Origin of the sequence: Plantactinospora sonchi (genome assembly GCF_036422035.1) — a bacterium.
In the GTDB taxonomy this organism is placed as follows: domain Bacteria; phylum Actinomycetota; class Actinomycetes; order Mycobacteriales; family Micromonosporaceae; genus Plantactinospora; species Plantactinospora sonchi.
The window spans coordinates 57,672-115,342 of sequence record NZ_JAZGQK010000016.1 but is presented as its reverse complement, the minus strand read 5'-3'; the positions used below and the strand labels follow the sequence as shown (position 1 = coordinate 115,342).

Sequence of the window (57,671 nt, the reverse complement as noted above, 5' to 3'; positions counted from 1 at the left end):
TCCGCTGGTCATCCTCGACGGTCGCCCGAGCCCGGCGTCGACGTCACGTCGGGCACCCGGGTACGTCCCGCCCGTGGTGCCCTGCCCCCGGCGACCGTGGTGCCCGTACCGGACCCGGTGACTGGACCGGTCGTGGGCCGGCGGGTCGGATCCGGAGCGGAGCGGACCGGCTGGGTCCGGAGCGGGGCGGAGCGGGCGCGCGGCGAGAACATCGACCGGCCCCGGACGGCACCCGGATGCGGCTGGCTCAACCGGTAGGCCGGGTTCGGGATGGAACCGTGGTGACGGCGTACCCGCCGACCGGCGCGGCCGGAGGATCCGGCGGTCGCGGTGTTGTCGTACCCGGGCCGGGTGGACCGGCGACGCAGGACGAGCCAGACCGCGAGCCCGCCCACGGCGGCGCCCATCAGCACCGCCATCACCAGCCGCGTCGTGCCGGTGAAGACCACCTGGCCGAGCGCGGTGCCGAACACCCAGCGGGTGGCCCACCCGGTGGGCCCGGAACGTCCCCAGAATCCGCCGTTCGCCTCCATCGGCATCGTCCCTCCACCCGTCGTCGCGGCCCCGGCCGGAGCTCCCTCCTTCCCCCACCGGGGATTCATGGAACCGGATTTCCCGATGCTCCGGGTGGGCCGCGAAAACTCACATCCCGTCGAATCGGGTCGAGCGGCGGCTGAGGTGCCGGTCAGCCGAGCAGCTCGTCGAGGTCGGCCAGGATCTCCAGGGTCTCCTCGTCGTCGGCGGCGAGAAGGGCGGCCGAGACCGCCGCACGCAGTTCGGAGCCGGCCAGCCAGGTGACCACCTGGTCGGGCGACCGTAGGTCGGGCGCCGAGGGTACCGCGAGTGGATTCAGGTGCCCGTGCGGTCAGTGGCACCGATCCAACGCCGCCGGTACGACGAGGTCAGCGGAGGCCCTCCTCCTGGAACTCGGTCTCCAGCGAGGGCCCGGCCTGGTCCTGGGGCGTGATGATGATCCGGGCGCTCTTGATCCTGTCCTTGTGCCTGGCGTAGCAGACCTGGCCGAGCCGCTCGCCCGCCGGTACGAGCGCGACCTCGGGGAACTCCTCGCACCGCAGGTTTTCCCAGGTGCCGTCGTTGCCGCCGAACCGGCTGTACAGCAGCGCGTGCAGCCCTTCCCGGGTCACGAGCGTCTGGTCGGCCTTTGCGTCCCACTCGAAGGTGCTGCCGCCGGAGGGGCGGGCGGTGATGGTGTAGACGACGTCCTGCCCGTCGTACCGGACGGTGCAGGTGAAGGTCGTCGCCTGCTCGCCGGTGAAGTCACGGCGCTCGCAGCTGCTCCGCATCGGTCGTGCCACGCCCGCCGAGGTGAGCACCCAGGACTCCAACTGGTGCCGGATCTGCAACACCGGCTGCGGGTCCACCAACTCGTTCGGCGGCTGCCAGGTCGGCTTCGGGGAGGCGGGCACAGTGGACGGAGCGACCGGCTGTCCCAGACCCTCCCACTCGTCGGCGTTCAGGAAGTTGGTGACGAGCTGTCCGATGCCGCAGAGACCGGCGCAGGCCAGCACGACGACCAGGGCGACGACAAGCACGCCACGCAGCCCTCGCTTCCGTGGGGCGGCACCGGGGGCGTCGCCACCCGGACCAGCACCCGGGCCGGCGGCCGTCGGCGGAGCCGCGTCCGGAGCCACGCCGCCCGCTGGACCAGCATCCGGAGCGGCCGGCTCGTCGCCGGACCCGGCCGGCCCCGTCGGCTGACCTGGCACTGGGCCGGCTGAATGTTGATCGGACACGATCCCTCCCCCGTCGCATGATCCAGCGGCTGAGGATAGGAGATGACCTCGCCGCCTTCCAACCGGGTCGTGGCACGACGGGCCAACCGGGGACACGGCACGACAGGTCGACCGCGCCAACCGTCCCGTGTGGATGGCGGCGTCCCGCGCGTCGGGTCAGACGTCGGGCAGGTCGGCCAGCGCGGCCCGCGCCTCCGCCAGCACCGCGGCCGAGGTCGTGGTGGTCAGCACGTGCCGTAGCGCGCGACCGTAGGCGACCTGGTACGCCTGCTCGGCCGGCACCGCCACGTCCGGCTCGACGCCGGTCCCCTCCCAGTTGGTGCCGGTCACCGGATTGATCGACCGGGCGTCCGGCACGGTGATCTCCAACGTCGGGCTGAGCGGAACGATCCTGGTCGGGTGTGCTCCGCCCCGGGTGGTCTCGCCGATCAGGGTCGCCCGGCCGCGTGTCCTGAGGTTGTAGCAGAACTCCTCGCCAGCGGAGAACGTGACGCCGCTGGTCAGCACGAAGACCGGTCGGTCGAGGTAACGCTCGCCGGGCAGGTAGGCGAGGCTCCAGTACTGCCGGGTCTGGCCACTCTCCCCGTCCTGGATGCTGTTCAGGTGGGTCTGGTCGTCGGGGAAGAGGTAACTGGTCCAGAAGATGACGCCGTTCGGCGAACCACCCCGGTTCCGGCGCAGGTCGACGATGAGCGCGTGGGTCCGCGCGACGAGTTCCATCGCCGCCGCGATGGCCCGGCCTCCGGCAGCGGCGTCGGCGATCATCCGGAGGTCGAGATAGCCGACGTTGCCGTCGAGTCGCTCGACCCGGCTGATGCCGTAGTTGGCCAGCCTCGCCTGTTCACGCCAGGCGGCCGCCAACTCCGCCTCGGTGGAGACGGTCGCCAGTTGGTCGTCCCGGATCCGGACCCGCAGATGCCGGTCCGCGCAGGTCTCGAACAGGTCGGCGGTCAGCCGTGCGGCCAACGCCTCCTCGGTGAGGTTCCGGTATTCACCGGCGTCGCGCCGGGCCCGGATCGTCTCGGCGGCCGTCGCCGCCTTCTCCGGGAAGATGTATCGGGCGCAGAGTACGGCGAGCGCGTCCTCGATCACGTCGGTCGGCACGGCCGGCAGCCTACCCAGGTCGGCCGAACGACCGGTCAGACGGTCGTGGAGAGCTCGTTGTAGTCGTCGGCCCGTTCCTGGCCGGAGAGTTCCTGGATCGCCGCCATGATCTCGTCGGTGGCGGCCCGCCGCAGTTGGCCGCTGCGGGCGCCGGGCGACGGGGTGAAGTGCAGCGGCGCCCCGAACCGTACGGTGATCCGGCCGATCCGGGGCAGCCGGGTGCCGACGGGCTGGATCCGGTCGGTGCCGAGGACGGCGACCGGGACCACCGGGGCACCGGAGGCGAGCGCCAACCAGGCCACGCCGGTACGACCACGGTAGATCCGCCCGTCCCGGGACCGGCTGCCCTCGGGGTGGATGCCGAAGGCTTTGCCGTCGGCGAGGACACCCCGCGCCACCTCCAGCGCGTCCTGGGCGGCCCGGTGACCGCCGCGCGGCACCGGTATGGCGTCGATGGCGGTCAGGCAGGTTCGGACCAGCCACCCCTTGAGCCCGGGCTGCCGGAAGTACTCCGCCTTGGCCAGGAAGGCGACCGGTCGGGGGGCCACCAGTGGAATCACCACGCTGTCGAAGGCGGACAGGTGGTTGACGGCCAGGATCACCGGGCCGCGTCGGGGCACGTTCTCCCGTCCCTCGATCACCGGCCGGAAGACCAGCCGGGACAGTGGGACCAGCAGCAGCCGGGTGGCGCCCTGGAGCAGCACGTTTCTCCTCCGGAGGATTCAGTGGGTCGCGGCGGGGGTGGGAGCCGGGCCGACGTGCGCGGCCAGCGCGGCCCGCAGCAGCGGCTCGACGTCGTCGATCCGGACGGTGGTCTGCAGGCTCCCCCACTGCCAGAGTTGGGCGATGCCGTGCCAGTTGGCCCAGAGCGCGCCGGCGACGACCGCGGGCGCGGCGACGTCGGCGGCCGGCGGGCGGGCCCGGGCGACCAGGTCGACGAGTACGCCGAAGAGCGGCTGACTCGCCTCGCGCAGCCCGATCCCGTTGCCCCGCAGCAGGTCGTGCCGGAACATCAGGGCGAACATTCCGGTGTTGGTCCGGGCGAAGTCCAGGTAGAGCCGACCGAGGGCGACCAGTTGGGCGTACGGTTCGGCGGACCCGTCACCGGTGACCCGCTCGGTGATCCGCCGGCCGAGTTCGCGGTAGCCCTCCATCGCGATCGCGGCCAACAACGCCTGGTGGGTCGGGAAGTGCCGCCGTGGGGCGCCGTGTGAGACGCCGGCCCGACGGGCGATCTCGCGCAGTGACAGGGCTTCGGTGCCGGACCGGGCGACCAGGTCGACGCCGACCTGAACGAGCCGGTCCCGCAGGCTTCGGTCCAGGTCGGGAGGCATGGACAGTGTCTACCAGAAGCCGTAGACAGTGTCTACCGCCGTCCCGTCAGGGCAACGGCCGGACGATGTCCCGGGCGTGGTCGACGACGGCGGCACCGACCACGGTCGCGTCGATCGGCAGCACCTCCAGACAACGGCGGACCGACGCCGCCATCAGCACGTTCGGCACCCGCATCGACAGCGTGCAGTGCGGCACCCAGCGGCCGGGCCGGTAGTGCTTGCTGACCGCGACCCCGGCACCGGTCAGGCGGTCGTACACCGACGCCTGGTGGGCCAGCAGTTCGGCGGTGGGCGCCGGCCCGAGCCAGAGCACCCGACCGACGAACTGTCCGGCGCACTGGAAGTCGAGTCGCAGCGGCGCGGCCACGACCAGTCCGGTCAACGCGCCGGCCACCTGCTCCGGGTCGAGTCGCGGAGCGACCGCCAGCGACATGTGCGGCCGGTGTCGCTGGCCGAGCAGCGAGCGCAGACTCTGCACCCCCTCGGACTCCAGCGCGTCCCAGAGCACCCGGATCCGCCGGGTGGCGTCGGTATCGAGGTACAACTCCAGCGCCGCGACCACTTGATCACCTTACGCACCGGCGGCCCGGCCGTCGGCCCGACCCGGGCGGCCGGGAGCAGCTCAGCACCGTTGTCCGGTCCTGCCGGATACCACCCGGTAGCTGGTGGCGTCGCCGTCCGGGGTTCACCCGGGGTTCACGTCCCCTGCCCACCGCAGGATTAGCGTCGGCCCGCCTAGGACGTGATCGAACTCCTGGTCGCCGGGCCGTGTGGGGTCCCTGAGCGGCCACAACGTGGGTTCTGTGGAAATGGGGACTGGATGGAATTGGACCGCAGGCAGTTCATCGCGGTCGGTGGGGCCGTGGTCGCCGCCGGTGGGCTCGGGCCCGCCACCGCCGCTCAGGCGGACCCCGGCGACCACGACGAGGCCGGGAAGCACGGCGCCGGACCCGAGGGGATGTGGCTGCCGGGCGACACGCACGTCCACGACGACCACTCGTCGGACGGCAGCGCGCCACGGCAGCTCTCGGACCAGCGCGACCCCGGCAACCTGCCGGTCGGCGACCAGATCGGGTACGCCGAGGGGGTCGGGCTGGCCTTCCTGCCGTTGACCGACCACCGCACGTACGACCAGCACTGGGATCCGCAGTGGACCTCGTCGAAACTGCTGCTGCTCACCGGTGAGGAGGTCAACGGTTCACCGCACGCGGTGGTGCTCGGCGCCGTGGACACCGTGGTCGACGGCGCCAACCCGCCCGGCTCGGCGGCGTTCCGGCACATCCAACAGTCGATCTGGGACGCGCACGCCCAGCACGCGGTCTGGTCGGTCGCGCACCCCGACGACGGCGAGTACACCCCGGCGACAGGTCCGAACGACAACGCCAGCGCCCAGGGTGTCGACGTGGTCGAGCTCTGGAACGTCAGCAACAACCCCGACGCCGAGATCGAGTACGCCGAGAACCGGTGGAACCACGGGTTCCGGTTCGGCGGCGTCGCGGCGAGCGACAGCCACTTCAAGGAGCTGCGCCCGGTGAGCGCGCCGGGCCGGCCGACCACCTGGGTCTTCGCCGCCGAACGCTCGACCCGGGCAATCCTCGACGCGCTCAAGGCGGGGCGTACCACGCTGTCGATGGGGCCGGACGGACCGTTCGTGACGATCGAGGCCGATGTGGACGGCGACGGCCGGTTCGAGGCGATCGGCGGCGACGAGGTCGTGGTCCGCACCGACCGGCTGTCGAAGCGGGCGAAGCTGCGGATCCGGGCCCGCGCGGCCGTCGGGACAAAGGTCCTGGTGTACGGCTCGCCGGGCCGTTCCGCCGGCCCGCTGGCCACCTTCGTTCCCGACCGGGACGAGCAGACCTGGTTGCTTCCGCTCACCCTGCGCGGTGCGCAGAGCTGGTACCGGGTGGAGGTGCGGGCTCCGGGCGAACTCTCCGGACGCGAGGCCGACCCGAACCTGCCCGACCAGCTCCGTGCCGCCACCTCGCCGATCTTCGTCTCGGTCCGGCAGCCGGCGGTACCGGCTCCGGAACTCAACCTGCCGGCCCCGCTCGGCGGCGACGACCGGGCGAGCCTGGTCCTCGGCGAGTCCGGTGACTTCGCCGGCTTCGCCGACCTGGCGGTCGAGGGCCGGGTGACCCACGTGGTCGCCGAGCTGCACCGGGACCACCGGAGTGCGGTGGTGTACCGCCGGCTGGACGGGGAGCACGACGGACACGGCGAGCCGATCGTCCTCTCCGACAGCTCGGGGACGGCGTCGTCGCCCCGGGTGGTCGCCGCCGGTGACGACGTCTGGGTGGTGTGGCAGGACGCCCGGGGCCACGAGCGGCCGCACCGGCCCGCGATCCACCTGCGGCACAGCCGCGACGGGGGGCGGAGCTTCGGTTCCGCCGTCCGGCTCAGCGACGGTCGGGGCCGGGCCCTGCACCCGGCGATCGCGCTGGTGGACCGCACGCACCCGGTCGTCGCCTGGACCGACAACGGCGGCGGCGCGTTCGACGTACGCGTCCAGGTCGTCGGCGTCGATCCGGCTCCGGTCAACGTCTCGGCCGCCGGCAAGGTGATCGACCCTGGTACGCCGACGGACGCCCGCTCGCCCCGGCACCCCGCCTCGCTGTTCCCCTCGGTCGCGGTCACCCCGGATCGGCGGATCGTCGTCACCTGGCAGGACAACCGGTTCGACCCCGACCCGGGCTGGACCGGGCACACCCCGCCGCCCGGCGAGGAGGCCAGCGGTGGCACCAACCCGGACAACTGGGAGATCGTCGCGGCGGTCCGGGCCGGTACCCGGTCAGCCTGGAGTGGCCTGGTCCGGGTCAGCAACAACGACGACGCGGCCGACCGGCACCCGAGTCTCGCGGTGGACCGGGACGGATCCCTCGTCGTCGCCTGGGAGACCAAGGTGCTCTCCCCCGCCGGGGTGAACCTGTCCCTGCGGGCGAGCCGGTCGACGGACGGCAGGACCTGGTCCCCGGCGGAGCCGGTGGCGGTCGACCCGAACGCGATGAGTCAGCGACCCCGGCTGGGCAACGACGCCGACGGCGCGGTCCGGGCCGTCTGGTACGACTCGCGCTCCACCGACTGGCGCTGGAAGGTCTTCACCTCCCGCCGCGACAGCCGGACGGGCTGGACGCCGGCCGTGCGGTTGACCACCCGGGGCAACGGCACCTGGCCGGCGGTCGACCGTGGCACGGTGGTCTTCACCGGCGACCGCGCCGCGACCCGGACCCAGCGGGACGCGACCCAGCAGGTCTTCCTGATCCGCGGCTGACCGGCTGACCGGCGCTCGGGCCGGTACGGCGTGCCACACAACGGGCGGAGCCCTGGTCACCCGAGGGTGACCAGGGCCCGCCTCCGACAGCCGGGGTGCCGTCCGGCTACCGCAGACCGTTGGAGATGGCGCTGATCAGTTCACCGTTGGTGGTGTCGCCGGAGAGCTCCCAGAAGAAGGAGCCGCCCAGGCCCTGACCCTTCGCGTACGACATCTTGCCGCCGATGGTCGCCGGGGTGTCGTAGCTCCACCAGTTGCTGCCGCACTTGGCGTACGCCGTGCCGGCGATGGTGCCGGTGGCCGGGCAGGTGTTCTTCAGGACCTTGTAGTCCTCGATGCCGGCCTCGTAGGTGCCCGGGGCCGCGCCGGTCGCCGTACCGCCCGGGGTGGCCTGGGTGACGCCGGTCCAACCGCGACCGTAGAAACCGATGCCGAGCAGCAGCTTGCTGGCCGGGATGCCCTTGCTCTTCAGCTTCTGGATCGCCGCGTCGGACCAGAAGCCCTGCTGCGGAATCCCGGAGTACGACGTCAGCGGCGAGTGCGGGGCCGTCGGGCCCTGCGCGGCGAAGGCGCCGAAGTAGTCGTACGTCATCGGCATCAGCCAGTTGAGGTTGTTGATCGCACCGGCGTAGTCGGCGGCGTCGATCTTGCCACCGTTGCTGCCGTCAGCGGTGATCGCGGCGGTGACCAGCGCGGACGAACCGAACCGGCTGCGCAGCGCGGAAACCACGTTCTTGAACGCGTTCGGGCCGCTGCTGTCACAGGTGAGGCCGCAGGCGTTCGGGTACTCCCAGTCGATGTCGATGCCGTCGAAGACGTCCGCCCAGCGCGGGTCCTCGACGAGGTTGTGGCAGGACTCGGCGAACGCGGCCGGGTTCTGCGCGGCCTGGGTGAAGCCGCCCGACCAGGTCCAACCGCCGAACGACCAGATCACCTTGATGTGCGGGTACATCTGCTTGAGCTTGCGCAGCTGGTTGAAGCTGCCCCGCAGCGGCTGGTCCCAGGTGTCGGCGACGCCGTCGACGCTCTCCGCCGCCGTGTACGCCTTCTCGTAGTCGGCGTAGCTGTCCCCGATGGTGCACCGGCCGCCGGTGGTGTTGCCGAAGGCGTACATGATGTGGGTCAGCTTGCTGGCCGAGCCGCTGGTGTGGATGTTCCGCACGTGGTAGTTGCGGGCGTAGACACCCCACTGGGCGAAGTAGCCGACCACCTTCTGGTCGCCGGGCGGCGGCGGGTTGGTCGTCGGCGGGGTGGTGGGCGGGTTGGTCGTCGGCGTGGTGGTCGGTGGCGTGGTGGTCGGATTCGGCGTACCACCGCCGCCGCAGGCGGCACCGTTGACGGTGCAGTTGGACGGTGCCCGGTAGCCGCCGGTGCCGACGTAGCCCCAGCTGAACGACGCCCCGGGGGCGATCGCACCGGCCCAGCTCTTCTTCACCGCCGTGTAGCGGTTGCCGCTGCGGGTGACGTCCGCGTCCCAGAAGCTGCTGACCGTCGTTCCGGACGGTAGGTCGAACTCCACCCGCCAGGTGGACACCGGAGCGTCGGTGCCGTTGGTGACGGTGACCCTGACCTCGTGGCCGGAACCCCAGTCGGAGGTGGAGGTGAAGCTGGTGGTGAGGTTGCCGGCGCCGAAGGCGGCGGTGACCGGGACCGCCGCGACGGCCAGTGCCGCCACGACGCCGGCCCACATCGCCCGACGGAAGGATCTTCCCATGGCGTCTCCCTTTATTTTTAGGAAACTTTCCATTTAACGTGAGGCGACGCTACTCACCGGTTCACCGGTTCGTCAAGATGTCCATGTTTCGATTCCCCGCTGGCTGGTCACCCGCAGCCCGCCCACCCGCGGCCCGGTCACCCATGGCCCGGGCAGGCCGGGCCCGATCAGCGCGGGACGGTCCCGGGGGCCCAGGGCCGGGGTCAGGGTTGCCGGATCGCCTCGCCGGCGATCTCGATCAGCACGGTCTTCCCCACCAGCACCCCGCCGCTCTCCAGGGCGACGTTCCAGAGCAGGCCGTAGTCCTCGCGCTCGATCTCCGCCGTCGCGCTGAACCCGAAGATGTCCTGTCCGTAGGGATCCCGGCGGGCACCGCCGAACTCCACCCGCAGATCGACCGCCCGGGTGATCCCCTTCACCGTCAGTTCGCCGGCGAGCAGGAACCGTCCCGACGTACGACTCGGCTGCTCCGGAACGTTGGGTGCCTCGGCCCGGCGGCCCAGGCGGTTGCCGCGCAGCCGGGCCCAGAAGAAGATCTCGTCGTTCCGGTCCTGTTCCCACTTGATCCCGGTGCTGCGGTACTCGAGCGTCGGATACCGCTCCACGTCGAGGAAGTCGGCACTGCGCAGATGGGTGTCCCGGTCGGCGTGGCCGGTGGTGAGGCTCGCCGACCACATGCTCGCGGTCACCCAGGAATCCACCGGGTCGTCCGCCACGACAATGCTCGCGGTCGCCTCGCCGAACTCGCCCCGTACCGGACTGACCATCATGTGCCGGGCCAGGAAACCGATCCGTTTGTGTGCGGGATCAAGCTTGTAGGTACCGGCGGCCGGGATGGTCATGCCATTCCAGGAACGCGTGGCGGTGCCGCTCATCGTTGTGCCTTTCCCCCGAATGGGTTCTGCGCGTCACCGGGCCCGACTGACCGGTGCAGGCCGCCCGAGCAGTGGTCGAACGTTCGGGACCGGCACAGCATAAAGAGGTCGCGGCGCCGCCCCGAATCCCGTTGCCGCACTTATCCCGGTCCCGGGCCCGAGCGTGACGATTCTCACCACAATGGAAAGCCGCCGCACTCCATAGCCATATTCGCATTGCTTCACGAATTCCGGTCCGGCCGCCCCGAGAATCGAATTACGTGGGCCGCTGTGAGATCAGCGCCGGGCACACTGGCACCGGCACGACCCGGCCGTCGGCTCGTAACAATCGGATCACCCTGCGTGGCGCGCTTGCGTAGTTGTCCCGACGATCGCGACCCTGGGGCGGCACCGGTCCCGCCGAGCATCCGATCGCGATCACCGCCTCCCGAGCACCACCTCGCGACCATCCCCGGCCCGACGGACCGCGAGTGCGACGTCCCGGGCCACCGGGCCGTTACCTTGCCCGGCGCACGTTGCCCGGCATGCTCAGGAGGCGAGATGACAGACAACCACCAACTTTCACGGATCCCACGGCAGGTCGTCGCCGTGGCCGCCACACTTCTGCTCGGCGCGGGACTGACCACGGTGGTCGCCGGCCCCGCCGTGGCCTCCGCCGCCCCGGTCGGTTACGTCCGGCTGGCCCACCTCTCCCCGGACACCCCGGCGGTCGACGTCTACCTCGGCGCCGAGTCCGACAAGGCGGATCCGCAGGTGTTCAAGGCGGTCGGCTACGGGGTGCTGTCGCCGTACCTGCCACTGCCCGTCGGCCCGTACGCCGTCGCGATGCGCAGGGCAGGGGCGCCGGCCAGCGACCCGCCGGTACTGACCACCAGCGTCTCGGTGACCGCCGGCAAGGCGTACACCGTCGCCGGGGTGGGCCGTTACGCCGAACTGGGACTGAAGGTACTGGACGACGACCTGAGCGCCCCGGCGGACGGCAGGGCCAAGGTCCGGGTCGTCCAGGCATCGGTCCGGGCACCCGTGATCGACGTGTCGGTGGCGGACGGGGAGCGCATCGCCAACGCCGTGCAGTTCGCCACCACCACCCCCTACCAGCAGGTCGAACCGGGACGCGCCACACTGCGGCTGGCCGGCACCGGAGCCGCGCCGACCACCACCGCCGTGTCGCTGCACGACGGCGCCGTCTACTCGCTGCTGGTCCTCGACGCGAAGCAGGGCGGGCTGACCACCGAACTACGGGTCGACGCCCGGGGTGGCGTGGTCGTACCGGCCGGTGGGGTGGACACCGGGGCCGGCGGCACCGCCGGAAGCGGCGACGGTTCGTACCCGACGGGTGCCGCCCCGCTGGTCGCGCTGGGCGCGTTCCTCGTCGCGGTGGCCGGTCGGTACGCCCTACGGCGGCGTACCCGCAGCTCGTGACGGACGGGCCCGGCCGGAGTCGACCCGGGCCGGTACCCGTCGGCGACCTCGTACCCGCCGATCCGGTACGCCCCCGGGGCGTCGGCGGTCTGCTGCTCTGTCTGGTACTCGGCGCCGGTCTCGCCGTCACCCTGACCGGGGACGGCGGGCTGCCGGTGCGGACGCCGGCACCTCCTCCGGCCCGGGCCGCGACCTGTCCACCGGTGTGCGGCACGGCGGCCTGCGGGCCGCCGTGCCGGGTCGAGGCGCCCGCTCCCGGCAACGCCGCGCGGCCCGCCGACCCGGCGCCCAGCGGCCCGCCGACCCGGGTACGGATCCCGCGCATCCGGGTCGACAGCACGCTGGCCCGACTGCGGCTGGACCGGTCCGGGCGGCTCACCCCGCCGGCGGCCTTCGGCGAAGCCGGCTGGTACGTGGACGGAGTCGTCCCCGGCGACGTCGGCCCGGCGGTGCTCGCCGGGCACGTCGACTCGAAGACCGGTCCGGCGGTATTCCACCGGTTACCGGAACTGGAGCCGGGCGATCTGGTCGAGGTACGGCGTGGGAACCGCTGGCTCCGGTTCCGGGTCACCGGCGCCAGCCGGCACGCCAAGGCGGACTTCCCCACCACCGTGGTCTACGGTCCCACCCCCGGCCCCGAACTGCGGCTGATCACCTGCACCGGGCTGTTCGACCGGCCGGTCGGGCACTACCGGGACAACCTGGTCGTCTACGCCGTCGCCGACCTGCCGGTACGCCTCCCCGACTCGGCCGCCGGATAATCCGCCGCAGCCATCGCCGGACCTGGCGCGGGCGGGGCGCCGGGATCTTCCGCGACCGGATCAAGCCCGACCGCCCGGAGCGGGTGCCCGGCCCCAAGCCCCACCGGCACGGCCGGTGCCGGCCTCGGGTCAGACCCGGCGACGCCCCTGGAACCCGCACTCCACCCGGTGGTACCACCCCACGTCGTCATCCCCCTCCAGCCAGCACCACAGCACCGGCCGGCCGTCGCGCTCGCCGGGGAAGTCGAGCAGTACCGGGGCGAACCCCTTGACCTGGATGTCGTGCCCGGTCAGCTCCTCGAGGAGACCGAAGATCCGCGCCTCCAGGCTCTTGACCTCGGCCAGTCCGCCGAACGGGCTGGTTCCGCGATCGGCCAGGTCGACCCGGAGTTCGGCGAGGTCGGCGCGGAGCCGGATGAGCTCGTCGATCCGGGGTCGGAGCGTGGCGATCATGTGCCGTGCCTGGGCGAGGGTGAACACAACGGACAGTATCGGGCACGGACGGCCGGCCGTCCGACAACGGACCGGCAAGTTCACGGCCCGGCAACACGACGGTTTCCCGGGCCGGCCCGCGACCACTGGTCGCGGTGGAGCCCGCCCGGAGCGTTCACTCGTGCTGGGCGGCGATCTCCCGGGCCCGGTCCCGGGCCGCCTCGAGCGCGGCGAGCAGCGCGGCCCGCACGCCGTGGTTCTCCAGTTCGCGGATCGCCGAGATGGTGGTCCCGGCCGGCGAGGTCACCGCCTCCCGCAGTTTGACCGGGTGCTCACCGGAATCACGCAGCATGGTCGCGGAACCGATGGCGGTCTGCACGATCAGCTCGTGCGCGACCTGGCGGGGCAGTCCGAGCAGGATCCCGGCGTCGACCATCGCCTCGACCAGCAGGTAGAAGTAGGCCGGGCCGGAACCGGAGAGAGCGGTCACCGCGTCCTGCTGCGCCTCGGGGACCCGGATCGTCGCGCCGAGCGGCCGGAACATCTCCTCGGCCAGTTCCAGGTGCGCGCCGGTGGCGTGGGAGCCTGCGGAGATCGCCGTCATCGCCTGGTCGACCAGGGCGGGCGTGTTGGTCATCACCCGGATCACCGGGGTCCCCTCCGGCAGGCGCCGGGCGAAGAAACTCGTCGGCAGGCCGGCACAGAGCGAAATCAGCAACTTGTCCGCCGGCACCTTCGGCCCGATCTCGTCCAGCAGCGCGTCCGCGTCCTGCGGCTTGACCGAGATGGCGAGGACGTCCGCCTCGGCCACCGCCACCAGGTTGTCCACCACCGGTACGCCGTACCGGGCGGTGATCTCCTCCGCCCGGGACGGGCGACGCGTGGTGGCGAGCAACCGCTCCGCCGGCCAGCCCGCACGGAGCAGTCCGGAGAGCATCAGCTCACCGATCTTGCCGGTGCCGATCACGGCCACCGTGTGCGCTCCCGGCGCCATCGCTTCTCCTCAGCTGGAAGCCGTCAAGCCGTCGCGGGCGGGTGCACCCGGGACGGGGCTGGCCCGCCGGGCCCGGCCGGGAGGTCAGGTCTGACCGCTCGGAGCCGGGCGCGGCGGGCCACCCACCGTCACCGGGCGTCAGCTGCCGAAGAAGACCTCGGCCTCGGTGTAACGCTCCAGCGGCACGGTCTTGAGTTCCTTGGTCGCCTCGACCAGCGGCACCCGGACGATGTTGGTGCCCTGCATGGCGACCATCTTGCCCCAGTCGCCCTCGTTGACCGCGTCGATCGCCTGCAGGCCGAGCCGGGTGGCGAGCACCCGGTCGAAGGCGGTCGGGGTGCCACCGCGCTGGATGTGCCCGAGGACAACCGTCCGGGCCTCCTTGCCGGTCTTCGCCTCCAGCTGCTCGGCGAGCCACTGGCCGATGCCACCGAGCCGGACGTGCCCGAACGAGTCCAGCTCCTGGTTCTGCAGGACCATCTGGCCCTCCAGCGGCTGGGCACCCTCGGCGACGACCACGATCGGGGCGTACTGGTGCTGGAAGCGCTTCTCGACGTACCCGGCGACCTGGTCGACGTCGAACGGCCGCTCCGGAAGCAGGATCACGTTCGCGCCACCGGCGAGACCCGCGTGCAGGGCGATCCAGCCGGCGTGCCGGCCCATCACCTCGACGACCAGGGTGCGGTGGTGGCTCTCGGCCGTGGTGTGCAGCCGGTCGATCGCCTCCATCGCGATGTTGACCGCGGTGTCGAAGCCGAAGGTGTAGTCGGTGGCGCCGAGGTCGTTGTCGATCGTCTTCGGTACGCCGACCACCTGGACACCGAGCTCGTGGAGCTTGGTGGCGACACCGAGGGTGTCCTCGCCACCGATCGCCACCAGGGCGTCGACACCCTGCTCGGCGAGGTTGCTCTTGATCTGCTCGACGCCGCCCTCGATCTTGAACGGGTTGGTCCGGGAGGAGCCCAGAATAGTGCCGCCGCGCGGCAGGATGCCCCGGACCTCCGCGATGCCGAGCGGCTTGGTCAGCCCCTCCAGCGGGCCACGCCACCCGTCCCGGAATCCGACGAATTCGTGGCCGTAGGTGGCGACGCCCTTGCGCACCACCGCTCGGATCACCGCGTTCAGACCCGGGCAGTCACCACCACCGGTGAGCACGCCGATACGCATGATCTGCTCATCCTCCTGGAGCCTTCGATTAAGCCCGTCAAGCCCCAGGGTCGAAGTCCGTCAGACCGTCGCGGCACCGTTGCCGGCCCGGGGCGGGCCGTCATTGCGCACTGTAGTCGCCTGCCGAGAGGCAGGCCAGCGCGCCCCGTCAGGCGTCACCGCGTGATCACAAAAAGGTCATCTTGATCTTGTCATTCACGGTTCGCCCCGCCCGCCCGCCCGCCCGGCGGGCGCCAGCGGCGCCGTTCCCGCCGGCGGCCCGCTCAGCCGTGCGTCGCCGTGCCGTGCCGTCCCGTCCCGCCGTCCCGCTCAACAGCGCGTCGCCGCGCCGGGCTGCCGATCAGGAGTGCATGGCCCGCCACCGGGCGAGGTTGTGCCGGGCGTCGACCAGGGCGTCGTGCCGGCCCGCGGCCGCGTCGGGCAGCGGCGGCCGACCCCGGTCCTCCCAGCGCTGCCGGAGCTCCTTGGTGAACCGCGGAATCTCCCGGGGCAACGCCGGCATCGCCCCCCAGAGCTGGGCCAGCGCCACGTGGTCGTACGCCGCGTACCAGGCCCAGAGTTCGAGCTGCTCGTTCGGCCGGCCCCGGATCGGCTCGACCAGGAACTCGTGGAGATCGTCCCGGATCCGGGCCCGGGAACGCCAGGCCCGGTCCGCCGGGGACGGCAACTTGTCCAGTACGTGGCGACGCACCCACGGCACCGCCCGGGAGTCGTCGAACTCGGTGGAGACCGCGTAGAACTCGCGACCGTACTCGTCGACGACACCGATCGACACCAGGTCGACCAGGCGGCCGTCCTCGATGAACTCGCAGTCGTAGAAATAGCGGTAGACCATCCCCGCCATCCTCGCCCATCCGCCCCGCCGGCCGCCGGGCGGGGCGGGTGAAACGCCGCCGGGCGGGGCGGGGTGAAACGCCGCGAGGCGGGACGGGTCGACCCGCCGTGGACGGGCGGGCGGCCCGTACCCCCGGGCCCGCCTCCCCACGCCATGACCGGCCGGTGGAACTGACACCATCCGGCCGGCCACGGCTCCCGGCCCCCCTGGACCCGCCACGCCCCCGTCCGGCCCCGTCCAACGGCGGATCCGCCCTCAGAATGCGGGCCGGTCAGCGACAGAACTGTCACAGAAGTGATTTGAGGGGTGTACAGCAAGCGACAGGGCCGTCATGATCTGATGTGTACCGCTGCCGGACTCCTACCGGTATCAGTTTCACCTTGCTACTTCGGTCGGTTGCGGGTCGTCCGAGAGCAATACTGGGTTATTCACCGGGGAGGGGTTGAGCCTTGGAGGTTCGCCTGCCTGAGCCGGGCGACGCCCTCACCGGCGTCGACATGTTCGCCGGCCTTGAGCCCGAGGTGCGCCAGCGGGTGATCGCCGCGGCAGTCCCCCGCACCTATCGCAAGGGCCAACTGCTGTTCGTCGAGAACGACCCGGGCGAGTCGCTGATCGTGCTCCGTCGTGGGGCGGTGGCGGTGTTCCGCACCGCGCCGACCGGCGAACGGGCGGTACTCAACGTCATCCGTCCCCCGGACGTCCTGGGCGAGGTGTCCCTGCTGGACGCCTCCACCCGCTCGGCGTCCGCGGAGGCCATCGAGGACTGCACCGCCCTGGCGCTGTCCCGGGGCGCCTTCATGGAACTGGTGCACTCGAACCCGCGCATCCTGGACGCGGTGATGCGGTCGCTCGGCGGGCTGATCCGCCGGCTGACCGAGCAGAACGCCGACCACGTCTTTCTCGACCTGCCGGGTCGGGTGGCCAAGACACTGGTCCGGCTGGCCGGCGAGAGCCAGGCTCCCATGATCACGATCGAGCTCAACCAGAGCCAGCTGGCCGAGATGGCCGGCGGCTCACGGCAGAGCGTCAACCAGGCGATCGGCTCGTTCGCCAGCCGGGGCTGGTTGCGTACCGAGGGGCGCCGGATCGTGGTCACCGACGTGGCGGCGCTGCGCCGACGCGCCGGCATGGCCGAACGCTGAGACCACCGGCGGCTCCCGTACCGGACGCCGCCACCGCGATTCCACCTCGGACGTACGCGAGAGGGCGTGCCGGGAACGGGTAGACCGTTCCTGACACGCCCGCTCAGCACAGTTCCGCAACGCCCTCCGGCGCGTTCCCCTCCGGGATCAGGTCGGACCCAGCCAGTCCGTCCCCTCCTTGCCACCGCCCGTCGAGCCCTGGTCGGCGCTCTCGCCTCCGACGATGCCCGCGGCCTGGAGCTTCGCCAGGGTGGCGGCGTCCACGTCGATCATGTCCCCCGAGGAGTGGCCGACACCGTCGCCGTCGGTCCATTCCTTTTCCAGTCGAACGTATACCATTGCCCATCTCTCCCTGATATTCACCGATCGGTCGGCGCCAATGACTGTATCGTGGATCTCCAGCAGTTGGACTGTCCGCTAGCCAACAGCCCGGTTCCCGACACGGGGGTCGGGCGGTGATACTCGGCGTGGTGATTCGCCGGGTCGGCCCGCGCCGACCCGACCTCCGCGATCCCGGCCGGCGACGGTCGCCACGGTCGCCGACCGACCCGCCCCGACGAGGGGCGCCGCCCGGCAGTGCACACGCCACTTCGAGGCTGTAGGAGGACGGCATCTCCGCTCCGTGTACGACATGCGGCCGGACCGCCGCAGCCGGTGACCGTTACTGCGGCGGCTGTGGAACCGAACTCGCCCCGGCGTGTGCCCAGTGCAACCGTCCGCTCGCCCCGGACGCGGCGTTCTGTACCGCCTGCGGTACCCCTCGCCCCGGCCAGTCGACCCGTCGGGCCAGTGTCGGGCAGGAGGACCGGCGCCGGGTCAGCGTGCTCTTCGTCGACCTGATCGACTTCACTCCGTACGTCGAACGCGCCGACCCGGAGCTGGTCCGGAAGATGCAGACCTCGTTCTTCTCCGCCGCCCGTCGGGTCATCGGCCACTACGGCGGGGTGGTGGAGAAGTACATCGGTGACGCGGTGATGGCGTTGTTCGGCGCACCGGTGGCGACCGAGACGGACGCGCTGCGCTGCGTACGCGCCGGTCTGGAGTTGCAGCGGGTGCTGACCCGCCTCACCCCGACCGGCGCCGACCACCTGCGTTTCCGGGTCGGGGTGGCCACCGGTGAGGCGCTGGTGGACGTGGCCGCCGCCCGGGACGGCGGTCAGGCGATCGTGGCCGGGGACGTGGTCAACACCGCGTCCCGGATGCAGTCGGTGGCGCCGCCCGGCGGGGTGCTGGTCTGCGGCACGACGTACGCCTTGACCCGGGACGCGATCCGGTACGACGCGCGGGAACCGGTGACCCTGCGCGGCCGGTCGACGCCGACCGAGGTCTGGCTGGCGCTCGCCGCCGTACTCCGGCAGCCGCCCGACCGCGAGCCCGACACCACCCCGCTGATCGACCGCGAACACGAGCTGGGTCTGCTGGTCAACGCCCTGCACCGGTCCATCCGGGATCGACTGCCCCAACTCGTCACGGTGCTCGGGCACGCCGGGATCGGCAAGAGCCGCCTGGTCCGGGAACTGTTCCGGCACACCGAGCGGCTGACCGACCAGCCGCTGACCTGGCGGGTGGGTCGGTGCCCGCCGTTCGGCGAGAACGTCACCTTCGCCGCGCTGGCCGACATCGTCAAGGCCGAGGCGGGCATCCTGGACACCGATCCGGCCTCGGTCGCGGCCCGGCGGCTGGAGGCGACGCTGGCCGAACTGGTCGGTCCCGGCGAGGCGGACCGGCTGGTGGACGCGCTCCGCCCGGTGGTCGGGCTGCCCGGCCCGACCCTGCCGGCGGAGGAGTCCGAGTCGGCCTGGCGCCGTTTCCTGGTCGCGCTCGCCGCCCGGCAGCCGACGGTGCTGGTCTTCGAGGACCTGCACTGGGCGGACGAGGCAATGCTCAACTTCGTGGAACTGCTCGGCGCGTACGCCCAGAACGTGCCGCTGCTGCTGCTCTGCACCGCCCGGCCGGAGTTGGTCAAGCGGGAGCCGAGCTGGGCGGGGACGATCACCGGCTCGCTGACCATCACCCTGCCGCCGCTGCGGGACGCCGCCATCGCCTCGCTCTACGGCCACATCTTCGGCCAGGCGGCGTTCTCGACCGACATGCTCAGTCCGCTGGTCGAGGTCGCGGACGGCAACCCGCTCTACGCCCACGAGTACGTCCGGATGCTGATGGAGCAGGGCGCGCTGCGCCAGTCCGGTCGGGGCTGGTCGCTGGAGAAGCGGCACGACATGCCGATGCCGGAGAGCGTGCACGCGGTCATCGCCAACCGGGTGGACCTGCTGGACGGTCCGGACCGGGCGGTGCTGCTGGCCGCCTCGGTGGTCGGCATGCAGTTCTGGCCGGGTGCGGTCTCGGCCGCGCTGGGGCAGCCGGTCGAGGCGGTCGAACGGGCGCTGCGCCGGCTGGAGCAGCGGGACTTCGTGCACGAACAGCCGTCGTCCACGATGGCCGCCCAGGCCGAGTTCCGGTTCCGGCACGTGCTGGTCCGGGACGTGTGCTACCAGCGGCTTCCCCGTACCGAGCGGGTGGCGCGGCACGAACGCACCGCCGAGTGGTTGGACAGCATGTCCCGGGGGCGGGACACCGACCTGGCCGAGGTGCTGGCGCACCACCGCTGGGCGGCGCACGAGATCGCCCACACCCTCGGTGTGGCGACCGGCCGGTACGCCCCGGCGGCCCGGGACGCGCTGCACCGGGCGGCGCGCCGGGCGTACGCGCTGCACGCGCTGGACGCGGCGGCCAACCACGCGGCCCGGGCACTCGGACTGGCCGACGACACCGACCCGGTCGGCCGGCTGCGGCTGGAGCTGCTCAGCACCGAGATCTCGTACTTCCGGGACGGCAACAGCTTCCTCGCCGGTGGTGGCACCGACCAGCTGCACACCCTGGCGGAGCGGCTCTTCGCGTACGGCGAGAACGGCGACGCGGCCCGGGCCTGGACCCTGCTCGGGCAGGCCGCCTGGCTGCGCGCCGACCGGGCCGGCGCACTGTCCTGTCTGGACCGTGCCGTCGAGCTCTTCGACGCGCTGCCGGACACCGCGCAGAAGGCGGACGCCTACGCCGAGCTGGGCCGGCTGCACATGCTCAACTACGAACGGGATCCGGCGATCGCCGCGGCGGGTGCCGCGGCCGACATCGCCGAACGGCTCGGGCTGGTGGAGACCCAGGCCAACGCCCGGATCACCGTCGCGACCGCCCGCTACCAGGCCGGGGACCCCGCCGGCCTGACCGAGTTGTACGAGATCCACCAGCTCTGCCAGACCCACCAGCTCCTCGCCTGGCCCCGGGCGGTGCAGAACCTCGCGTACGCGGTCCGGGAGGAGGGCGACTGGATCCGGTCCGGGGAACTCGTCGCCGCGTGTCCCGCCCTCACCCGGGGCGAGGCGCTGGCCACCGGCGGTTCCGGCGAGGCGATGCGGGCGTACTGCGAGGGCGAGTTCGGCAAGCTGCTGACCGTCGCCGACGCGTTCGTCGACACTCCCGCCGGTCGCTGGGACATGCAGGTCCGTGGGGTACGGGCCTACCTGCGGGTGCTCCGCGACGAGCCGGTACCCGGCGAGGCCACCGACGACGACGTCACGGACGCGTTGACCACCGCCCGGCGCAGCGGCTTCCACCGGCTGCACTGGACCGTGCTCGGGCTCGGCGCGCTCTGCCGGGCCCTGCAGGGGCGCCGAGCGGAGGCCGCCGGCCTGATCGACGAACTCGCCGGTTCGTGGTCGGCGGTGCCCGCCCTGGCCAGTGGCGAGTGGATGCCCGCCGCCGCGTACGCCGCCGCACTGGCCGGTCGGGAGGCGGCGGTACGGGTCCGGGGCATGCTCGACCGGGTCACCCACCACACGCCGTGGGTGGAGGCGGCGCTGCGTACCGTCACGGCGGCGCTGGCCAGCTCGGACGGCGAGCACGAGCGGGCCGGGCAGCTGTACGCCGCGGCGGCGGAGATCTACGCCGGGATCCCGGACGTCACCGACCGGATGCTCGCCCTGGCGCTCGCCGCCGCCGAACTGCGGCTGGCGGACCGCCGTTCCGAGGCCGAGATGGCGTTGACCGAGGTACGCGCCTTCGCGCTGCGGAACGGGGCGCCCGGCCTGCTCCGGATCGGTCAGGGCCCGCCGGCTCCCGGCAGCACGCCGATGCTCGCCTCCTGACCGGGCCGCCGGCTCCCGGCACCGCGCCGGACCGTCAGGCGGCGATCGATCCGGACGTCGGATCGGCGGTCGGCCCGCTCGCCGCCGTCGCCAGCTGCTGGTTCTTGACCTTCTGCGCGTAGGTGTCGACGTACTCGCGTCCGGAGAGCTCCATCAGCTCGTACATGATCTCGTCGGTGATGGCCCGCTCCACGAACCGGTCGCCGGCCATCCCGGCGTAGCGGGAGAAGTCGAGGGGACGCCCGAACCGGATCTTCACCCGCTTGATCTTCGGGATCAGCTTGCCCGGTGGCTGGATCTCGTCGGCGTTGAGCATCACCACCGGGATGACCGGCGCCCCGCTCTCCAGGGCCAGCCGCGCCACCCCGGTCTTGCCCCGGTACAGCCGACCGTCCGGGGACCGGGTCCCCTCCGGGTAGATCCCGGCCAGGTTGCCCGCCCGCAGCACCGAGAGCTGGGTGTCCAGCGCCGCCTGGGCGGCCTGGCCACCGGAACGGTCCACCGGGATGGTGCCGGTGCCGACGAAGAACATCCGCACCAGGGCGCCCTTCAGCCCCCGGCCGGTGAAGTATTCGGCCTTCGCCACGAAGGTCACTTTTCGCTTGACCATCAGCGGCATGAAGATCGAGTCGGAGAACGACAGGTGGTTGCTGGCCAGGATCGCCGGCCCCGTGTCGGGTACGTTCTCCCTGCCCTCCACCTGCGGCCGGAAGATCAGCCTCAGCCAGGGCCCGAGGATGACGTACTTCATCAGCCCGTACAGCACCGGTGTCCTTCCCGAGCGTTCCGCAGGTCCCCACCTGCCCGGCGACCGCCCGGCACACACGCCGGTGACGCGGTCGCGCCCGGCCGACGGCCGTGGCGGGAACTGTCGGTCATGAGCCTACGAAGCGGTACGGCACGCCACAACGCACTCCCGGAACCAGTCCCCGCCGTGTCACGATTCATTGCACGGCATGTGGGGCAGCGGGCGGCAGGAGCGCCGTCGGGTGTCACGAGCCGGTAGGGAGGGTGTCGGAGTGACAGCGGGAGGGGCCCGTCGGGGACGACGGGACAACGGCCTGGAGGCGACGGAGTACGCGGTCGCCGGCGACGTGGACCCGCGTCTCGGCGAACACCTGCTCGACGTGCTCGCCGCCGGGGGGATCGCCGCCTACCTACAGCCGTCCGCCGACCTCAACCCGGTGACCCGTACCACAACGATGCCGCCCCGGCCCGTCGACCGGCTGTACGTCGACCGGAGCCACCTGGCGACCGCCCGGGACTACCTGACCCAGTTGACCGACGACGAGTCGCCGGGCCAGCCGCCGAACCAGCAGGTGCCGCCCGGTGCCGACCCGGACGTGGAGGCCGAGTGGGCCCGGATCGTCGCCGGCTACCACACCGAGGTCGCCGCTGACGCCCGCTCCTGGCCGGCGGTGGAGGACGTCGCCGAGCACGGGGCGACCGAGCCGGGCGGGGTGGCGACGTCGACGCGCCCGGGCCCGGACGCGCCGGTGCCGGCCGGCCCGGGCGGCCGACGGCTCCCGTCCGCCACCGACATCTCCGGCATCTCGGTCGGGCGCGACGAGCCGTCACTGCTCGACGGCCTCGACACCTTCGGCGCGGACCTGTCCGACGACGCCGAGGAGCGGTACGTCCCACCACCACCGCCCCCGCTGCCCCGGCCGTCCAAGTACGCCGTCATCGGGGTGCTGGCCATCGCCGCCGGCTTCGCGCTCTTCCTCTTTCCGGAAATGCTCCCGCTCGACCGGGGACTGACCACCCTGTTCGGCTTCGCCGGGATCCTCACCGGCTTCGTGACGCTGATCTGGCGACTCCGGCCAGGCGACGACGATGACGACGATCCGGACGACGGGGCGGTGGTCTGAGTCGGCCGGGGCTCGGAAATCGTTCCGGCGTTCTGACCCGTACCGCCCAGATCGCGAGATTCATCGCCCTGTGGTGCTCACGCGTAACCATCGCGTAATTTCGCATCAGTAGGAATACTGCTGTACGTCACCTTCCCCTCACGACTACCCGATCGCTCGTCATTCGCGGTGGTCGCCTCGCCCGGAACGAGGTGCCCGAATGCGACAGAGTTCCCTGGTGGTGGTGGCCAACCGGCTGCCGGTCGACGACAGCGTGGCGCCGGATGGTGCCTGCGAATGGCGTCGCAGCCCCGGCGGCCTGGTCAGCGCCCTTCACTCCCTCCTCCAACACACCCCGGCCACCTGGGTCGGCTGGGCCGGCGGCACCGGTCCGGCACCCAGCCTGGCCGACATCGACGGGGTACGGATGCACACCGTGCCCCTGGCCCAGGACGACGTCCGTGACCACTACGAGGGCTTCGCCAACTCGACCCTCTGGCCGCTCTACCACGACGCGGTGGAGCAGCCGGTCTACCACCGTCGCTGGTGGGAGGCGTACCAGCGGGTCAACCGGCGGTTCGCGGAGGCGGCGGCCGAGGCGGCCGAGCCCGGGGCGGTGGTCTGGGTCCAGGACTACCACCTGCAGCTCGTCCCCCGACTGCTCCGTACGCTCCGCCCCGACCTGCGGATCGGCTTCTTCATGCACGTGCCGTTCCCGCCGCCCGAACTGTTCATGCAACTGCCCCGCCGCGCCGAACTGCTGCTCGGCATGCTCGGCGCCGACCTGGTCGGCTTCCAGCGTCCGCAGGCGACGCACAACTTCGCACAGCTCGCCACCAAGGTGCTCGGCCTGCCCGCCACCGACCGACGGATCGCGGTCGAGGACCGGGTGGTCCGGATCGGCGCCTTCCCGGTCTCCATCGACATGTCGGAGATGGAGGCGCTGGCCGGACGCCCCGACGTGGTCCGGCGGGCCGCCCAGATCCGGCACGACCTCGGCGACCCGCAGCAGGTGATCCTCAGCGTGGACCGGATGGACTACACCAAGGGGATCGAGCAACGGCTCAAGGCCTACAGCGAGCTGCTCGTCACCGGGCACGTCAAGGTCCGGGACACCGTGATGGTCCAGGTGGCGGTGCCGAGCCGGGAACGGGTCGAGCAGTACCAGGTCCTGCGCGAACGGGTGGAACGTGAGGTCGGACGGATCAACGGCGAGTTCGGCAGGGTCGGCGAGCCGGCGATCCACTACCTGACCCAGCCGTTCGACCGGGCCGAACTCGCCGCCCTCTACCGGGCCGCCGACATCATGGCGGTGACCCCGCTGCGGGACGGCATGAACCTGGTCGCCAAGGAGTACGTGGCGGCCCGGGTGGACGACGGCGGCGCCCTGCTGCTCAGCGAGTTCGCCGGCACCGCGGCGGAGTTCGGCCAGGCGTTCCTGGTCAACCCGCACGATCTGGAAGGGCTCAAGTCGATCCTCATCCAGGCCCTGCAGGCCAGCGACGCCGACCTGACCGAGCGGATGCGGGCGATGCGGGACCATCTGCGGGTGTACGACATCCGGGCCTGGGCGCGCTCCTACCTCACCGCCCTGGACCAGAGCGGCTCCCTGGTCACCCAGCTGACCACGTGACGGGGAAGGGCCCCTCCCGGGTCGCCGGACGGAAGCCGGTGACCCGGAAGGGGCCCTTTGCTGACCGCCTGTTCAGCCTGGGCAGGAGAGCCGGGCCCGGCCGGGTCGCTCCGACGGCTATCCGACGAGGTCCTTGTCGAGCCAGTCCAGGATCGCGTCGATCGGCTCCCGCCACCGGGCGTCGAGCATCAGGTCGTGCCCCATCCCGGGGAAGAGCAGCGGCGCGGCCCCGTAGCGGCGGGCGGTGCGGGTCAGCTCCCCGGCTGGTACCACCCGGTCGTCCGGGCTGCCCAGCACCAGGATCGGCGGGGCGCCGACGGGCGGCTCCGGCTCCGGGTGGGCGAGCAACTGCCACTGCGCCCGGGACGACGCCCGACCGAGCCGTTGCGTGTAGCCGCGGGCCGTCGCGTCCGGGACCTCCCGGCTGAACAACTGGCGACGGTTCAGCCGCAGCGGGCCGCCGAAGACCGCCGGCAGGGTACCGCCCGGATTGCGGCGCACCGCCGCGCCGAGGGTGGACCAGCCGCCAAAGACCGGTGCGACCAGCACCCCGGCCCGGGCCGGGTAACGGGCCAACGCGTACGCCGTCACGAGCGCGCCGGCGCCGTGCCCCACCAGCACCGCCCGTCGGGGCAGGCTCGCCGCCACCTGGACCACGTCATGGGCGTACGCCCGCAGCGTCGCCTTCGGGGCCGGCCCGCTGCCGCCGTGCCCGCGCGGGCTGACCGCGTACGCCGGGAAGGCCCGCGACGCGGCGTGTTCGAGCCAGTTCTCCGCGAAGACCCAGGCGCCGTGCCCGAACCCCGGTACGAACAGCAGCGGCGGCTTGCCCTCGTCCGCCTCCGGGCTGGCGGAGAGCACCTCCCGACGTACCGCCGGCACCGGGCGGGTCCACTCCGGGGTGCGGATGAGCCGCATCCGTCCGCTCCGCGCGGTCACGCTGCCACCTCCAGCTCGCCCAACGTGCGCTGCAACGCGCGCAGATACTCGATGTGGCCGACCTCGAACCAGTGTCGGGTGCTCTCCTTGACCCGGGCGGAGTGCCACCGCTCGTTGCTGCCGGTGGCGACCTCGGCGGCGAAGGCCCGGGCCCGGTCCGGCGCGGTCTCGCGCAGGCGCAGCCATCGGGCGATCACCACCGACTGCCAGTGCACCAGGGTGAACAGGCCCGAGTCCGGCTGCAACAGGCCGGCGACGGCCAACGTCGGATGCCAGCGCGCGAAGGCGTTGAGGTGCAACGAGGGCCGCCCGGACGCGTCGGTCCCGAGGATCTCCGGGGCGAGGAACTCGAACTGCGGGAGGTAGCCGGTCGCCAGCACCACCAGATCGGGCTCGATCTCCTGCCCGTCGGTCAGCGTCACCCCGGCACGGTGGAACCGGGCCACCTCCGGCACCGGCGTGATCGCACCGTGCCCGATGTAGTGCACCAGCTGACTGTTCACCAGCGGGTGGGTCTCGAAGACCTTGTGGTCGGGGCGGGGCAGGCCGAACCGGGTCAGGTCCCCCACGGTCAGTTTCAACGTGCGGTGGAACAGCCACTGCCGCAGCCACAGCGGCAGCCGCAGCGCCGCCGTCGCGTGGTTGACCTGGTCGGCGGGACGCCCGAGGGAGTACTTCGGGACGTACCAGTAGCCGCGGCGGGTCGAGTGCCAGCACCGGGCGGCCTGCTGACCCGCCTCCACCGCGATGTCACAGCCGGTGTTGCCGGCGCCGACAACCAGCACCCGCTTGCCGCGCAACTGGGTGGCGTCCTTGTACGCCGAGGCGTGGACCACCTGGCCTCGGAACTCGTCCAGGCCCTCGTACGCCGGCATCTTCGGCGCCCAGTTGTGACCGTTGGCCACCACGACGGCGGCGTACCGGGAGGTGCGCTCGGCACCGTAGCCGCCGGTGCTGCGGGTGGTGACGTCCCACCGGTCGCCCTCGGCCGGTTCGACGCGGACCACCTCGGTGCCGAACCAGATGTGCGGGCGCAGGTCGAAGTGGTCGGCGTACCGCTCCAGATAGGACAGCAACTGGCTGTGGTGCGGGTAGTCCGGCCAGCTGTCCGGCATCGGGAAGTCGGGGAACTCGGTCAACGGCCGGGACGAGATGACGTGCGTGCTGGCGTAGACCGGACTGCGGTCGTGCCGCCAGTTCCAGGCACCGCCGACACCGGTCTCCCGCTCGTAGCAGTCGACGCCGAAGCCGTACTCCTTGAGGTTCTTGATGGCGGTGAGCCCGCTGGCTCCGGCGCCGATCACGCAGACCGTGCCGCCCCGGTCGTAGACCGGGCGCCCGTCCCGCCACAGGGTCGCGACCGGCTCGTGGCTCTCCTGCTCACTGAGGGTGGACACCGAGAGATCTCCTTTTGTCCGGCACGAGTGCCGACGTGCGGGGGGAATCCTCCCGGCTTCCGTCACCCTTTGTCCAGCCCGCCGCGCGCCGGTTTCTCGCCGCAGCGGCCGATCAGGCCGGCAGCAGCAGGTCGGCCAGGATCGGGAAGTGGTCACTGGCCCGGCGGGTCTGCACGGTGTCCAGCACGTCGTAGCCGAGCAGCTCGATCCGGGGGTCCACGAAGAGACCGTCGATCCGGTCCCGGGGTTGCGCGCAGGAGAAGGTGAACCGGTCCGCGCCGCCGGCCGCGAGCCCGGCGTCGGTGAGACCGTCCGCGACGGTACGCCACGCGGCGCCGCCGGAGTTCTCGTTCAGGTCCGCCCCGACCACCACCGGATGCCGGGCCGCCACCAGCTCCTCCTTGAAGAGCATCGCCTGGCCGGGGCGCTCCGTCGGGTCGGTGGAGAAGTGCGAGCCGGCGACCGTGAACCGGGTCGCCCCGATCGCGCAGTCGGCGAAGACGGCACCGCGCAGATGCCGGCCCGGTGTCAACGGATACTGCCGGTACCAGGTGTGGTGGACCCGGATCCGGAGACTGGTCAGCAGCAGGTTGCCCAGCGCCGGCAGACCACCGGCCGCGACCACCAGGCCGAACCGGTCGGCCAGGGCCGCACACTTGTGCCGCCACCGGAACCGCCGGGGTCCCTCCTGGACGATCACCACGTCCGGCGCGGCGCCGCGCACCGCCGCCGCCAACGCGTCCAGGTCGTCACGCTGGCCGTGCACGTTGTACGAGAGCACCCGCAGGCGTACTCCCCGCCCACCGGCCGCCCCGACCGCGTTCTCGTCGGCGGGGACAGCCGCACCCACGCTGCCGTCAGCGTCGGCGGACCGGCTCAGTGCCACGGGTCTTCTCCCTCGCTCCGACTTCCTAACGCCGTCGGGCCAGGTCGGCGGCACCGATCAGGCCGGCGGTGTTACCCATTTCGGCCGGCCGGATCTCCGCCACCGGAATCGTGGCCCGCGCCGCGAGCGCCTCGGTGAAGGCCCGTCGGGTCGGGCCCATCAGCAGTTCACCCGCCTCCACCACGCCGCCCCCGACGACCAGCACCTCCGGGTCGAGGATCTGCGCCATGTCGGCCAGGCCGATACCGAGCCAACGGCCGATCTGGGCGAACGCGGCACAGGAGACCGGATCGCCGGACCGGGCCGCCGCCGTCACCATCGGGCCGGTCACCGCCTCGACGTCACCGCCGGCCAGTTCGAGCAGGATGCCGGCCCGGGTGGGTTCCTGCCGGGCGCCCGCCCGGGCGAACCGGACCAGGGCGTTGCCGCTGGCGTACTGCTCGATGCAGCCGAGCCGGCCGCATCCGCAGAGGTGGCCGTCCGGGACCGAGAGCATGTGACCGAGCTCGGCCGCGATGCCGTGCGCGCCGCGCAGCAGCTCACCGCCGAGCACGATGCCACCGCCGACGCCGGTACCGATGGTGAAGAGCACCATCGAATTGTCGGCGTCCCGTCCGGCGCCGTACCGGAACTCGCCCCAGGCCGCCACGTTGGCGTCGTTCTCGACGATCACCGGCAGCCCCACGGCGGCGCTGACGTAGTCGCGCAGCGGCTCGTTGCGCCAGGCGATGTTGGGCGCGAAGAGCACCGTGGAGCGGGCCGCGTCGATCCAGCCGGCCGCCCCGATGCCCACCGCCGACACCTCGTGCTCGGCCGCCAACTCGGAGACCACCTCGACGATGACGTCCCGGGTCTTGGCAACGTCGTCGGCGGGGGTGTCGCGGCGCACCCGCGCCCGAACCTCGCCCGCCACGTCGACGACGCCGGCGGCCACCTTCGTACCCCCGACGTCGACTCCGATGGTCAGCGTCACCGCTGCCGCTCCCCTCTGCCGTACCGCTCCACGCGGTCGTTTCCCGCCACTGCCGCCGTACCCGCGGTCCGTCGGCACCGACGGCCCGCTCCGGCCGCCCGACGGGCGGCCCGGCGTCAGGCGCCGCTGTCCGACGTCCCCGGCTCCGCCGGTCGGGCGTCCACCGGCCCCTCGGGCGCCCGGGAGGCTGGCACCGACGGGCGCCGGCCGACCGGCCCTGCCGGCCCGACCTGGTCCACCGGTTCGGCTCCGGGAGCCGCCGGTCGCCCGCCCGGGTCGGAGAATTCCCCGGTCGCGGGTGGTGCACTCGCGGCCCGGGTCGCCGCCGCCCAGACATCCGACTCGACTGCCGGCCCCGAATCATGCCCCGTCCGGGTGGCCTCCCGCCACACCGAGTCGGCGTGACGTTGCGCCGACCCACCCGGGACGTCACGAACAACACGTGGCGCCGACGGTCGACTGTCCGGTTCGGTACCCGGTGCCTGATCCTCGGCGTCGGCCGGGGCCGGTCGGTCGGCCCCGCCCCGCTCGGCGCGGCCGGCCTCCGCTCCGGCACCGACCGGCCCGGCCGTCGGACCCTCGCCGGCGGCGGCACCGTACGCCCCGGCGTCGCCAGCGGCCGACCACCCGTCGCGGACGTCGCTGTCGGCCGACCGGCTGTCGTCGGCGGTGGTACGCGGACCGGCCGAGTTGGCCACTGCGGAGAACGCCCGTAGCAGGCTGGCCACCCCGGCGGCGAGGTCTCCGGCCCCGGTGGCCAGTCGTTCGACCAGTTCCGGACTCGGATCGCGGAGCACGGTGACCACCCGACAGACCGGACAGACACAGCATTCCGGTCCACCGGTGGCGAAACCGTGCCGGGTCGCTCCGTCACCGGCCGGCCCCGCCGTCTCCCGGACCGGGTCGTCGCCCGGGTGGGGCGCCTCACCGGCCGATCCCGTCGGCTGCCCGGCCACACCGCTGGTCGGCGGCGGCCCCGCCGGTTCGGTCGGGGGGTGCCCGGCCGGAGTACCGGTCGAGGACTGCCCCGCCGGAGTACCGGTCGAGGGCGGCTCGGCCGGAGTGCCGGTCGAAGGGGGCGCCACCTGGTCCAGGACGTCGGAGATCACCTGGCCGACCGTTCCGACCAGGTCACGCGCCCCGGCCCGGTACCGCATCCCGGACGCCGCCGTCTGGGCCATCGCGAGTGCGGCGGCGACCAGACGTTCGGCCTCCTCCCGCGCGGAACCCGGTTCGGGCGTACCGCCGGACGCACCGCCTGTTCTCATGATCGGCTCCTTACGCCGGAGGGGGCGCTGGACGGTGGGTCAAGACGCCGTGTCCAAGGTTTCCACCCGCCGCTTGAGCTGCGTCAACGCCGCATCCATGATCATCTTCTCGGCTTTCCGCCGGAACATTCCCAGCATGCCCACCGACAACTCGACCTCAAGCGTGTAGGTGACGGACGAGGTGCCGTCGCGATTGTCCGCGATGTCGTACGACCCGTTCTGCACCCGCTGCATCCGGGAGGGTTGCAGCAGGTGCCACTCGATCCGCGAGATGTCCTCGGCGTACTCGTACACCAGGGTGTACTCGTCGGTCATCACCCCGGCGTCGATCACGAACTGGACCTGGGCGGGGTAACCGTCCTCGTACTCCTCCACCACCTCGGCCCGCTTCACGGCCTCGGCCCACTCGGGATAACGCGCGAAGTCACAGATCACCGAGGTCACCCGGGCCGGCGGAGCGGCGATGACGATCGACTGGGTGGAGGAATCCGCCATGCCCGGCAGGCTACCTGGCACCGGCATGAGCCGGGCCGACCACCTCACCCCCGTTTCACCGGTCCAGCCACACGCCGTCCGCTCCCCCGGCCAGCCACGCCCCGACCGAGCCTCAGGCCAACCACTCCCCGCCCCCGGTCCCGCCCGAACCCCGGCCAGGCGCGCCCCGTCCGCTCCCCCGGCCAGCCACTCCCTGCCGACCCCTCGGGCCGACCGCCGACCGGCTGCGGCTCGGCCTGGCGAGGCGGACGGATCCGGCAGCCAGGTAGGTTGCGGAGGTAACCGGACCGGTCGGCCGTCGGCGGACCGGGTCGACACGAGCACGAGGGAGTGCAGGTGCGCGAGTTTTCGGTCCCGCCGGCTGTCACGATCGGCGACGCGGCCAACCTCACCGACCCGGTCTGGGACAACGCGGAGGAGATGCCGAACAGTGTGCAGTTCGTCCGACGCGCCACGGAGTCGGACGGCTCGGACGGCGGTTGGACCGAGGTCACCTGCCGCCAGTTCCGCGACGAGGTCCTCGCGCTGACCCGCGGCCTGATCGCGGCCGGCATCACCCCGGGTTCCCGGGTCGGGCTGATGAGCCGGACCCGGTACGAGTGGACCCTGATCGACTACGCCATCTGGGCGGCCGGCGGGGTGACGGTGCCGATCTACGACACGTCCAGTGCCGAGCAGGTGGCCTGGATCCTGGCCGACTCGGGCGCGGTCGCCTGCGTGGTGGAGACGAACGCGCACGCGCTGACCCTGTCCGGGGTCCGCGACCAGTTGCCGAGGCTGGAGCAGGTCTGGCAGATCGACGTCGACGGCATCGCCGACCTGGTCACGCTCGGCGAGCGGATCGATCCGACCGAGGTGGACCTGCGCCGCCGGGCGGTCCGGGCCGGCGACCTCGCCACGATCATCTACACCAGCGGCACCACCGGACGTCCCAAGGGCTGCGCCCTGACCCACCGGAACCTGCTCTCCGACATCTGCAACGCGATCCCGGTGCTGCCCAACCTCTTCAACGAGGGGGCGTCGACGCTGCTGTTCCTGCCCCTGGCCCACTCGTTCGCCCGGCTGATCCAGATCGGCACGGTCCGGGCCCGGGCCACCCTGGCCCACGCCCCCGACACCAGGAACCTGGTCAACGACCTGAAGGAAATCAAGCCCAGTTTTGTGCTCTCGGTGCCCCGGGTCTTCGAGAAGGTCTACACCGGGGCCGTGCAGAAGGCGAACGACGAGGGCAAGGGCAAGGTCTTCGCCGCCGCCGAACGGGTGGCGATCGCGTACAGCGAGGCTCTGGACAGCTCCTCCGGGCCGGGCCTGGGGCTGCGGCTGCGGCACCGGGTGTTCGACCGGCTGGTCTACCGCAAGCTCCGGGCCGCGCTCGGCGGCCGCTGCGAGAACGCGGTCTCCGGCGGGGCTCCGCTCGGCGCCCGGCTCGGCCACTTCTTCCGCGGCGTCGGGGTCCGGGTCTACGAGGGGTACGGCCTCACCGAGACCTCACCGGCGGTCGCGGTGAACCTCCCCAGCGCCACCCGGATCGGCACGGTGGGCCGACCGCTGCCCGGGGTGACCATCCGGATCGCCGACGACAACGAGATCCTGATCAAGGGCGACGTGGTCTTCCAGGGCTACTGGAACAACCCGAAGGCCACCGCCGAGGTGCTCACCACGGACGGCTGGTTCCACAGCGGCGACCTCGGCGAACTCGACGATGACGGATATCTGACCATCACCGGCCGGAAGAAGGAGATCATCGTCACGGCGAGTGGCAAGAACGTCGCGCCCGCCGTACTGGAGGACCGGATCCGGGCCCACCGGCTGGTCAGCCAGTGCATGGTGGTCGGCGACCGGCGCCCGTTCGTCGCCGCGCTGGTCACGCTCGACGAGGAGGCGCTGCCGGCCTGGCTGCGGGAACAGGGCCGGCCGGAGGACAGTCCGGTCGAACAACTGCGGAACGACCCGGAACTGCGTGCCGAGATCCAGAAGGCGGTGGATGAGGCCAACCGGGCGGTCAGTCGGGCCGAAGCGGTCAAGCAGTTCCGGATCCTGCCCCGGGACTTCACCGAGGCGAGCGGCGAACTCACCCCGTCGCTCAAGGTCAAGCGGAACATCGTCGCGAAAACCTACTCGGCGGACATCGCCGAGATATACGGCGACTGACTACGATCCGTCAGGTGCCCGCCTCGACCTCCGGTCCACCACACCCGCACCCGCTCGCGACGGCGGCGCGCCTCGTCATGCTCGCCCTCGTCGCGGTCCTCACGCTGATCGCCACCCGGGATCCGGGACAGCTCCGCTGGGTCGCCCTGCTCGCGTTCGCCGGCATCCCCGCGGTGATCGCCCCCAAGCACCGCGTACTCGCGCCGCTCGGCAGGTTCGCCGAGGTGGTGCTCGTCGGACTGGCCGCCGCCCAGGTCGCCGCCTCCGCGACCATCAACGGCCCGATGCCCGGACTGGGCGCCTCGGCGATCCTGCCCTACCTCGCGGTGCCGCTCACCGCCGCCGCGCTGCAGCGTCGGTCCCGGGAGGGCGTCGCGCTGGCCGTGGTGGCCGCGGCCACCCTCGCGGTCGGCGGGGCGTTGGCCACCGGGGACGGCGGTCGGCAGATCGGCCAGCCCGGCTACCTCGCGGCGGCGGCCCAGTGGTTGATCCTCGCCGGACTCGGGCTCTCCGCGGCGGGCACGCTGCAACGCATCCTGCAGGCCCGTGGCGAGACCCGGCCGCAGCCGTACGCCGAGGCGACCCGGTTGCTGACCCAGCTGCGCAGCGTCGCCCGACAGCTGCCCGGGGCGACCCTCGATCCGGGCGGCATCTCGGAGCACCTGCTGGAGGAGCTGCGCGGCGTGGTCCGGGCGGACCGGGCAGCCGTTCTCTCCGCCAGCGGCGGGGGCCGGCTGGTGGTCCTCGCCCAGGTCGGCGTGGACCGGGTCGACTGGGAGACGACGCTGGACGCGGACTCGGCGATCGCCGACGCCTGGGCGAGCCAGCAACCGCAGACCGCCAACCGCTCGCAGGCCCGGTCACACCGGGGTGGCGAGGTGTCCTCGCTGGTCGTACCGCTGGTCGCCGGGGTACGCACGGTCGGCCTGGTGACCCTGGAGGCGGACGTCGCCAACGCGTACCCGTCCCCGGCGGTGGCCCAGGTGACCGCGTTGACCGGGCCGGCGGCGCTGCGGCTGGAGGCGGCGCTGCTCTTCGACGAGGTCCGCTCGCTGGCCACCAACGAGGAGCGGCAGCGGCTGGCCCGGGAGATCCACGACGGCGTCGCCCAGGAACTGGTGATGGTCGGGTACGGCATCGACAACGCGATGGCCACCCTGCCGGACGGGGCGCAGGAGACCGCCGAGGAGTTGCGGGCGCTGCGGGCCGAGGTGACCCGGGTCATCACCGAGCTGCGACTCAGCCTGTTCGAGCTGCGTAGCGAGGTGGACCGGCACGGTGGGCTCGCCGCCGCCATCGCCGAGTACGCCCGTACCGTCGGCGCCTCCGCCGGGCTGCGGGTGCACTACACGCTCGACGAGTCGACGGCCCGGCTGCCGGCCGCCACCGAGGCGGAGTTGCTCCGGATCGCCCAGGAGGCGATCACGAACGCCCGCAAGCACGCCGGGGCCGCGAATCTCTGGGTGAGCTGTGCCGTGGATCCCCCATTCGCCCAGATTGAAGTGTCGGATGATGGTCAGGGCATCGCTGACCAGCGCCCTGATGGCAGGTACGGTCTTGCGATCATGGCGGAGAGGGCGGAACGTATCCGGGGCCGGCTAGAGATCAGTCCGCGACACCCCAGCGGCACGACGGTGGCAGTGGTGCTCGGAACCTCGCCCCGGCGCGATAGCGTGCGCGATAGCGTCACCGCATCAGAAGGGGAGTAACCCGAGCATGACCACCAGCCCCATGCCGACCACTCGGACCAAGGTCCTGCTCGTCGACGATCATGACCTGATCCGCAAGGGACTGCGGCACGCGTTTGAGCGGGACCGGCAGTTCGAGGTCGTCGGCGAGGCCGCCACCGCCGCGGAGGGGGTCCGACAGGCCGGCGCGCTACAGCCCGACGTCGTGATCATGGACCTCCGCCTTCCCGACGGCAGCGGGCTCGAAGCCACCCGCGCACTCCGCAAGTCCAGCGCCACCATGGGCATCGTGGTGCTGACCATGTACGCGGGCGACGACCAGCTTTTCGGCGCCCTCGAAGCCGGCGCGAGCGCCTTCGTACCGAAGACCGCCCCCGCCGACGAGGTGGTGGCCGCCGCCCGGCACGCCGCCTCCTCACCGAGCGCCTTCACCGCCGCCGACCTCGCCGAGGCGATGAAGCGCCGGTTGGCCCCGTCCGGCCCGCAGTTGTCCCCCCGGGAGGGGCAGGTGCTGCGCCTGCTCGCCGACGGCATGAGTGTCGCCGGCATCGCGAAGCAGCTGTTCGTCAGCGAGTCGACGGCCAAGACGCACATCTCGAAGCTCTACGAGAAGCTCGGCGCCGCGAACCGGGCCCAGGCGCTGATGACCGCGCTCCGGCTCGGTCTGCTCGAAGCGCCGGACGCGCCCAAGTTCTGACCCGCCCGACAACGGGGCTGTTGGCGGGTCACACCGCCGACAGCCCCCGTGGCCGGGGCACGGGCCATCGCCGGCCGGCTCCCGCCCGGCGGTGACCGGCCTGCGAGGTCACACCGGCCCCCGCCTGGTCGCGAAAGTGGCCACGACCGTCGGTGCGCAGAGGGCGCGGGCCTGACAGTTGTCGGCTCAGGGCGCCGGGTTGGCGACCCGGGCCGGCACCGGGCGACCGGTCAGTCGCCGGAACGCCAGGTAGGTCTCGCAGCCCAGGCAGAGCCCGAAGGCCGCGTTGAGGAAGGCCGCCGCCAGGGCCAGGCAGCTCATGACCAGGCCGAGTACCTGGGCGCCGGCCAGGTAACCGGCGGCGCCGACCAGCAGGAACAACAGCCCGACCACCTGGGAGAACCGGACCGGCGCCGCCGGCTCCAGTTCCGTGGGGCGGGCCAGTCGGGGCGCGACCAGAAACCTGAAGATCAGGGCGTACGGGTTCCAGCGTGGGTCCACGGCGGCCACGCCGAACACGGCCGCCTGGGCCAGGGCCAACCAGCCGGAGCCGGTGAGCAGGACAACGACCATGACAAGCGCGGTGAGCGCCGCGGCGAAACGCGGGGCACGGGGATCGAGCAACATGTGCACCTCGGGGGCAGGAGGACGGGCTCGGTCGGATCGGGTGAGCGTGGAACTGTCGACGCGGACGTCGGCGTGTGACGAGTCATGGTGCTGCTTCGGAGCTGTTCCGGCGCACGAGCGGTAAGCGTGCCGCGCCGCCGGGGAGCGGTCATGGCGGGCCGTGCGTGCCGCCGCCTGGCGAGGTGGTCATGGTGCGGTGTTGTCGAGCAGCGGCGCGACGGTGGCGATCACCTGGGCCTTGCTCGGCACTCCGGCGGCACGCCGGACCACCCGCCCCTCGGAGTCGATCACCAACACGGTCGGGGTGCGCCAGATCCCGAGCGTCCGGACGGCGGCCAGCTCGCTCTCCGCGTCGACCTCGACATGACGTACGCCGTCGAGCAGTGCCACCACGTCGGTGAGCACCCGGCGGGTGGTACGGCACGGGGCGCAGAACGCCGACGAGAACTGGAGCAGCGTGGCGGGGGTGCCCAGCCGTACGCCGAGCGCGGTGAGCGTGGCACGTAGGTCGGGATCGTCCGGGGTGTCGGAGACGTCCCCTCGCTGGTCCGACGTCCCTCCGGCAGGCCCGCCGGACGGAACACCGGCGGTACCCGACTCGCTGCCGGTCGTACCGGAATCGGTGCCGGCGGTACCGGCTGGGATTCCGGCGGTACCGGGGAAGGTGGGTGCGGGTGTCACGGGTCGGAGCACGCCGTCCCGTCGGCGATGCCACAGTCCGAGCCCGGTGGCGACCAACAGCGTGGTCACCACCGCGAGCGATCCTGTGAACGCCGCATCCCGCACCAGGACAGAGTGCCACGCCCGATCATCGATATCCATGGTTCGGCGCCGCGCCGGTGGGCAAGCCCACCTCCGGTGGGTGACACGTCACACCCGACCGTGCCGCGACCGCCCTCCAACGCCCGCCCGAGGGCCGTCCCGGTACCGGAGAGGTCCACTCAGCCGGCGAGCAGCTCGGTCATCCGCTGCGCCTGCTTCTCCCAGCGCCATTCCCGTTCCACCCAGGCCCGTCCGGCCGCGCCCATCCGCCGGGCCAGTTCCGGGTCGGCGAGCAGGGTCGCCACCCGGTCGGCGAGCTGGCGGCCGTCCCGGCCGTTGACGACGTACCCGGTCTCACCCTCGCGAACCGCGTCCGGCGCGCCGCCGGAGTCGCCGGCGACCACGGGCAAGCCGGTCGCGGACGCCTCCAGGTAGACGATCCCCAGTCCTTCGACGTCCAGGCCCCGGTTGCGGGTCCGGCACGGCATGGCGTAGACGTCACCGGCCGCGTAGTGCGCGGGCAGTTCGGCGGTCGGCACGCTGCCGGTGAAGACCACGTCGTCGGCGACCCCGACCCGTCGGGCGAGCTTCTCCAACGCGCCCCGGTACGGGCCGCCGCCGACCACCAGCAGGGCCGCTCCCGGCACCCGACGCCGGATCTCGGGCAGCGCACGGATCAGCGCGTCCTGTCCCTTGCGCGGCACCAGCCGGGAGACGCAGACCACGACCGGCCGGTCGGACAGCCGGTGCCGGGCGCGGACCTCGGCCCCGTCGACGTCCAGGCGGTAGACGTCGACGTCCACCCCGGGGGCGAGCCGACGCAGTTCGGTGCGGCCGTCCAGCACCCGGGCCAGCCGTACCCGGGTGTACTCGCCGAGGTAGGTGGTGACGTCGACGCCGTCACCGATGCGGCGCAACGCGGACCGCGCACCCGGCAGTGCCGCCCAGCCGACCTCGTGCCCGTGGGTCTGGGCCACCGCCCGTCGTATCCCGGCGCGGCGGCGCAGCCCGGTGGCGAGCAGCCCGAGCGGCGCGGCGGCGCCGAACCAGACGGTGTCGCAGTCGTAGCTCCGGGCCAACTCGGCGGCCCGGCGGGCGACGTGCGGGGTCGGCAGCAGCACGCCGGTCGGCTCGCGGACCACCTCGAACGGCTGGTCGGCGTCGAACTTGTCGGCCCCCCGCCAGGTCGAGGCGTAGACCACCACCGAGCCGGGCGGCTGCCGGACCGCGAGGCCGTGCACGAAGGACTGGATCCCGCCGGGTCGCGGGGGGAAGTCGTTGGTGACGAGCAGGGTCCTGGTCAACCGCCGGCTCCTCGGGCGTACGCGCGGGCCGCGGCCATGCGCTCCACTGTGGACGGGTGGCTCGCCGAGTAGAGGTACACCCAGCGGGGTGGATCGGGGTCGGCCAGGTTGACGCTGGACAACCGGCGCTGCATCGCCTCGAAGGCGGCCGGGTCACCGGTCAACACCATCGCGTGCCGGTCGGCCCGGGCCTCGACCTGTCGGGAGACCCATGCCTGGGCCGGCGCGGCCAGCACACCGGCCAGCGTCACCAGCGCGACCAGCAGCGGAAACGCGGTCGGTTCGGCGACCGAGCCGACCCCGGCCGCTCGCAGCAGTGCCCCCGACGAGCCGAGCAGGTAGAGCGCCACCACCGCGGCGGCGGCGCCGAGCGCGCCGGTCAGGGTGCCGGTCAGCACGTCCCGGTCCTTCGCGTGCCCCAACTCGTGCGCGACCACGCTGGCCACCTCCTCCGGCGGCGCCTCGCGCAACAGGGTGTCGTAGACGACGATCCGCCGGGTCGGACCGAACCCGGAGACGTACGCGTTGACCGCCCGGGTACGCCGCGAGGCGTCGGCGACCAGCACGTCCTTCACCGGTACGCCGTCGGTCTCGGCGAGCGCCATCAGCTCGGTGCGCAGCGCCCCCGGCTCCATCGGGGTGAACCGGTTGAAGATCGGCTCCACCAGCACCGGCAGTACGAAGGAGAGCAGCGTCACCAGGCCCGCGGCGCCGACCGCGCCGACCGCCCACCACCACCGGGGGGCGAACCGGGTCACCGCGTAGAAGCCGAGCAGGGCCACCGCGCCGATCACCGCGCTGACCGCGTACGACTTGAGCAGGTCGACAGTCCAGCCGCCCCAGCCCTGGGTGGAGAGGCCGTACCGGGCCACGACCGCGTGCCGCCAGGCGGCGAACGGCAGTGTCAGCAGGTCCGCCACCAGCACCACGGCCAGCCCGCCGAGCACCGCCTGGGCGATCCAGTTGTCGCCGAACGGACGCCCGACCAGGGAGACGAGCTTCGCGCCGAGCGGGGTCAGACCGAGCAGGACCGCCACGAGCAGCCCGACCAGCATCCCGCCGTACGTCCCCGGACGGAGTTCGGCGTGGAAGGCGCGACCCCGGGTCACCTCCGCCGGACGCAGATCGTCCAGGGCGGCCAGTTGGTCCGATCGGGGTGCGGGTGGACGGTGCCACGGCACCAGCGCCAGAGTCACGGCCACGAGCAGGACGACAAGGCCGGCGAGCGTCACGGCCGCCCAGGTGCGCGGTGTCATCGGCGGATCCGGGTGAGATGCCCGGACGACTCCGGACGGACGGCGACGCCCCGTTGCCGCTCGGTCATCGCCTCAGCCCTTCCGTCCGCCCTCAGCGCGCGGCCATCCTACGTCGCGCCGACGCTCGCGAAGGACATTAGCGCCCCGCCGGGTGCGGGGTTCGCGGCTCCCGGCTGAGTGGGCTAGGCGACCCGCCGACGTCGCCGACGGTTGGCGGCGAGGCGCAGTGGCGGGGGCGGCGGAACCTCCAGCACCTCCACGTCAAACCCGGCCCGGGCGAAGACCTCGATCGCGTACTGCTCCTCGGCGGTGAGGTTGCCCTGGTCGGGCGGCCGGTCCAGCAGGGCGCTCACCAGGCAGTCGGAGCAGGGCGCACCCGGCCGGGGGCAGTTGTCGCAGTCGATGAGCATCGGTCCCCTCCTCAGCGGGTGATCCGGCCGCCCACTGTTCTTGTCGCAGGCCGGCCACCATCGGTTACATCGACGCTAGGACAGGGGTACGACAAGAACCAGCCCAGGTGGTTAAGAAGGGGCCCTTCCTCTACCAAAAGCGATAAGAAGGGGCCCTTCCTTGCACCCTCAGGCCCGGGCGAGGCGGCGGAGCAGGGAGTCCGCCCCGAGCGGGTACGCGCCGTGCCGTCGTACCCCGTCGGCGACCTCACGGTCGGACGAGACCACCACGATCGGGCGCCCCGGGGGCTCGGCCCGGACCAGCCGGCGGATCAGGTCGTCTGCGGTCTCCCCCTTGCGGGAGAAGAGCACCCGTACACCGCGCGGCGCGGGCGGCAGTCCGTGCATCCGCTCGGCACCGTCGAAGACGACGGTGACCTCGTCGCCGGTCTGCGCCGCGATCCCGCCCAGCCCGGTGATCAGCCGTTTGCGCTGCTGCTCCAGTGACATCTCGCCGAACCCGCGCTTGGTGACGTTGTAGCCGTCCACGATCAGGTGCGCCCGGGGCAGCGCCAGCAGCTGGTCGAGCCGGGCCGGGTCGTCGGTGCCCAGTCCGCGGGCCGAGTCAGCCGCCGTCGGATTGTCGGCGAAGGCCTCGGCGACGTAGTCGGCCGGAAGCCGGTCGGCGGGGTCGAGGGCCAGTTCCCGACGCAGCCCCACGGCGGCCCGTCCGATCGTCTCCAGCAGCAGCCAGAGCCGGGCGTCGTCGACCGACCGTGCCTCCTTGGCGGTCTGCCGGACCGCTCCGGCGGCCGCCTCGGCCTCGGCCAGCCGGGCCCGCGTCCGACGCAGTTCCGCCTCGTGGTCGGCGGCGGCCCGGCTGGCCCGACCCTTCTCGGTGGCCAGCAACTCGCTGGCCCGACGTTCCCTCGCCTGGGTCTCCCGCAGCGACCGGCCCAGCACCCGGACCTCTTCCCGCAGTTGACCGAGTTCCTCGCGGAGCCGGGCGACCTCGTCCCGGAGTTTGTCCGCCTCGACCTTGGCCACCGCCCGGTCGTGTTCGGCACGGGCGGCCCGCTGTTCGGCCTCCCGGACCAGCTCGGCCACGGCCGCGCTGTCCACCTCGGCCCGGACCGCCGCTCCGGCGTCCTCGACCAGGGCGCGCCAGCCGGTCGGCCGGGCCAGGTAGGCGAGTGCCGCGACCTCCACCGGGTCGGCGGCGGCCGGGCTGGCGCCCGAGACGACCGCCGCGCCCAGGGCACCGGCGTCGGCGAGCACCCGGCTGGCCACGCGCTGCCGGAACAGCGGATCGCCGGCCAGCTGGGTGGCGATCGGCGCCCCGCCCAGCCGGGCCCGCCGGTTCGGCGCGAACTTGGCGACCCGGCGGAGCGGGGCCGGCAGTTCGTCGCCGGGCAGCGTGGGCAGCACCGCCGCCGCCACGCTGATGATCCGTTGCCGGACCGGTTCCGGCAGGGTGGGTTCCGGCTCCGCCGCCTCGCCCGGCCCCACCGCGTCGCCCGCTTCCACGGCATCGCCCGGTTCCATGGCGTCGCCCGGTTCCATCGCGTCGGCGGACTCCGTGGGTTCAGCCAGGTCGCGGCCCAGCTCCGGGACCTCGCCGACCACGTCCGAGTCCGGTTCCAAGAACTCGCCGGTCGCGTCCGAGTCCGGTTCCAAGAACTCGCCGGTCGCGTCCGACCCCGCCTCGGGGGCGGCCACGGTCAGGTCCGGGCCGGTCCGGGCCGGGAGGCCGGGCTCCTCCTCCGGTCGGAGCGTGCCGGGCTCCGACTCCCGGTCACCCGCCTCGGCGCGCGTGGACTCCGCCGCCCCGTCGGGGAGGCGGTCGTCGAACGATTCGGCGCGAGGCATGCCGCCAGTCTCCCACCGACTCCCCACCCACCGCCCTTCACCTCAGATGATCTCTTCACGTTTGCCGCTGTGACAGCCGGGGCCCGGGTGGCCGGAGTGTCGTACGTGCCGCTTAACCTGCCCGCCGTGGTGCAACCCCGATACGTGCAGGGCACGCTGGACGGCCTGTCGGACGGCGACCCGTCCACGGGCGACCGGCCCGGTGACGCCCTGTCACTGCACGACACCACATTCGTGGTGCTGGACCTGGAGACGACCGGAGGCGCCCCGGACGGCGGCGGCATCACCGAGATCGGCGCGGTGAAGGTCCGGGGCGGCGAGCAGCTCGGCGTACTGGCGACCCTGGTCAACCCGGGGGAACCCGTCCCGCCGTTCATCACCGTGCTGACCGGGATCACCCAGGCGATGCTGGCGCCCGCCCCGCCGATCGAACAGGTGCTCCCGAGCCTCCTCGAGTTCCTCCGTGGCGCCGTACTGGTCGCCCACAACGCGCCGTACGACGTCGGGTTCCTCAAGGCGGCCTGCGCCCGGCACGGGTACGTCTGGCCCAACCCCCGGGTGCTGGACACCGCCGCGCTGGCCCGCCGGGTGCTCACCCGGGACGAGGTGCCCAACCGCAAGCTCGGCACCCTGGCCGCCTACTTCCGTACCCCGAACCAGCCGAACCACCGGGCGCTGGACGACGCCAAGGCGACGGTGGACGTGCTGCACGGGTTGATCGCCCGGCTCGGCGGACACCGGGTGGAGACGCTGGGTGACGCGATCGAGTTCGCCCGCGCGGTCACCCCGACCCAGCGACGCAAACGGCACCTGGCGGACGGGCTGCCCCGGGTGCCCGGGGTCTACATCTTCCGGGCCGCCGACGACCGGCCGCTCTACGTGGGCACCTCCGGCGACATCGCCACCCGGGTCCGCAGCTACTTCACCGCCGCCGAGAAACGGGCCCGGATCTCGGAGATGCTGGCCGCCGCAGAGCGGGTGGAGGCGATCGAGTGCGCCCATCCGCTGGAGGCCGAGGTACGCGAGCTGCGGCTGATCGGGGCGCACGCACCGCCGTACAACCGCCGGTCGAAGTTTCCGGAGCGGGTGCTGTGGTTGAAGCTGACCGTGGAGCCGTACCCACGGTTGTCGGTGGTCCGCAACCTCGGGCCGGACGACGAGGCGTACCTGGGCCCGTTCAACTCCCGCCGGGCGGCGGAACTCGCCGCCGCCGCGGTGCACGACGCGGTGCCGCTGCGACAGTGCACACACCGGCTCTCGGTCCGGAACACCACGCCGGCCTGTGCCCTGGCCGAGTTGGGCCGCTGCCCGGCCCCCTGCGAGCACCGGATCTCGGTCACCGACTACGAACAACGCGCGGTCACACCGGTCCGGACCGCCATGGTGGACGATCCACAGGTGCTGGTCGACGCGCTGCTCGGCCGGATCGAGGCGCTGAGCGGGGACCACCGGTACGAGGAGGCGGCGGTGGTCCGGGGTCGGCTGGTCGCGGTGCTGCGGGCCACGGTGCGGATGCAGCGCCTGGTCGGGCTGACCCGGATCGCCGAGCTGGCCGCCGCCCGGCGGACCACCGACGGCGGCTGGGAGATCGCCGTGGTCCGGCACGGCAGGCTCGCCGGCGCCGCCACCGCCGCGCCCGGCGTACCGCCCCGGCCGGTCCTCGACCTGGTCCGGGCCACCGCCGAGACGGTGCTGCCGGGGCACGGACCGGTCCCGAACGCCTCGGCCGAGGAGTCGGAACGGATCCTGTCCTGGTTGGAACGACCCGACACGCGGTTGGTCGACACCTCCACCGGTTGGTCCTCTCCGGCCAGAGGCGCGGAGAGGTTCCGTGACCTGCTCGCCCGGGCCGAGGCGGCGTCGTCCGCCCAACTCCCGACCAAACGCACATGAGCAAGTGACCGATCGGACGACCTTCGCTCCCTTAGGCTGTTAGAGAAGTGCAGTCCTGCCCGATTTCGGGGTTTGCTTCCACGGCCGCTTCGCAAAGCGGTCACCGGGAGCGATCACCGGAAGGCGGGCGGTGAGCGAGGAGGTGGCTCTGCGTGGACCTCGACGCCCCACACGGCGCCGCCCTCGGAGGCGCCCGCGCGACCGAGATCACGTTGAGCAAACGCCTGCGTTCGTTCCTCTCCTGGCCGTCCGCTGAGGATGATCCGGTCACCCGGCTGGCCCGGGCCCACCGCGCCGTCCACCCGAACGCCGACGTCGGGGTGCTGCGCCGCGGTTACGCCATTGCCGAGAGCATGCACCGGGGGCAGTTCCGCAAGAGCGGTGAGCCGTACATCACCCACCCGTTGGCGGTCGCGCAGATCTGTGCCGAGCTGGGCATGGACACCGTCACCCTGGTCGCCGCGCTGCTGCACGACACGGTCGAGGACACCCGCTACACCTTGCAGGCGCTGACCGGGGACTTCGGGCCCGAGGTGGCCCACCTGGTCGACGGGGTGACCAAGTTCGACAAGGCGTTCTACGGCAAGGCCGCCGAGGCCGAGACGATCCGAAAGATGATCATCGCGGCCGGCAAGGACGTCCGGGTTCTGATCATCAAGCTCGCCGACCGGCTGCACAACATGCGTACCCTCGGGGTCCGCTCGCCGGCCTCCCGGGCCCGGATCGCGGGGGCGACCCAGGAGGTGCTGGTCCCGCTCTGCGACCGGCTCGGCATCCAGGCGCTCAAGCGCGACCTGGACGACGTGGTGCTGCAACACCTCGAACCCGAGGCGTACGAGCTGATCGACGAGCACGTCAAGAACCGGCCACACTGGGCGGCCTACCTCGACGACGTGGTCAACCAGACCCGGGTGGTGCTCCGCCGGGACAAGATCGTGGCGACGGTGCAGCCCCGTCCCCGGCACTACTACTCGATCTGGAAGGACACCGTCGCCCGGGACCAGACGACCCCGTTCGACCTGCCCCGGATCGTGATCGTGGTCGACGGCCCGGACACCGACTGCTACGCCGCCCTCGGCTCGATCCACGGGCTCTGGCGACCTGTCGCCGGGCGGTTCAAGGACTACATCGCCGCCCCGAAGAACAACCTCTACCGCTCCCTGCACACCACGGTCATCGGTCCGGGCGAGCGTGTCGTCGAGGTGCTGATCCGGACCAGCACGATGCACCGGTCCGCCGAGTACGGCATCGCCGCCGACTTCCGCTATCCCCGTCCCGGGGTCGACGGCGCCAACAGCGCGGAGCAGCTCGACTGGCTGCAGCGGGTGCTCAACTGGGAACGGGAGACCGCCGACCCGGCGCAGTTCCTCCAGTCGCTGCGCTGCGACCTCGCCGAGACCCAGATCCAGGTCTTCGCCGAGGGCCGGCAGATCGTGCTGCCGTCCGGTTCCACGCCGGTGGACCTGGCGTACGAACTCGGCCCGGACCGGGGCGACCACTGTCTCGCCGCCAAGATCAACGGACGGCTGGCCCCGCTCTCCTCGGAACTGGAGGAGGGCGACGTGGTGGAGATCTTCACCGAGACCGACGCGCAGAGCGAACTCGACCTCGCGGTCGCCCCACCCGGCCCACGCCGGGAGTGGCTCGGCTTCGTCAAGTCCCCGCACGCCCAGATGCAGATCAACCGCTGGTTCGCCGATCACCAGGAACCGGGGATCTCCATCTCGGACAAGGTCCGACTGGGTCGGGCCACCATCGGGCTCACCCTGCGCAAACACAACCGTGGACTCGCCAGCGACCTGCCGTTGCGCCAGCTCGCCGAGCAGCAGGGTTATCCCGACCTGGAAACCCTGCTGGTCGCCGTGGTCGACCGGACCATCGAACCGGACACCGTGGTCGAGCAGCTCATCGCCATGGTCGACCATCAGGAGTGAGATCCGCTGTGCCCCGGGTCACCCATGGTCCGGGTACGACCTCTAGCCTGGATTCGTGATCACCCGCCGCTCGCCGACGCGTGCCATCGGCTACAAGGTCTTCTACCGCCTCCCCATCGGGGTACGTCGTCGGCTGGTCCGGCTGGCCGTGCCGAAGTACATCGTCGGCGCGGTCACCCTGGTCAGGGACGCCGAGGCAGCGGATCCCGGCCGACTGCTGCTGCTCCGTCAGCCACCCGGAAAGGGCTGGTCGCTGCCGGCCGGGCTGCTGCAACGCCGGGAGGCCCCGATCGTCGGCGCGGCCCGGGAACTGCACGAGGAGAGCGGCATCGAGCTGGCACCGGAGCAGCTCCAGCCGGCGGTGCCGAACGCCGTCGTACACGCCAAGGGCTGGGTGGACATGGTCTTCGAGGCCCGCGTCCCGGCCTCCACCACCCAACTGGTGGTCGACGGCGCCGAGGTGTACGAAGCCGCCTGGCACCGCCTCGACGACCTGCCCCGACTGACCGTGGCGACCGCCCGGCTGCTCGCCCACTACGGGATCGGTCCGCTCGTCGACACCGATCCGTCGGCCGAGGCACGTCCACCGACGTGAGCCACCGACGCGCCCCGACACCGGCCGGCGGATCGATGCCGGCCGGTACCCGGTCGACGACGCCCCCCGGGACCGGCCGGGACAGCCTCTGCGCCGTCGTCCTGGCGGCCGGCGAGGGCCGCCGGCTGCGCCCGCTCACCGAGCACCTCCCGAAAGCCCTCTGTCCGGTGGGGAACGTGCCGCTGCTCGACCGGGCCCTGCTCCGGGTCGCGGGGCTCGGCTTCGCCGGCCCGGACACCGTCGCGGTCAACGCCTGCTACCTCGGCGACCAGGTCGTCCGGCACGTCCGCGACCGGGCGTGGCTCTCGGTCGAGCCGGGCGACCCGCTCGGCACCTCCGGCGGGGTGGCGCGGCTGCGGGACTGGATCGACGGTCGGGGCGTACTGGTCGGAAACGCCGACGCCTACCTCGCCGCGCCGGACGCCCCGCCCGGCCCGGACATCGCCGCCCTGCTGGACGGTTGGGACGGCCGGACGGTACGCCTGCTGGGCCAGCCGGTCGCCGGTCCGGCCCGCCCGGGGGACTTCGGCAACCACCGGTTCGCCGGGTTCTCGCTGTTGCCGTGGTCCCGGGTCGTGGACCTGCCGACCGACCCGGCCGAACTGGTCCGGACCGTCTGGCGGCCCGCGGAGGCGGCCGGCGAACTGGAGGTGGTCGAGTTCGTCGGCACCTACCTCGACACCGGCACGCCCGCCGACTACCTGGCCGCGAACCTGCACGCGGCCGGTGGCGGCAGCCTGGTCGACCCCAGCGCGACGGTGACCGCGTCGCCGCACCGCGCGGTGATCGGAGCCGGCGCGACCGTGCACGGTACGGTCGACCGCTGCGTGGTCTGGCCGGGCGGGGTGGTGCGCGCCGGTGAGCGGCTGCACGAGGCGGTACGGGTCGGCACCGACCTGACGGTGCCGGCCGGGGTCCCCCCGACGCCGCCCGGCGCACCTTCGCCCGGTCCCGCCCGGGCGAACCCTTAGCATGGGCGGGCACCCGTAACGCGACGCCGACCACGGATCCCACTTCCCGGTACGGACGGACGTGGAGCCGGCCGGCACGTCGACGAGAGGAGTTCCACCGGTGATCACCGCGATCGTCCTGATCGACTGCGCCACCGATTCGATCCCCGAGGTGGCCGAGACGCTCGCCGCCCTGCCCGGCGTCAGCGAGGTCTACTCGGTCGCCGGTCACGTCGACCTGATCGCCGTGGTCCGGGTACGCGAGTTCGACCAGATCGCCGAGGTGATCGCGGGGCGCATCTCGAAGGTTCCCGGCGTGCTCAACACCGAGTCGCACATCGCCTTCCGGGCCTACTCCCAGCACGATCTGGAGGAGGCGTTCGCGATCGGTCTGCCGGACGCGGACTGACCCGGCGGATCCCGGAGCGGCACCCAGGAGCGGAGCTACCCGGCGGATCGGGGAGCAGCCCCCGAAGCAGGGCTACCCGCCGGTAACCTCGCCCGGTACGATCCTCGGATGACCTCGCGGCCCGACTCCGAACAGATCATCATCGATCGCGGCGGAGCCCAACTCGCGGTCCGGGTCCACCCGGAGCCCGCCGGTCGCCCGGACGCCCCGGTCGTGCTGCTCTGGCCGGCGATGGGAGTCCGCGCCAGCTACTACACGCCGTTTGTCGCCGCGTTGCGCGCCGCCGGACTCGCGGTGGTCGTGACCGACCTGCGCGGCACCGGCGAGAGCACCCCGGCGGCGAGCCGCGCCTCCCGCTACGGCTATCCCGAACTGGTCGACGACGTCGGCGCCGTGCTGGAGCGTCTGAAGTCACGGCTGGACGGGCGCACCCGGCTGCTGCTCGGTCACTCGCTGGGTGGCCAGGCGGCACTGCTGCACCTCGCCCTCACCGGCGGCGACCAGGTCGACGGGCTGGCCCTGGTCGCGGCCGGTGTGCCGTACTGGCGTCGCTACCCGGGGCACCGGAGCCTCCTGGTGCTGTCCGGCGCACAGTTGATCAATGGTGTCGCCGGCGTGCTCGGTAGCTGGCCCGGTTGGGGTTTCGGCGGACGGCAGGCCCGGGGCGTGATCCGGGACTGGGCGTACACCGTCCGGACCGGACGGTTCCCCCGACTCGACGGAGTCGACGCCGAGGCGGCCGTCCGGACCGTACGTACCCCGGTACTGGCGATCAGTGTCGAGGGTGATCCGTTGACGCCGCACGAATCCCTCGACGAACTCTGCGCCAAGCTGACCGCCGCGCCGGTGCGACGCGAGCGGTACGTGGCGGCGGAGGCGGACGGCCCGCTCAACCACTTCACCTGGGTCCGGGCCTCCGCCCCGATCGCAGCCCGGATCGCCACGTTCGCCGCGGAGCTGCCCGACCGTCGGTAGCCCGGCGGAGGGTGGCGTGCCGGTCGGCCGCGTTCACCGCCGGACGAGACAGCGCGACGGGTCCACCGGCCGGATGGCCGGTGGACCCGTCACCACGCGTCCCGGACAGCGGGGCAGCGGAGAAGCGGATCCGGTCAGCTGATCGTCGGACCCGGCGTGACCGGCGTACCGCCCCGCGACGGCGTACCGGAGCTCACCCCCGGGCTCGGCGGTACGGTGACGCCACCCGGGACCGGCACGCCCAGGCTCTGGGCCAGGGACACCAGCGCGTTGTGGTGCGCCTGCAACACCGGCGCCGCCTGCTGCGCCACCTGCTTGGCCGCCGGGTCGGAACCCTGCGTCAGCTCGGCCTGCACCAGCTGCATGGCCTGGCTGTGCGCGGTCAACTGGGCGGTGACCCACTGCGCGTCAAAATCCGCCCCGCTGACGTTCTGCAACTGGTTCACCACCGCCTGCTGCTCGCTGGTCACCTTGTTCGGCAGCGTCAACTTTCCCGCCGAGGCGACGCTCTGCACCTTCTGGTCCAGCTGGGTGTGGTCGGTCACGAACCGCGCCCCGAGCGTCTTCACCTCCTGGTTGGTCCCCTTCTGCTGGGCCAGGTTCCCGGTGGCGATCTCCGCGAGGTTCACCTGATGGATCGACGCCAGGAACTGTTTGTCCTGTGCGGACAACGCGCTGGACGGCGTCGCGGACGGCGTCGCCGTCTGTTCTGCGGCGGCACTGTACGCGGCTCCGGCCGGCACCAGGCCGAGCAACACCATCGAGACGAGCACGCCTAAGCGTTTGGTGACCAACATGGTCGTTCCCCCCTCCGTCGTTGAACCTCAGGGGTACCCGGTTGTCCGACGGACACGCGGACGGATCGAGCCCGGCATGATCCCGTACCGTCGGGGCAGGTCAGGGCCGGAAACGCTGGCCTGACCGGTGTGTCTCCCCCGGTCCCGCCGGCTGCCACCCCGGACCGTCCGTCACCGCTTTCCGGCCGACCGGGCCCGCCGCCCGTTTCCGGGGAAAACCCGGATCCGCGACCGGTGGCAGGTTCAGTCGCCGCTGTCCGGGGAATACGACCAGCCGGTCACTCCGCCGCCTTCGCCATCTTGGCGACCTCGATCCACTGGTCCAGGGTGCGGGCGGCGGCACCGGAATCGATCGACTCCGCCGCGCGGTCCAACCCGACCCGCAGCGCCGGCAGCAGCTCACCCTCGAAACCGCCCCGCGCCACCAGGGCCGCCGCCGTGTTGACCAGTACCGCGTCCCGGACCGGGCCGGGCTCGCCGGCGAGCAGCCGGCGGGTCACGTCGGCGTTGAAGGACGCGTCGCCGCCGCGCAGGTCACCGGGGGCCGACCGGGGCAGGCCGAGGTCGACCGCGTCGACCACGGTCTCCACGACCCGGCCCTGCGCCGCGATCCACAACCGGGTCGGCGCGGCGGTACTGAACTCGTCGAGCCCGTCCTCGCCCCGCATCACCAGGACCGAGTCGCCCCGCCGGGCGAAAACCTCGGCGACCACGGTCGCCATCCGCGGGTCGAAGCAACCCACCGCGCCGGAGCCCGGGCGGGCCGGGTTGGTCAGCGGGCCGAGGAAGTTGAAGACCGTCGGCACGCCCATCTCCCGCCGGGGTACCGCGGTGTGCCGCATGCCGGGGTGGAACCGGGCGGCGAAACAGAACCCGATCCCCACCTCGGTCACGCACCGGGCCACCCCGGCCGGCCCCAGGTCGAGCGGTACGCCGAGGTATTCCAGCAGGTCGGCCGCGCCGCAGGACGAGGACGCGGCCCGGTTGCCGTGCTTGACCACCGGTACCCCGGCCCCGGCCACCACCATCGCGGTCATGGTGGAGATGTTGACCGTGTGGGCCCGGTCCCCGCCGGTGCCGACCACGTCCACCGCACCGGACCGCAGCGCCTCCGGCAGGTCCACCAGGGTGGCCCGGGTCAGCATGGCCTCGACCAGGCCGGCCAGCTCCGCCGGGGTCTCCCCCTTGGCACGCAGCGCGGTGGCGAACCCGGCGATCTGCACCGGGGTCGCCGACCCCGCCATGATCTCACCCATCGCCCACGCGGTGTCGGCGGCGGAGAGTTCCTCACCGCGCAGCAGCGCGGCGAGAAGGTTGGGCCAGGTCCGTTCCCCCATGCGGGCCTCCCGAGCGGAGCGGGTGGTGAGCGAGTGTCGCGGTGTGGCGGGTGGGCGGACGCCGTCGTCCGGAGCCGGTGGCCGGCGTCGGAAGCGGCGGTCGCTCAGGAGCGCGAGGCTGCCCCGTCGGCGCGGGCCCGCAGCAGCCCGGCAACGGTCTGGCCGGTGGTCACCGGGTCGAGCGGGTGCACCAGGGTGGCGTCGACCTGTGCGTAGGCGGCGAGCCAGCGGTCCGCCGCGCGGGCGATCACCACGCAGGTCGGCGGCGCGTCGTCCCGGTCGTCCTTGATCTGCCGGGCGATGCCGAGGCCACCGGCCGGCGTCGCCTCGCCGTCGAGCAGCAGCAGGTCGATCTCGTACTCGTCGACCAGCCGGATGCACTTCTCGTAGCTGTCCGCGTCAACGAACTCGACGGTCAGATCGGCGGCCGGTCGGGTGCCCACGGCGAGCCGCATCCGGTCCCGGACCTCCGGGTCGTCGCTGTAGAGCAGGACGGTGTATAGACGATCGCTCATCGGTTGCCAGGCTCCCACCTCGTAGCTGCCCGCCGATCGTACCGGTCTCGCCCGACGGCCGACCGGGCCGCCCGGCCCGGGGGGTGGACGGCGCCCGAATCCCGGGACGCGCGGCGCGGTCGGCGGTCAGCCGGGAAGGCCGGCCGGGCCGTCGACCACCGGTGCGGCCGGAGTTCCGGCCGGGGCGTCGACGCCCGGTACGGCAGGGGTCTGCGCCGCCCGCTCCCGAGCCTCCTCCCGGGCCTCATCCCGGGCCTCCTGCCGGTCCAGCTCGCGGTCGATCCGCCGGGCCTCCCGCTCGGACTGCCGGATCCACTGCACCACCAGTACGGCGATCATGGTGACGCTGACGAACTCCCCACCGGCCCAGAGGATGCCGCCGGCGACCTTCTGGTCGGCGAACGGGTCGGCCCAGCCGAGCGCCAGCGAGGGGTACCAGTCGCCGCCGAACAGGGTGGTGCTCTGCATGACGGTGAGCCCGAGCACGGTGTGGAACGGCACCGAGAGCACCATCAGCAGGGCCCGGGCCGGGTACGGCCACCGGCCGGGCAGCGGGTCCGACCCGACCAGCGGCCAGAAGAACAGGCAGCCGGTGAGGATGAAGTGCGCGTGCACCCACTCGTGCGCCAGCGGGTGTTCCAACGTCACCCGGTAGAGGCCGGTGAAATACAGCACGAACGGGTTGACCACGAAGAGCGCGTACGCGAGGAGCGGGAACGACAGCACCTTCGCCACCCGGCTGTGCAGTACGGCGAGCAGCCGCCGCCGGGGCGCGCCGGTGAGCGTCCGCAGGGCCAGGGTGATCGGCGCGCCGAGGGCCAGGAAGATCGGCGCGACCATGGAGAGCACCATGTGCTGGACCATGTGCACCGACAGCAGGGTGGTGTCGTACGCCCCGAGCCCGCTCAGGGTGACCGCCGCGATGCCACCGAGGCCGGGTCCGAGGAACAGCACGGTACGCGAGACCGGCCAGTGGTCGCCGCGAATCCGCAGCCGGTGCACCCCGTAGAGGTACAGGGCGGCGGCGAGCACCAGGCCGACGGCGAGCCAGCTGTTCAGCGTGCTCTCGGTGAAGATCGAGGAGACGGTGAAGGGGGCCGTTTCGGCGCTCCCACCGGCGAGGACGTCCGGAGTCGGGAGGGCGACGGGTACGGCGGTCGCGGGGCCGGGATCGACGTGCAGCACGATTTTCAGGCTAGGCCAGACGAACCGGGCGAGGCGCGTCACCCCGTCCGACGAGGGAGTTAGGCCACCCCGACGATCGCCGATGCCGATCAGGGGCAATAATGACCGCGTGACTGCGGCCTCAGCCATTGACAAGAGCCGGATCCACTCGCTGACCCGACCGAACATGGTCAGCGTCGGGACGATCGTGTGGCTCTCGAGCGAACTCATGTTCTTCGCGGCGTTGTTCGCGATGTACTTCTCCATCCGCGCGGCGGCGCCGGAGTTGTGGGAGAAGCACACCGAAGCGCTCAACATCCCGTACGCGACGACCTTCACGGTGATCCTGGTGCTCTCCTCGGTCACCTGCCAGCTCGGCGTGTTCGCCGCGGAGCGGGGTGACGTGCACGCGCTACGCCGCTGGTTCACCGTCACCTTCGTGATGGGCCTGGTCTTCGTGCTCGGCCAGCTCAACGAGTACCGCGAGCTGGTACACCACGGGGTGAAGATCAACGCCGACGGGTACGGGTCGACGTTCTACCTGACCACCGGATTCCACGCGTTGCACGTGACCGGCGGGCTCATCGCCTTCATCATCTTCATGATCCGGACCACCATGGGCCGGTTCACTCCCGCGCAGGCCACCTCGGCGATCGTCGTGTCCTACTACTGGCACTTCGTCGATGTGGTCTGGATCGCGCTGTACGGCATGATCTACTGGCTCCAGTGATCTTGGTGCTGTCACGTTCCGCCACGATGCTCCGTCCCTGAGACAAGGTCGAGAAAACCGTTAAGGACACAGGCCATGACTTCTGACACCCCCGGCGGCGCCCGCTCCCGCGGGCTGCTCTCGCGGCTGCGCCGTGCGCGGTCCAGCCCGCGTAGCAAGGCCCGCCGGCGGCTGGGCGCCGCAGTCCGGCTACTGGCCGCACTGACCCTGGCCGGCGGCGCCTACACCGTCTTCGCGCCGGGCCTGCAGGCGCAGGACACCCCGCAGCTGACCACCGCCGCCCAGGAGGGCAAGGCGCTCTTCGACACCAGCTGTGTGACCTGCCACGGCCGCAACGCGCAGGGCATCGAGGGTCGCGGTCCGAGCCTGATCGGCGTCGGCTCCGCCTCGGTGGAGTTCCAGGTCGGCACCGGGCGGATGCCGCTGCCGCGCCAGGAGGCCCAGGCCGAGCGGAAGCCCCCGGTCTTCAACGACGACGAGATCAGGCAGCTCGCGCAGTACGTGCAGGAGCTGGGCGGCGGGCCGCAGCTGCCCGAGGGCGAGAACCTGCACCAGGGTGCCGACGTCGCCGAGGGCGGCCGGCTGTTCCGGCTCAACTGCTCCTCCTGCCACAGCTTCGGCGGCGGCGGTGGTGCTCTCAGCTCCGGCAAGTTCGCACCGAACCTGCGACCGGCGAACGACCGGCAGATCTACGCCGCGATGCTCACCGGACCGCAGAACATGCCGGTCTTCGGCGACAACCAGCTGCGTCCGGACCAGAAGGCCGACATCATCGCGTACGTCCAGGAGACGCTGGCCAAGGACCGCGACCCGGGCGGCCTGAACCTGGGTCGCCTCGGCCCCTCCACCGAGGGTGTGGCGATCTTCCTGGTCGGCATCGTGGCGCTGGTCTTCGCCTCGCTGTGGATTGCGGGTAAGTCATGAGCACGCGTACCGACGAACACACCCACGGGACCACCAACGAGCCGTTCGACCCGAACGACCCGCAGCTGTCCCGGTTCGACTTCGTCCGGGAAGGCGCCCGGCGGGACGACATCGAGATCGTCCACTACGAGTCCCAGTTCCCGGTACCGGGCACCAAGGCGGAACGCCGGCTGACCCGGCTCGTCGTCGGGCTCTTCCTGCTGGTCGGCCTCTTCGCGACGGCCTTCGTGGTGGCGTACATCTGGTGGCCGTGGAAGTACGAGCACGGCACCGGGATGACCAAGTTCTACACCCCGATCCTCGGCCTGACCCTCGGTCTGGCCCTGCTCGCCGTCGGATTCGGCATCCTGATCTGGGGCAAGAAGCTGCTCCCCAAGGAGGTCTCGATCCAGGACCGGCACGTCGAGCCGGCCTCGGACGAGGAACGCGCCCTCACCGGTAACACGCTGCTCTACATGGTCGACGAGCTCGGCGTACGGCGTCGCCCCCTGCTGGGCATCTCGCTGCTCGCCGGCCTGGCCCCGGTGGGCGCGGTCGCCGCCGCGCCGCTCGTCGGCGGTCTGATCCAGCAGCCGCACAAGCACAACCAGATGTTCACCACGGGCTGGAAGCCGATCGTCGACGGCGGACACACCGAGCTGGTCAAGCTGACCCACCACGACGGCACCCCGGTACGTCCCGAGGACGTCAGCCCCGGTGGTCAGATCACGGTGTTCCCCGGCATCCCGGACGGTGCGACCAACAAGCACGCGGACTCCCCCGTGCTGCTGATCCACCTCCGTCCGGCCGACGCCGAGGAGGCCCGGACGGCGAACCGGCGGGCCGGCCACGACGACTACATGTGGGGCAACTACATCGCGTACTCCAAGATCTGTACGCACGCGGGTTGCCCGGCCAGCCTCTACGAGCAGCAGACCAACCGGCTGCTCTGCCCCTGCCACCAGTCGCAGTTCCTCATCACCGACAACGCCCGTCCGGTCTTCGGACCCGCGAGCCGGCGACTCCCTCAGCTGCCGCTGACCGTTGAGGGTGGCTTCTTCGCGGCGAAGTCCGACTTCACCGAGACCGTCGGGCCCGACTTCTGGGAGCGGCCGTGAAGCGGCGAAGGTTCGACATAGCGGCGGTGCCGGGCAAGGCGGCCCGCGAGGTCGACGACCGGCTCCAGGTGAACACCCCGCTGCGTTCGCTGCTCAACAAGGTCTTTCCGGACCACTGGTCGTTCCTGCTCGGTGAGATCGCGCTCTTCTCGTTCATCGTGCTGCTGCTGACCGGTGTCTACCTGACCCTGTTCTTCGAGCCGTCGCTGCGCGAGGTCACCTACGACGGCAGCTACCGGCCGCTGCAGGGCACCCACATGTCCGCCGCGTACGCCACCTCCCTGGACATCTCGTTCGACGTCCGGGGCGGCCTGATCATGCGGCAGATGCACCACTGGGCGGCGCTGCTGTTCATGGCGGCGATCGTGGTGCACATGCTCCGGATCTTCTTCACCGGCGCGTTCCGCAAGCCGCGTGAGCTGAACTGGATGATCGGCTACCTGCTGTTCTGGGTCGGCTTCCTGGCCGGCTTCACCGGCTACTCGCTCCCGGACGACGGGCTCTCCGGCACCGGTCTGCGGATCGCCTCGGCGATCATGCTCTCCATCCCGGTGGTGGGTTCCTGGCTGACCTCGTCGATCTTCGGCGGCGAGTTCCCCGGCGAGATCATCATCAGCCGGTTCTTCATCGCCCACGTGCTGCTGATCCCGGGCCTGCTCGTCGCCCTGATCAGCGCGCACCTCGGACTGGTCTTCAAGCAGAAGCACACCCAGTGGCCCGGCCCCGGCCGGACCAACACCAACGTGGTCGGCGAGCGGATGTTCCCGCGCTACGCGATCAAGCAGGGTGGCTTCTTCATGATCGTCTTCGGCGTGATCGCGCTGCTCGGCGGTCTGGTCCAGATCAACCCGATCTGGCTCTTCGGACCGTACGAGGCCGGCGTGGTCTCCGCCGCCAGCCAGCCCGACTGGTACGTCATGTTCCTGGACGGCTCGACCCGACTGATGCCGCCCTGGGAGATCAACATCCCGATCGGCAACGGGTACGTCATCCCGCCGCTGTTCTGGCCGACCGTGGTGCTGCCCGGCATCCTGACCGTGCTTCCGCTGCTCTACCCGTTCATCGAGGCACGGATCAACAAGGACCGGCGGATCCACAACCTGCTGCAGCGCCCGCGTGACGTCCCCGGCCGGACCGCCCTCGGCGCGATGGCCGTGACGTTCTGGGTGGTGCTGACGCTCTCCGGCGCCAACGACGTGATCGCGGACAAGTTCTTCATCAGCCTGAACGCGATGACCTGGGCGGGCCGGATCGGTCTGATCATCCTGCCGCCGCTGGCGTACTACATCACCTACCGGATCTGCCTCGGCCTGCAGCAGCACGACCGGGAGGTGCTGGCGCACGGTGTCGAGACCGGCATCATCCGCCGGCTGCCGAACGGGCAGTTCGTCGAGGTGCACCAGCCCCTCGGCCCGGTCGACGAGCACGGCCACACCGAGCTGGAGTACGTCGGCTGGGTGGTGCCGAAGAAGATGAACCGGCTCGGCGCGCTGGGGCCGGCCATCAGGGGCTTCTTCTACCCGATCGAGAAGCCGGCCGAGGCGCCGGTCTCGCCCGGCCACCCGCCGGTCGAGCCCCGCCCCGAGCAGCAGGAGATCGGCAGCGGCAAGCACTGAGCTGTGAGGAAGGGCCCCTTCTTATCGCATTCTGCGTAGGAAGGGGCCCTTTTTAACACCCGTGCCCGGCCGTTCGCAGCCCGTCGACACCGCCGACGAAGTCGAGGATGCGCCGGTTCACCAGATCCGGCTCCTCCATCGGGAGTCCGTGGCCGGCGCCAGGCACGATCTCGGCGCGGATCCCGGTGATCAGGTCCCGGGCCCGGGCCACCGCCCGCTCGGGCCGCAGCAGCGAGCTGCGGGCACCGAGCAGCAGCTGGATCGGCACCCGAACCGACCGGAGTTCGTGGTCGTCGAACCGGCGGGCCGCCGGTCGCCTGGTACGCCAGGTACGCCAGGTACGCGCGGCGAGCATCACGGGCGCCAACTGTTCGGGCGACTCGACCAGGGCGTGGTTGGCCAGCAGCCTGGACAGGCGGGGGCGGGCCCGGCGCGGGGCCAGCGTCGCGAACGCGCCGAGCAGGATGTTCAGGTAGAACCGGGCCGGCACCTTCTCCAGTCCTCCGGGGGTCCAGCAGCGTCACCGAGGCCAGCCGGTCCGCGCCGTGCAGGAGCACGATCGGCATGCCGGGCGTCGAACCGTGCTGGTGGACGTGGGTGGTGCTCTCCACGTCCCTCTCCTGCCGAGGCTGCGGCCACCCCCGCATCGCGACGTCGTACGCCCGCAGGAACCTCTCTCGGGCCTGTTCGCTGGTGAACCGTCCGATCTGTTGCCGACTCCCCGACACCATCTCACCGGGCGGGCTCGACCGGACACGACGTACCGGCGAGGTCGCCGCGGCCCTGGACGTCGCCGCGGAGGCCGCCAACCTGCTGGCCCTGGCGACCGGACTGGCCGACAGCGTGATGGCCGGCCTACGCGACGCGGAGGCCGCGCAACGGCTGCTACGGCACCAGCTGGACCGGGTGTTCGACACCGCTCCCCTGGCCGGCTGAGTCGACGCGCAAAGTCGAAGGCCCGCCACCCGTTCGGGGTGGCGGGCCTTCGGCAGGTGCGCTGCCCGTCGTCAGTGCTCGGCGGTACGCCGGGTGCCGCTGTAGTACTCGAAGAGCAGACCGCAGGCGGCGAAGACCACCGCGACCAGGCCTGCGGCGATCAGCCACCACTGCCAGAACACCAGGCCCAGCCCGGCCACGCTGGCCGCCAGGGCGATGCCGAACGGCCAGTAGCTGCCCGGGCTGAAGAAGCCGACCTCACCGGCGCCGTCGGCGATCTCGCCGTCCGGCCGGTCCTCCGGACGCGGGTCGATCCGGCGCGAGACGAACCAGAAGAAGCCGCCGCACATCGCGGTGAGCAGGAAGGACAGGATCAGCGCGACGAGCCCGATCCACTCGACCCGACCGTCCGCGCCGTGCGTCCAGAGCCCGTAGATGACGGCGACGATCGCCAGGAAGAACGAAACGATGCCGAAGAGGCGCCACTCAGACTTCATCTCCGCCGTCCTCAGCTTCCCGCGCCCGCGGCGCTCGCGTTACCGAAGTTGTTGACGTCGCGCCGGGTGTCGAACGGCCTGGTCGTCGTCGCCAGCGGAGCCTCGCCGATCGAGGCCAGGGCGTCCTGGGTCGACTGACCACCCTGCTTCGCGGCGATGAACCGGTCGTACTCG

The 57,671-nt window shown here is 72.1% G+C and carries 54 protein-coding genes (1 of these 54 only partly in view); 21 read left to right on the top strand and 33 right to left on the bottom strand.

What is annotated here, in order from left to right:
• Positions 1-8: 8 nt before the first annotated feature.
• The 6 genes from V1633_RS18985 to V1633_RS18960 form a co-directional block, all read right to left on the bottom strand.
• Complete coding sequence (locus tag V1633_RS18985) at positions 9-539, bottom strand: hypothetical protein (RefSeq protein ID WP_331215687.1); 531 nt, start codon at positions 537-539, stop codon at positions 9-11.
• 363 nt (positions 540-902) lie between these two features.
• The gene (locus V1633_RS18980) at positions 903-1,553 is read right to left on the bottom strand and encodes a hypothetical protein (RefSeq protein WP_331215686.1); all 651 of its coding nucleotides are present in this window, start codon (positions 1,551-1,553) and stop codon (positions 903-905) included.
• Between the two features lie 357 nt (positions 1,554-1,910).
• Positions 1,911-2,858, bottom strand: coding sequence for a S41 family peptidase (locus tag V1633_RS18975; protein WP_331215685.1), 948 nt, complete (start codon positions 2,856-2,858; stop codon positions 1,911-1,913).
• Positions 2,859-2,893: 35 nt separating this feature from the next.
• Positions 2,894-3,562 (bottom strand): lysophospholipid acyltransferase family protein, encoded by a 669-nt coding sequence (locus tag V1633_RS18970; RefSeq protein ID WP_331215684.1) that lies wholly within the window; start codon positions 3,560-3,562, stop codon positions 2,894-2,896.
• A gap of 18 nt (positions 3,563-3,580) precedes the next feature.
• Positions 3,581-4,192, bottom strand: a complete 612-nt coding sequence (locus V1633_RS18965) for a TetR/AcrR family transcriptional regulator (RefSeq protein ID WP_331215683.1) — start codon at positions 4,190-4,192, stop codon at positions 3,581-3,583.
• Between the two features lie 46 nt (positions 4,193-4,238).
• Entirely contained in the window at positions 4,239-4,754 is a 516-nt protein-coding gene (locus V1633_RS18960; protein WP_331215682.1) for a 2'-5' RNA ligase family protein, read from the bottom strand.
• Positions 4,755-5,012: 258 nt separating this feature from the next.
• On the opposite strand from V1633_RS18960, the gene V1633_RS18955 reads away from it, so the two are divergent.
• Positions 5,013-7,463 (top strand): CehA/McbA family metallohydrolase, encoded by a 2,451-nt coding sequence (locus tag V1633_RS18955; protein WP_331215681.1) that lies wholly within the window; start codon positions 5,013-5,015, stop codon positions 7,461-7,463.
• Between the two features lie 106 nt (positions 7,464-7,569).
• On the opposite strand, the gene V1633_RS18950 is transcribed toward V1633_RS18955, so the two are convergent.
• Positions 7,570-9,177, bottom strand: coding sequence for a glycosyl hydrolase family 18 protein (locus V1633_RS18950; RefSeq protein ID WP_331215680.1), 1,608 nt, complete (start codon positions 9,175-9,177; stop codon positions 7,570-7,572).
• Between the two features lie 203 nt (positions 9,178-9,380).
• Positions 9,381-10,052: a YceI family protein gene (locus V1633_RS18945; protein ID WP_331215679.1), complete on the bottom strand. Its 672-nt coding sequence runs from the start codon at positions 10,050-10,052 to the stop codon at positions 9,381-9,383.
• Between the two features lie 540 nt (positions 10,053-10,592).
• On the opposite strand from V1633_RS18945, the gene V1633_RS18940 reads away from it, so the two are divergent.
• Positions 10,593-11,474 carry a DUF4397 domain-containing protein gene (locus V1633_RS18940; RefSeq protein WP_331215678.1) on the top strand — a complete coding sequence of 294 codons (882 nt, stop codon included), beginning with the start codon at positions 10,593-10,595 and terminating at the stop codon, positions 11,472-11,474.
• Positions 11,471-12,235 carry a sortase domain-containing protein gene (locus V1633_RS18935; RefSeq protein ID WP_331215677.1) on the top strand — a complete coding sequence of 255 codons (765 nt, stop codon included), beginning with the start codon at positions 11,471-11,473 and terminating at the stop codon, positions 12,233-12,235. The genes V1633_RS18940 and V1633_RS18935 overlap by 4 nt, the downstream gene beginning before the upstream one ends.
• A 129-nt stretch (positions 12,236-12,364) precedes the next feature.
• On the opposite strand, the gene V1633_RS18930 is transcribed toward V1633_RS18935, so the two are convergent.
• The 4 genes from V1633_RS18930 to V1633_RS18915 form a co-directional block, all read right to left on the bottom strand.
• Complete coding sequence (locus V1633_RS18930) at positions 12,365-12,715, bottom strand: DUF2203 domain-containing protein (protein WP_331215676.1); 351 nt, start codon at positions 12,713-12,715, stop codon at positions 12,365-12,367.
• A gap of 127 nt (positions 12,716-12,842) precedes the next feature.
• A complete protein-coding gene (proC, locus tag V1633_RS18925) occupies positions 12,843-13,661 on the bottom strand; it encodes a pyrroline-5-carboxylate reductase (RefSeq protein ID WP_331215675.1) in 819 nt (272 codons plus the stop codon).
• Positions 13,662-13,799: 138 nt separating this feature from the next.
• Positions 13,800-14,828 carry a 6-phosphofructokinase gene (locus tag V1633_RS18920; protein ID WP_331215674.1) on the bottom strand — a complete coding sequence of 343 codons (1,029 nt, stop codon included), beginning with the start codon at positions 14,826-14,828 and terminating at the stop codon, positions 13,800-13,802.
• A 340-nt stretch (positions 14,829-15,168) separates the two neighbouring features.
• Complete coding sequence (locus V1633_RS18915) at positions 15,169-15,663, bottom strand: polyadenylate-specific 3'-exoribonuclease AS (RefSeq protein WP_331215673.1); 495 nt, start codon at positions 15,661-15,663, stop codon at positions 15,169-15,171.
• 449 nt (positions 15,664-16,112) lie between these two features.
• Between V1633_RS18915 and V1633_RS18910 the strand changes: the two genes are divergently transcribed.
• Positions 16,113-16,805, top strand: coding sequence for a Crp/Fnr family transcriptional regulator (locus V1633_RS18910; RefSeq protein ID WP_101367233.1), 693 nt, complete (start codon positions 16,113-16,115; stop codon positions 16,803-16,805).
• Positions 16,806-16,952: 147 nt separating this feature from the next.
• On the opposite strand, the gene V1633_RS18905 is transcribed toward V1633_RS18910, so the two are convergent.
• A complete protein-coding gene (locus V1633_RS18905) occupies positions 16,953-17,144 on the bottom strand; it encodes a hypothetical protein (RefSeq protein ID WP_331215672.1) in 192 nt (63 codons plus the stop codon).
• Between the two features lie 272 nt (positions 17,145-17,416).
• On the opposite strand from V1633_RS18905, the gene V1633_RS18900 reads away from it, so the two are divergent.
• Positions 17,417-20,944, top strand: coding sequence for an adenylate/guanylate cyclase domain-containing protein (locus V1633_RS18900; RefSeq protein WP_331215909.1), 3,528 nt, complete (start codon positions 17,417-17,419; stop codon positions 20,942-20,944).
• A gap of 34 nt (positions 20,945-20,978) precedes the next feature.
• Here V1633_RS18900 and V1633_RS18895 read toward each other — a convergent pair whose 3' ends face one another.
• Entirely contained in the window at positions 20,979-21,710 is a 732-nt protein-coding gene (locus V1633_RS18895) for a lysophospholipid acyltransferase family protein (protein ID WP_331215671.1), read from the bottom strand.
• Between the two features lie 253 nt (positions 21,711-21,963).
• Here V1633_RS18895 and V1633_RS18890 point away from each other — a divergent pair, with 253 nt between their 5' ends.
• A complete protein-coding gene (locus V1633_RS18890; RefSeq protein WP_331215670.1) occupies positions 21,964-22,815 on the top strand; it encodes a DUF308 domain-containing protein in 852 nt (283 codons plus the stop codon).
• Between the two features lie 199 nt (positions 22,816-23,014).
• On the top strand, positions 23,015-24,427 hold the full coding sequence (locus tag V1633_RS18885; protein WP_331215669.1) for an alpha,alpha-trehalose-phosphate synthase (UDP-forming): 1,413 nt from the start codon (positions 23,015-23,017) through the stop codon (positions 24,425-24,427).
• Between the two features lie 117 nt (positions 24,428-24,544).
• Here V1633_RS18885 and V1633_RS18880 read toward each other — a convergent pair whose 3' ends face one another.
• The 6 genes from V1633_RS18880 to V1633_RS18855 all read right to left on the bottom strand — a co-directional run bounded on the left by V1633_RS18880 (position 24,545) and on the right by V1633_RS18855 (position 30,385).
• Positions 24,545-25,345 carry an alpha/beta hydrolase gene (locus V1633_RS18880; protein ID WP_331215908.1) on the bottom strand — a complete coding sequence of 267 codons (801 nt, stop codon included), beginning with the start codon at positions 25,343-25,345 and terminating at the stop codon, positions 24,545-24,547.
• Positions 25,346-25,362: 17 nt separating this feature from the next.
• The gene (locus V1633_RS18875) at positions 25,363-26,763 is read right to left on the bottom strand and encodes a flavin-containing monooxygenase (protein WP_331215668.1); all 1,401 of its coding nucleotides are present in this window, start codon (positions 26,761-26,763) and stop codon (positions 25,363-25,365) included.
• 112 nt (positions 26,764-26,875) lie between these two features.
• Positions 26,876-27,550: an endonuclease/exonuclease/phosphatase family protein gene (locus tag V1633_RS18870; protein ID WP_407952062.1), complete on the bottom strand. Its 675-nt coding sequence runs from the start codon at positions 27,548-27,550 to the stop codon at positions 26,876-26,878.
• Positions 27,551-27,674: 124 nt separating this feature from the next.
• Positions 27,675-28,622 carry an ROK family glucokinase gene (locus V1633_RS18865; RefSeq protein ID WP_331215667.1) on the bottom strand — a complete coding sequence of 316 codons (948 nt, stop codon included), beginning with the start codon at positions 28,620-28,622 and terminating at the stop codon, positions 27,675-27,677.
• Positions 28,623-28,738: 116 nt separating this feature from the next.
• Positions 28,739-29,890, bottom strand: a complete 1,152-nt coding sequence (locus V1633_RS18860; protein WP_331215666.1) for a hypothetical protein — start codon at positions 29,888-29,890, stop codon at positions 28,739-28,741.
• Positions 29,891-29,929: 39 nt separating this feature from the next.
• Complete coding sequence (locus V1633_RS18855) at positions 29,930-30,385, bottom strand: SRPBCC family protein (RefSeq protein ID WP_331215665.1); 456 nt, start codon at positions 30,383-30,385, stop codon at positions 29,930-29,932.
• A gap of 336 nt (positions 30,386-30,721) precedes the next feature.
• Between V1633_RS18855 and V1633_RS18850 the strand changes: the two genes are divergently transcribed.
• Genes V1633_RS18850 through V1633_RS18840 form a run of 3 tightly spaced genes read left to right on the top strand, consistent with a single transcriptional unit; the run spans position 30,722 to position 34,921 of the window.
• On the top strand, positions 30,722-32,536 hold the full coding sequence (locus V1633_RS18850; RefSeq protein WP_331215664.1) for an AMP-dependent synthetase/ligase: 1,815 nt from the start codon (positions 30,722-30,724) through the stop codon (positions 32,534-32,536).
• Between the two features lie 14 nt (positions 32,537-32,550).
• Positions 32,551-34,245: a sensor histidine kinase gene (locus V1633_RS18845; RefSeq protein ID WP_331215663.1), complete on the top strand. Its 1,695-nt coding sequence runs from the start codon at positions 32,551-32,553 to the stop codon at positions 34,243-34,245.
• Between the two features lie 7 nt (positions 34,246-34,252).
• Positions 34,253-34,921, top strand: coding sequence for a response regulator transcription factor (locus V1633_RS18840; protein ID WP_091557164.1), 669 nt, complete (start codon positions 34,253-34,255; stop codon positions 34,919-34,921).
• A 186-nt stretch (positions 34,922-35,107) separates the two neighbouring features.
• Here V1633_RS18840 and V1633_RS18835 read toward each other — a convergent pair whose 3' ends face one another.
• The 6 genes from V1633_RS18835 to V1633_RS18810 all read right to left on the bottom strand — a co-directional run bounded on the left by V1633_RS18835 (position 35,108) and on the right by V1633_RS18810 (position 41,128).
• Positions 35,108-35,548 (bottom strand): DUF4395 domain-containing protein, encoded by a 441-nt coding sequence (locus V1633_RS18835; RefSeq protein ID WP_331215662.1) that lies wholly within the window; start codon positions 35,546-35,548, stop codon positions 35,108-35,110.
• A 186-nt stretch (positions 35,549-35,734) separates the two neighbouring features.
• Positions 35,735-36,298, bottom strand: a complete 564-nt coding sequence (locus V1633_RS18830) for a TlpA family protein disulfide reductase (RefSeq protein ID WP_331215661.1) — start codon at positions 36,296-36,298, stop codon at positions 35,735-35,737.
• A gap of 191 nt (positions 36,299-36,489) precedes the next feature.
• A complete protein-coding gene (locus V1633_RS18825) occupies positions 36,490-37,614 on the bottom strand; it encodes a glycosyltransferase family 4 protein (RefSeq protein WP_331215660.1) in 1,125 nt (374 codons plus the stop codon).
• The gene (locus tag V1633_RS18820; RefSeq protein ID WP_331215659.1) at positions 37,611-38,870 is read right to left on the bottom strand and encodes a M48 family metallopeptidase; all 1,260 of its coding nucleotides are present in this window, start codon (positions 38,868-38,870) and stop codon (positions 37,611-37,613) included. Before V1633_RS18820 ends, V1633_RS18825 begins: the two co-directional genes overlap by 4 nt.
• 182 nt (positions 38,871-39,052) lie before the next feature.
• Positions 39,053-39,280: a hypothetical protein gene (locus tag V1633_RS18815; protein WP_331215658.1), complete on the bottom strand. Its 228-nt coding sequence runs from the start codon at positions 39,278-39,280 to the stop codon at positions 39,053-39,055.
• A 168-nt stretch (positions 39,281-39,448) separates the two neighbouring features.
• On the bottom strand, positions 39,449-41,128 hold the full coding sequence (locus tag V1633_RS18810; RefSeq protein ID WP_407952053.1) for an NYN domain-containing protein: 1,680 nt from the start codon (positions 41,126-41,128) through the stop codon (positions 39,449-39,451).
• 126 nt (positions 41,129-41,254) lie between these two features.
• Between V1633_RS18810 and V1633_RS18805 the strand changes: the two genes are divergently transcribed.
• The 6 genes from V1633_RS18805 (at position 41,255) to V1633_RS18780 (ending at position 47,884) form a co-directional block, all read left to right on the top strand.
• Positions 41,255-43,021 (top strand): DEDD exonuclease domain-containing protein, encoded by a 1,767-nt coding sequence (locus tag V1633_RS18805; protein WP_331215657.1) that lies wholly within the window; start codon positions 41,255-41,257, stop codon positions 43,019-43,021.
• Positions 43,022-43,173: 152 nt separating this feature from the next.
• Positions 43,174-44,955 carry a RelA/SpoT family protein gene (locus V1633_RS18800; RefSeq protein ID WP_331215656.1) on the top strand — a complete coding sequence of 594 codons (1,782 nt, stop codon included), beginning with the start codon at positions 43,174-43,176 and terminating at the stop codon, positions 44,953-44,955.
• Between the two features lie 58 nt (positions 44,956-45,013).
• Positions 45,014-45,550: an NUDIX hydrolase gene (locus tag V1633_RS18795; RefSeq protein ID WP_331215905.1), complete on the top strand. Its 537-nt coding sequence runs from the start codon at positions 45,014-45,016 to the stop codon at positions 45,548-45,550.
• Positions 45,551-45,585: 35 nt separating this feature from the next.
• Positions 45,586-46,521, top strand: a complete 936-nt coding sequence (locus tag V1633_RS18790; RefSeq protein ID WP_331215655.1) for a nucleotidyltransferase family protein — start codon at positions 45,586-45,588, stop codon at positions 46,519-46,521.
• 100 nt (positions 46,522-46,621) lie between these two features.
• On the top strand, positions 46,622-46,909 hold the full coding sequence (locus tag V1633_RS18785) for an Lrp/AsnC family transcriptional regulator (protein ID WP_331215654.1): 288 nt from the start codon (positions 46,622-46,624) through the stop codon (positions 46,907-46,909).
• A gap of 108 nt (positions 46,910-47,017) precedes the next feature.
• On the top strand, positions 47,018-47,884 hold the full coding sequence (locus V1633_RS18780) for an alpha/beta hydrolase family protein (protein ID WP_331215653.1): 867 nt from the start codon (positions 47,018-47,020) through the stop codon (positions 47,882-47,884).
• Between the two features lie 134 nt (positions 47,885-48,018).
• Here the strand turns inward: V1633_RS18780 and V1633_RS18775 are convergent, their stop codons facing one another.
• The 4 genes from V1633_RS18775 to V1633_RS18760 form a co-directional block, all read right to left on the bottom strand.
• Complete coding sequence (locus V1633_RS18775) at positions 48,019-48,681, bottom strand: DUF4142 domain-containing protein (protein ID WP_331215652.1); 663 nt, start codon at positions 48,679-48,681, stop codon at positions 48,019-48,021.
• A gap of 278 nt (positions 48,682-48,959) precedes the next feature.
• Positions 48,960-50,018, bottom strand: a complete 1,059-nt coding sequence (gene trpD, locus V1633_RS18770; protein ID WP_331215651.1) for an anthranilate phosphoribosyltransferase — start codon at positions 50,016-50,018, stop codon at positions 48,960-48,962.
• A 104-nt stretch (positions 50,019-50,122) separates the two neighbouring features.
• Positions 50,123-50,533 (bottom strand): response regulator, encoded by a 411-nt coding sequence (locus V1633_RS18765; RefSeq protein ID WP_331215650.1) that lies wholly within the window; start codon positions 50,531-50,533, stop codon positions 50,123-50,125.
• A 126-nt stretch (positions 50,534-50,659) separates the two neighbouring features.
• The gene (locus V1633_RS18760) at positions 50,660-51,718 is read right to left on the bottom strand and encodes a cytochrome c oxidase assembly protein (protein WP_407952052.1); all 1,059 of its coding nucleotides are present in this window, start codon (positions 51,716-51,718) and stop codon (positions 50,660-50,662) included.
• Positions 51,719-51,827: 109 nt separating this feature from the next.
• Between V1633_RS18760 and ctaE the strand changes: the two genes are divergently transcribed.
• From ctaE to qcrB, 4 genes are all read left to right on the top strand, one after another.
• Positions 51,828-52,427 (top strand): aa3-type cytochrome oxidase subunit III, encoded by a 600-nt coding sequence (gene ctaE / locus V1633_RS18755; RefSeq protein ID WP_331215649.1) that lies wholly within the window; start codon positions 51,828-51,830, stop codon positions 52,425-52,427.
• A gap of 75 nt (positions 52,428-52,502) precedes the next feature.
• On the top strand, positions 52,503-53,351 hold the full coding sequence (gene qcrC / locus V1633_RS18750; RefSeq protein WP_331215648.1) for a cytochrome bc1 complex diheme cytochrome c subunit: 849 nt from the start codon (positions 52,503-52,505) through the stop codon (positions 53,349-53,351).
• Positions 53,348-54,448: a cytochrome bc1 complex Rieske iron-sulfur subunit gene (gene qcrA, locus V1633_RS18745; protein ID WP_331215647.1), complete on the top strand. Its 1,101-nt coding sequence runs from the start codon at positions 53,348-53,350 to the stop codon at positions 54,446-54,448. The genes qcrC and qcrA overlap by 4 nt, the downstream gene beginning before the upstream one ends.
• Positions 54,445-56,064, top strand: a complete 1,620-nt coding sequence (gene qcrB / locus V1633_RS18740; RefSeq protein WP_331215646.1) for a cytochrome bc1 complex cytochrome b subunit — start codon at positions 54,445-54,447, stop codon at positions 56,062-56,064. The genes qcrA and qcrB overlap by 4 nt, the downstream gene beginning before the upstream one ends.
• A gap of 52 nt (positions 56,065-56,116) precedes the next feature.
• On the opposite strand, the gene V1633_RS18735 is transcribed toward qcrB, so the two are convergent.
• Entirely contained in the window at positions 56,117-56,554 is a 438-nt protein-coding gene (locus V1633_RS18735; RefSeq protein ID WP_331215645.1) for an alpha/beta fold hydrolase, read from the bottom strand.
• 74 nt (positions 56,555-56,628) lie between these two features.
• On the opposite strand from V1633_RS18735, the gene V1633_RS18730 reads away from it, so the two are divergent.
• Positions 56,629-57,000 (top strand): hypothetical protein, encoded by a 372-nt coding sequence (locus tag V1633_RS18730; protein WP_331215644.1) that lies wholly within the window; start codon positions 56,629-56,631, stop codon positions 56,998-57,000.
• Positions 57,001-57,071: 71 nt separating this feature from the next.
• On the opposite strand, the gene V1633_RS18725 is transcribed toward V1633_RS18730, so the two are convergent.
• Both V1633_RS18725 and ctaC read right to left on the bottom strand, forming a co-directional pair.
• Positions 57,072-57,497, bottom strand: a complete 426-nt coding sequence (locus V1633_RS18725; protein ID WP_331215643.1) for a cytochrome c oxidase subunit 4 — start codon at positions 57,495-57,497, stop codon at positions 57,072-57,074.
• 11 nt (positions 57,498-57,508) lie between these two features.
• On the bottom strand, positions 57,509-57,671 hold the 3' end of the coding sequence (gene ctaC, locus V1633_RS18720) for an aa3-type cytochrome oxidase subunit II (RefSeq protein ID WP_331215642.1). 809 nt of this gene lie beyond the right edge of the window; the window shows 163 of its 972 coding nt (coding positions 810-972); its start codon lies beyond the right edge, outside the window — the gene reads right to left on this strand; its stop codon occupies positions 57,509-57,511.

Bases quoted from the DNA above. Each gene is read 5' to 3' on its own strand.
- V1633_RS18985 (WP_331215687.1), bottom strand. From the start codon at position 539: ATGCCGATGGAGGCGAACGGCGGATTCTGGGGACGTTCCGGGCCCACC.
- V1633_RS18965 (WP_331215683.1), bottom strand. From the start codon at position 4,192: ATGCCTCCCGACCTGGACCGAAGCCTGCGGGACCGGCTCGTTCAGGTC.
- V1633_RS18955 (WP_331215681.1), top strand. From the start codon at position 5,013: ATGGAATTGGACCGCAGGCAGTTCATCGCGGTCGGTGGGGCCGTGGTC.
- V1633_RS18950 (WP_331215680.1), bottom strand. From the start codon at position 9,177: ATGGGAAGATCCTTCCGTCGGGCGATGTGGGCCGGCGTCGTGGCGGCA.
- V1633_RS18945 (WP_331215679.1), bottom strand. From the start codon at position 10,052: ATGAGCGGCACCGCCACGCGTTCCTGGAATGGCATGACCATCCCGGCC.
- V1633_RS18940 (WP_331215678.1), top strand. From the start codon at position 10,593: ATGACAGACAACCACCAACTTTCACGGATCCCACGGCAGGTCGTCGCC.
- proC (WP_331215675.1), bottom strand. From the start codon at position 13,661: ATGGCGCCGGGAGCGCACACGGTGGCCGTGATCGGCACCGGCAAGATC.
- V1633_RS18920 (WP_331215674.1), bottom strand. From the start codon at position 14,828: ATGCGTATCGGCGTGCTCACCGGTGGTGGTGACTGCCCGGGTCTGAAC.
- V1633_RS18915 (WP_331215673.1), bottom strand. From the start codon at position 15,663: ATGGTCTACCGCTATTTCTACGACTGCGAGTTCATCGAGGACGGCCGC.
- V1633_RS18905 (WP_331215672.1), bottom strand. From the start codon at position 17,144: ATGGTATACGTTCGACTGGAAAAGGAATGGACCGACGGCGACGGTGTC.
- V1633_RS18885 (WP_331215669.1), top strand. From the start codon at position 23,015: ATGCGACAGAGTTCCCTGGTGGTGGTGGCCAACCGGCTGCCGGTCGAC.
- V1633_RS18880 (WP_331215908.1), bottom strand. From the start codon at position 25,345: ATGCGGCTCATCCGCACCCCGGAGTGGACCCGCCCGGTGCCGGCGGTA.
- V1633_RS18860 (WP_331215666.1), bottom strand. From the start codon at position 29,890: ATGAGAACAGGCGGTGCGTCCGGCGGTACGCCCGAACCGGGTTCCGCG.
- V1633_RS18855 (WP_331215665.1), bottom strand. From the start codon at position 30,385: ATGGCGGATTCCTCCACCCAGTCGATCGTCATCGCCGCTCCGCCGGCC.
- V1633_RS18840 (WP_091557164.1), top strand. From the start codon at position 34,253: ATGACCACCAGCCCCATGCCGACCACTCGGACCAAGGTCCTGCTCGTC.
- V1633_RS18835 (WP_331215662.1), bottom strand. From the start codon at position 35,548: ATGTTGCTCGATCCCCGTGCCCCGCGTTTCGCCGCGGCGCTCACCGCG.
- V1633_RS18820 (WP_331215659.1), bottom strand. From the start codon at position 38,870: ATGACACCGCGCACCTGGGCGGCCGTGACGCTCGCCGGCCTTGTCGTC.
- V1633_RS18815 (WP_331215658.1), bottom strand. From the start codon at position 39,280: ATGCTCATCGACTGCGACAACTGCCCCCGGCCGGGTGCGCCCTGCTCC.
- V1633_RS18810 (WP_407952053.1), bottom strand. From the start codon at position 41,128: ATGCCTCGCGCCGAATCGTTCGACGACCGCCTCCCCGACGGGGCGGCG.
- V1633_RS18790 (WP_331215655.1), top strand. From the start codon at position 45,586: ATGCCGGCCGGTACCCGGTCGACGACGCCCCCCGGGACCGGCCGGGAC.
- V1633_RS18780 (WP_331215653.1), top strand. From the start codon at position 47,018: ATGACCTCGCGGCCCGACTCCGAACAGATCATCATCGATCGCGGCGGA.
- V1633_RS18775 (WP_331215652.1), bottom strand. From the start codon at position 48,681: ATGTTGGTCACCAAACGCTTAGGCGTGCTCGTCTCGATGGTGTTGCTC.
- trpD (WP_331215651.1), bottom strand. From the start codon at position 50,018: ATGGGGGAACGGACCTGGCCCAACCTTCTCGCCGCGCTGCTGCGCGGT.
- V1633_RS18765 (WP_331215650.1), bottom strand. From the start codon at position 50,533: ATGAGCGATCGTCTATACACCGTCCTGCTCTACAGCGACGACCCGGAG.
- qcrC (WP_331215648.1), top strand. From the start codon at position 52,503: ATGACTTCTGACACCCCCGGCGGCGCCCGCTCCCGCGGGCTGCTCTCG.
- qcrA (WP_331215647.1), top strand. From the start codon at position 53,348: ATGAGCACGCGTACCGACGAACACACCCACGGGACCACCAACGAGCCG.
- V1633_RS18730 (WP_331215644.1), top strand. From the start codon at position 56,629: ATGCCGGGCGTCGAACCGTGCTGGTGGACGTGGGTGGTGCTCTCCACG.
- V1633_RS18725 (WP_331215643.1), bottom strand. From the start codon at position 57,497: ATGAAGTCTGAGTGGCGCCTCTTCGGCATCGTTTCGTTCTTCCTGGCG.